Raw genomic sequence first — 56198 nt, 5'->3', positions numbered from 1 at the left:
GACCCCGGTAGAAGCGAAGGTTCAGCTCATGCCCGCCCGGGCCGGCGATGGTGCGCGTTTCGACGGCCACCTCGGCGGTGCCGGCCGCGGCGGCGCGCTCGGCTGCGAGCCGGTTGGCGTGCTCCCGTTCGGCGGGCAGTGTCTCGACGCGGAATTCGACGCCCAAGGAGGTGGCGGCCTCCCGGAGCACCGGGTCGATCCGGTTAAGGCCCTGTGGCCGCGTCAGATTCGTTTGTGTCATACCTTCTCGTCTTCCGGGCTCGGCATGCGGGCTCGTCCGGTCCCGGCGCGGGGCCGTGCCGGAAACCTTCTTCAAGGTAGACCTGCGATTCCGTGTGGTGAAAGACGAGGTGCGTATCGCTTCAGCTCGGGCGGGATTCACCGTTCCCCGGGAAGCGCCTTGACCGTCGCCGGTAGCCCGTAGAGAGCGGTCGCGTTGCCGCGCATGATCCGCTCGCGCTGGTCGGCCGGGAATCGGTTGATCGCATAGGTCGGCGAGTCGTAGCTCCAGTGCGGGTAGTCCGTCGAGAACATCAGGTTGTCGCCCAGGTCCATCATCTCGAGGTACTCGCGGAACTGCACGGTATCGGCATCTTCCAGCGGCTGGGTGGTGAACCGAACATGTTCGCGCACATACTCCGACGGGCGGCGCCGCACGTGGGGCAGGTCGCCGCGGCGGGCTTCCCAGATGCGGTCCATCCGCGACATCACCGGCATCGCCCACGTGAAGCCCCCTTCGACGAACACCACCCGCAGGTCAGGGTGGCGGTCGAAAGCGCCGTCGAAGACCAGGCTCATCAAGTGCGAGACATATAGCAATGGCCAGGACGCAAAGAAGTCGTGCCAATGCGCGGGGTTGCCGACGGGATAAAGCGGGATCAGCTCGAACGGTGTCTGCCCCATCAGGTGTGTGGCGACCGGGAAACCGTTGCGCGCCGCGGCTTCATAGAGCGGGTCGAAATGTGGGTTGCCAAAGGGGATCCCACGAGTCTGCGGTGTCATCAGCACCTGGGCCATGTACGGGTGTCCCGCCCACCGTTCGACCTCGCGCGCCGCCTGCTCGGGCGTCTGCGCGCTGACGCTGATCGATCCGCGCCACCGGCCGTGCTCGTTGTTCGTGTCGAGCCAGACGTCGGCAAGCCAGTCGTTGTAGGCGGACTTCAGAACGTGTTCGGCCTGTGGCAGCTGGGCGTCACACATCGGTTCCAGCGTCGCGATGCTAACGCCGGCGTCGAGCAGCAACTGCTTGGCGGCGAACTCCGGGTCGCTGCCCGCGAACCCGCCACCCGGCGGGGCGGCATCCATGCGCAGCGACATGGTCTTGTACGAATCCGGTGTGTCGTAGAAATGCGGCACCGGGGTGACGGCGTTTCCGGTAGGCCATATCTTGTCCACCCATTCGGGCGGCGCGTACGACTTGAGCACGTCGGTCGAGACGGGCAAGGGGTGTACGTCGGTGTCGACGATGCTCACCGCAATTTCGTCGTCATGACCGGTCGGCGAATCGACCCGTTCGATCGTGGTCATCGGACACGCTCCTTCAGCCCATATAGCTCGCTGGCGTTTCGCCACAGCACCTTGTCGCGTTGGGCGGGATCCAGGCCCTCGGCAATGGTCTGCGGCGGAGTCGTGGACCAGTGGGGATACGCCGACCCATACATCAGCAGGTCGGACTTGCCGGTGAACTCCATCCAGCGCTGCGTATCGCCGGCATCGGTCGGTCCGTCGAACGCCGACGAGCAGAACCTGACGTGGCCAGGCAGGTATTCGCTGGGGTAGCGGTCGACCCACGGCGTCTGGTCGCGCATCGACACCCAGAAGGTGTCCAGCCGCCAGATCAACGGGGTGAGGATGTCGTAGCCGCCGTCGGCGAAGACGAATTTGAGGCCAGGGTGCCTGCCGAACATGCCCTCGACGATGAGGGTGGCCAGATGCACGAAGTAGTTCAGCGGCATGAACGCCGCATATCCCGGATAGGTGTGGGCGTGCCCGGCGAAAGTGGGCGGATAATCGACACCGTTGCCGCCGTTGATGTGTACCGCCACTGGCAACCCGTGGGCGGCGGCGGCCTCCCAGATCGGCTCGAACATCGGTTTGCCGTAGGGCTCGCGTGACTGCATCGGGACACCGACCTGGACCAGCTTCGGGTGATCGCCCAGGCGCTCGATCTCCGCGACGGCCCCCTTGGGGTCTTCCGGATTGACGCGGATGGTGCCCCGGAATCGATCGGCGTTGTCGGGCTCGATCCAGCGGTCGAGCAGCCAGTCGTTGACCGCCGCGCAGATCCTGCTGTTCAGCAGGTAGTCAGCGATGTTGCCGCGGGTCAGCGGGTTGAGGATGGCGTACTCGACGCCCCGCGCGAACAGGTCGCGACCGACCGTCTCCGGGTCGGACCCCGGGTAGTGCTCACCGTAGAGGTCTTGCCGGTAGTCGCCACCGGGTGCGGAGTACCACTGCTGTTCGACGTCGGGGATCGACCGCAGCTGGTGGGCGGCGGGCAGGTAGCGCCGGATCTCCGCGTTGGAGCGGAAGTGCGGCTGCACATTGGCATCTATGACCGGGCTGATCATGCGGTCAGGTACACCTCCCCGTCGGTGACATCGACCTGGTAGGTGCGGATACGCCGCGTCGGATCGGCGAGATTTTGACCGGTGGTGATGTCGAATTCCCAGTTGTGCCAAGGGCATCGGACGATCTGGCCGTCGCGGACCCGACGCAGCCCGCCGGGTTCGTCGGGGGCGAACTCGTTGGTCCCGCCGAGCAGACCGAGGCACAGCGGGGCACCTTCGTGCGAGCAATAGTTCACGATCGCGTAGAACTCGCCACGCACGTTGTACACGCCGACGCCGAACTTCCCGACGTCGACCAGCTTCATCTCGCCGGGCGGCAGATCGTCCAGCGAGCACACGAATCGCCGCTCGGCCACTTGCATCACCGCCTCCGACGCTACGCAGCATCAATACTGTGCCCGTTACGGTAACCACGACAAGCCGTTGGGCTTAGTTGCTATCTATACTATGATAGCGATAATCCCGCGTACCAATCCGCTTACCGGCTGCCCAGGAGGAGCGCTGAATGACGCTCAGCACCGACCCCGCCAACCAGCCCGTCACACTCGACCTCACCGGCGAAACGAGTCCCTACCCGTTCTTCGAATACATGAGGCGCACGGACCCGGTTTGGCACGGCGCGCTGACGGACCACTCACAGATGCCAGAAGAGCTGCGGCCCAACGACGAGTGGGTGCTGTTCGGTTACGACCCGGTGTTCCAGGCGTTCCGCGACGACCGCATCTTCAGCTCCCACAAGTACGACGAGACCATCGGTTTGGTGATGGGCCACACCATTCTGGCCATGGGCGGCAAGGAGCACCACGATCACCGCAACCTGGTGGCCAAGGCCTTCCGCGCCACCGCCCTGGAACGCTGGGAGCCGTCGGTCATCGGACCGGTGTGCGATCAGCTGGTCGACGAAATCAAAAACGACGGCCACGCGGACCTGGTCAAGGCGGTGACGTTCGAATTCCCCACCCGGATCATTTCCACGCTGCTCGGTCTGCCCCCTGAGGACCTCGACTTCTTCCGGCGGTTGTCCCTGGATCTGATCTCCATCCCGACCGACATCATGGCCGGGCTCAACGCGGCCGCGGAGCTGCACGGCTACTTCCTCGAACAGGTCGAACAGCGGCGGCGCAAACACACCGACGACATCATCGGCGACCTGGTGGCCGCCGAGATCGACGGCGAGAAGCTCACCGACGAGGCAATCATCGCGTTCCTGCGCCTGCTGCTGCCCGCCGGGTTGGAAACCACGTACCGGTCATCGGGCAACCTGCTCTACCTGCTGCTGACCCACCCCGAGCAGCTCGAGCTCGTCTACCGGGACCGGTCGCTGATACCGATGGCGATCGAAGAGGGCCTGCGCTTCGAAACCCCGCTGACCATGGTCATGCGGACCACCACCCAAGAGGTCGAAATCGGCGGCAAGACAATCCCGTCCGACGCGCAGATCGACATGTGCATGGGCTCGGCCAATCGCGACGAGACCCGCTGGACCGACCCCAACACCTTCGACATCCGCCGGCCGCGTCAAGCGCACATCGCGTTCGCCGGCGGCATCCACATGTGCCTCGGCATGCATCTGGCCCGGCTCGAGACCCGGGTCATGCTGAACAGCCTCTTCGACCGCGTCAAAGATCTGGCCTTCGTGGCCGATGACGGAACCGGCCAGGAATCGAAGATCGTCGGGCTGACGTTCCGCTCCCCCAACAAGCTTCCGGTCACGTTCGCCCCGGCCACATGAAAAGCCGCGCGGCGCTCCTGCACGACGTCGGCGGACCCTGGTCCGTCGAGGAATTCGAACTCGATCCGCCCCGCGCCGGCGAGGTCCTGGTCGAGATGGCGGCCGCCGGCCTGTGTCACTCCGACGACCACATCCTCAAAGGGGACATGTCGGCACCCAACGAGGTGATGCGATCCCTCGGCCTACCAACCATGTTCCCGACGATCGGAGGTCATGAGGGATCCGGCGTCGTACGCCAAGTTGGTGATGGGGTAACGGACTTCGCCCCCGGCGACCACGTGGTGATGTCGTTCGTCGCGGTGTGTGGACAATGCCGCTGGTGCGCGACGGGTATGGAATATATCTGTGACGTCGGCGCTTTCACCCTCACCCCGGGTATGCCCACCGACGGCACCTTTCGCCATCACACCGCCGACGGCCGGCCGCTGGGCCATCTGGCCAAGGTCGGGGCGTTCGCCGAACACACTGTGGTGTCGACCAATTCACTGGTGAAGATCGAGCCGCACCTGCCGTTGGCGCCAAGCGCGTTGTTGTCGTGCGCCATTCCGACCGGCTTCGGTTCGGCCGCCAATCGCGCAGGTGTGCGCGGCGGTGACACGGTCGTCGTCATCGGCGCGGGCGGAATCGGCACGGGCGCGATCCAGGGCGCACGGATCAGCGGTGCCGCGCAGATCATCGCCGTGGACCCGGTGGACTTCAAGCAGAAATCGGCGCTGCAGTTCGGCGCGACCCACAGTGCTGAAACGATCGCCGAAGCGCAGGAGATGGTGCGGGACTTGACATACGGCGTCATGGCCGACGCCGTGGTGGTCTCCCCTTCGCTGATCACCGCGGGTGACGTCCGCGATGCGCTGCAGCTGACCCGCAAGGGCGGGACGTGTGTGCTCACCGGCATGACATCACAGCTCACCCGGTCGGTGAAGATCGACCTGCAGGACTTCATCCTGATGAACAAGACGCTGGCGGGGACCATCTTTGGCTCGTGCAACCCGAGGGCGGACATCGCCCGGCTGGCACGGCTCTATCAAACCGGGCAGCTCCAGCTTGATGAGATGATCACCCGCCGCTACCGCCTCGATGAGATCAACGATGCCTACGACGACCTCCGTAACGGCAAAATCATCCGCGGCATCATCGATTTCGGGCTCAGCTGAGGCCTTTCCGGCCCATCACCCGTTGCAGTTGACCGTAGGCGTCGATCGGACTGTGCAGCGCAAGGCCACCGTCCGCGTGGACGACTTGGCCCGTCACCCAGGGCAACTCGAGGACACCCATGATCGCGCCGGCCACGTCGACGGCGTCCCCCAGACCGCCCAGCGGCGTCCGTTCGGACAGTGCTTCCACCCAGCCCGGCAGCTGTTCGGGTTTCGCCAGCATCGGCGTGCGCGTGACGCCGGGCCCCACCGCGTTGACCCGGATGCCGTGAGCACCCCACTCCACGGCTGCGACCTTCACCAACATGTCCACTCCCGCCTTGGACACGCAGTAGGCACCCATGTCCCGATCGGCGACGGTGCCGCTGATGCTGGAGACCGCAACGATCGAGCCGCCGACCCCGGCGTCGACCAGTGCCCGCGCCCCGGCGCGAATCGTCAGCCAGGTGCCCGTGAGGTTGACCCCCAACACTCGGTTCCATTCCGCGGGTGACTGCTCGAACAACAGGCCCGACGCGCCGACTCCGGCGCAAGCGACGATTCGCGTGGGCGCGCCGTGGTCGCGCACGGTTTGTTCCATGGCGGCCGACACCGCGTCGGGATCGCTGACGTCGCAGGCGATGTCGCCACCGACCAGATCCCACACCACTACGTCATGGCGCGCATCGCGGAGCCGTCCGGCAACTTCACGCCCAATTCCGGATCCGCCGCCGGTGACCAGCGCCGTCATTGCGCCGGTCCGATCAGCTCGACCAGGACGCCATCGGGCGCGGTGATGATAGCCATCGGCACTGTCTTTCCGCCCAGAGCCGGCATGGTGATTCGATGAACACCGTCGGCGAATCCCAATTCGGCGAGCCTGGCGAGCGTCTCGTCGACGTCACGCTGCAGGGAGAGCAGGAAGAAGCCGTGCCGCGGACGCTGGAAAGGCACGGCCGCCTCGTCGGCGCCCTCGAAGACGACCAGTTCGACGATGCCGGTATCGGGCGCCTGGGGATCGCCCAGGAATATCGACTGCAACCGGTCGGTCTTGGCGCCGAAAAGTTCTGGCCAGTTCCCGGTGAAGGTATGGTCGAACAGTTCGGCGAGTCCGAGGCCGTCGCGCCAGAACTGCTTCGAGCGCTCTACGTCGGCGGTGCAGATCGCGGCATGGTGAACACCCAACATTGGCTTCCTCTCGATTGCAGAGCTTGTCCACCATCATGCAACGTCGACTGTTGACGCGGAACGCCTGCCTACATCTTGATCGCGGGGATCAACCTGCTGAGATTCCAGACCCGGTCTCTTCGCGCGCACAGGCAGGAGATCGCCAGTGCGACAGCCGTTATCCCAACCAGGACGATGATCGCCTGCCATAGTCGGGCGTCGATGCCGCCGAGTATGAGCTGCCGGAGTCCGTTGACGCCATAGGTCATCGGGTCGAATCGGTGCAAGATCTGGAAAGGCCGTGACGTGGTTTCTACTGGATACATGCCGCCCGCGCTGACGAGCTGCAACATCAGCAGGGCCATGATCAGCACCCGGCCCACCGCGGGACCGACAAGCGCATTGATCGCCTGCGTCGCGGCCACGAATGCGCCGGAAATCAGCATCATGAACGCCAGCATCGCCGCCGGGTGCACGGCGTGCACGCCGAGGGCGAACCGGACCACGCAGTAAAGGATGATGGCTTGGAATATCGCGATCGCGGCGGCAGGTAGATAGCTGGCGAGCACCACGCGGATCGCGAGCACCTCCGCGGCGATCGCACGGCTCTGCAAGGGGCGCAGCACCATCCACAGCACCAGGGCACCGAAGAACAAGGCGAGCGTGAGGAAGAACGGAGCCATGCCGGTGCCGAAGTTGGGCGCGGCGTTCTCGTGTGAAGCCTCCAGTTTTACCGGACCACCGATGGTGTCGGCGACCGCATCTTTTTGCTGAGTTGTCCAGTTGGGCACCTGCTTGGCCCCGTCGGCGAGTTTGGTCGCCAGCTCGGCAGACCCCGTCATGAGTTGTCGCGCGCCGTCGTCGAGTTTGGCTATGCCGCTGGCTAATTCGGCATTGCCGGTGGCAACCTGCTGGGCTCCGTCGCGCAGCTGGGTGAGCCTGTTCGTCAGGTCCTGCCCCTTGATGCCCACCTGGTCGAGGGCCGACCCGAGCGGACTGCCTGGGCTACGCAACCCCGATGTCAAGGCGATCGCCGCGTTCTGCGCATCGGTGAGCTGCTGGCGGATCTGGGGCGTGAACTGGTGACCCCGGAGCTGGTCTTGGATGCCGCGTAGGTTGTTTGCCAGCGGATCCTGTCGTGCGGAGAGCTGATCGATTACCGATGAGAGCGAGTTTGCGGCTGCATCCTGCGCCGTGGCGATGGCGCCGATTTGGTCGTTGGCCTGCGCAAGCGCGGTTGCACCCTGTTGCAGTTGCTGTGTGCTGCCGCCGATTTGCGACACCGCCTTGGTCACCGCGAGCAGCGGATCGGTGGCTTGGTTGATTCCGTCTGAGAGTTGCTTGGCTCCGGCGGCGAGCGTTGCCGAGCCGGATCGGGCGGTGTCCAGACCGGTTACCAGCTGACCGGCGCCGTCATCGAGTTGAGCGGCCCCGTCGGCCGCCTGCTTGATACCCGAACCCGACGAAACCACCACCGACAGCACCTGATTGACGGCTTGCCCCGAGATCCGGCTGGACACGGCGTTGAGTACCTGGCCGATGGCGGTGCGACCGATGCTCGTCGAGATGTAGTTGTTGGCGTCGTTGTAGACGGCGATCAGGTTGGCCTTCTTGGGTTGACCGGTCACCGGTGATGCGATCGCCGCGCTGAAGTCCGGCGGCAACTCGACCATGAAGTAGTACTTGCCGTGGTCGACTCCGTTGCGCGCCTCCGCCAAGTCCACGACGTGCCAGTCCAAACCGCCGTCCGCGGTCAAACTCTTGGCGATCTCCGCGCCGGCGTTGAATTGCTGCCCGGACACGACGGCGCCACGGTCGGAGTTGACCAGCGCCACCGGCATTTTGTTGGTGTGGCCGAAGGGATCCCAGAACGCCCACAGGTACAGCGCCCCATACACCAGGGGTAGCAGCATCAGCACGATGATGGCCACGCGCGTCAATCGGCTGCGGCCGAAACGTTTGATCTCCGAGCCGAAGGCGAGTCCAGCCAGCATCTTCAGTCCTCTCCGGTCACGATGCGGTGATCGTGTAGTTCATGGTCGGGTGCGTCCGCGCCAAGCGGGTTGGTCACCCCGACGACTACGGTGCGCTGCTTCGCGATCACGCCGAGCCTGTCGGCCGCGATCGCTCGCCGGGAATTGTCACGAACCTGCTCGAGGTCACCGACCACCAGGATCGGACGATGCGATAGCAACGCCAGCGTGATTCGCAGCAAGAACAGTTCCAGGTCCGACAATTCAACGATGTAGGTGTCGGGGGACGGTGCGGGCATTTCGCCGAAAACCTCGGTCAGCTCGGCCGGCCCCGATTGCAGCGGCACCGATGAATACCACGGCGCCAACCACCGGCGTTGCTCGGCGAGCACGGTGCCCACGGTCACCGATTCCTCCAGGTCGTCAATGTCTTCGAAGGCCGCGATCGAGCAGTGCCGGCGGATGGCGCGCGCGGTTGTTTCGCCGAGGACGGTCAGTGTGCCGCGGGTCGGCTTGAAACGTCCCGCGAGCGTCAGCAGGAGCGTGGTCTGGCCAGGTCCGCCGGGCATCTGAATCGCGTGGAAACCCGGTGTGAGCGCGAGATCGATATCCGAGAAGAGGGGGCCGTGCTCGCCGTCGACGCCTAAACCGTGGGCGGTGATCACCGGCGCTTCAGCATCCGGCACATCATTTGTATCCATGGTGAGGTCCTCCCTGCTCGGCGGAAACCAGGACCGATTCCAGCGCTGCGGTGATCAGCTGCGCGAGCAGATCGGGGTTCATGGCCCCAGGGCGCAGGATCTCTTCCATCGCGATACCGAGGTTGATCGTGACGACGAGCTGGGCGACGTCGACCAGCTCCCGATCCGACGCCTCGGAGGCGGTCGATCTGACGATGTGCAGCGCTTGGTCGGCGGCGGCGGCGCGGCGGCGTTCGATGAGGCGCTCGCGCAATTGGGGGTCACGCTGGGCGCGCAGCCAATACTCGACGAACAACACGTAATAGTCGGAATGGTCGCGAACCGTGTCAAGCACCGATCTACTCAATTCGCGTGCGGCCGCGCCGATGTCGCCGCCGCTGCTGTCCAGCGCTGTCGCAATCTGCTCGCCACGAAGCTCGAACTGGCGGTCGAGGAGGGCCAGGACCAGTTCGTCCTTGGACTCAAAATTCGAATAGACCGCGCCCTTGGTGAAGCCCGCGGCCTGCCCGATCGCGTCGATGGTGGCACCGGCGAACCCTTCGGCGGCGAATACCTTCGACGCCGCGTCCAGGATCCGGTCGCGGACCTCGTCGCGAGTGGGGCGGGTTCGGGGCGGCTTGACAGGCGACATGACCAGTAGCATACTCCTCAGTATCGGTTAGATACCACCTGGTATCGAACGCAGAGGCAGGCTGCCTTTCGGCTGGCTTCGGCGCCGCCATGCTGGCGTGGCGCTCGGCGGTCTGTGCCGCGGCTAGGTGACCTTGGCCAAGGCGCGATCCCACAGCTCCCGCGCGAGCACGGGATCGTCGGCCGCGCGGTTGGCCCTCGCGACTTTGCCCCTCGCGTAGTACTCGCCGGATGCCCAGTCGACGCCGGGCGTACTGGAGGCCAACCACACCAGCTGGTCGGCACCCCGGTCCGGGGTTTTGATGAGGCGGCTGACCGGGGTGCGCTGCATGGTCGTCAGAAAACGTGAGCCCGACGAGTGACCGATGTTGGTGTTGACGAAGCCCGGGTGCACCACGGCGGCCGACAGCCCGTCGGCGTGGTAGCGCCGATGTAATTCTTTGGTGAACAAGATGTTTGCCAGTTTCGCCAGCGCGTAGGCGGTGCTCGGCGTGCGCCGGGCGGTCGTTTCGAAATCGTCGAGGGTGACGTGGCGGAGCAGCCGCTGCGACGAGCTCGACGTGTTGACGATGACGGCGTGCGACGCGACGAGCACGTCGAGCAACATGGTGGTGAGCAGAAAGGGCGCCAGGTAGTTGACCTGAAGAGTGATCTCGTGGCCGTCTGCGGTGTTGCGCAACTTGCTGAACACGCCGCCGGCGTTGTTGCCCAGTACGTCGATGCGCGGGCATTCCGAGCGGATCTTGTCCGCCAGGGCCCGCACTTGGCACAGGTCCGCGAAGTCGGCCGCAAAGTAAGCGGCGTTCAGCTCAGCGGCAATGACGGCAATCTTGCTTTGGGTCCGTCCGACCACTACGACGTTCGCGCCGCTGCGGTGTAGCCGGCGGGCCGCCGCGGCGCCGATTCCGTCACTGGCGCCCGTGATGACAATCGTCCTACGCGTCATTGCCTAGTCCTCCACGGGGAGTCTAACCAGGGCGGGACGGCCTCCTGGGTCACGCCAACGCGTAGCGCACCGGCAAGTGTTTGAGGCCACCGACGAAGGTGGTGGCCATGAGTTCCGGGTCACCAGTCAGTTCAATGGATTTGAGCCTGGGCAGCAGCTCGGTGAAGAAGCTGTTGACCTCCATGCGAGCCAAAGCCGCGCCCATGCAGAAGTGCACCCCGTAGCCGAAGGCCAGGTGCTTGTTGGGGTCGCGCCCGACGTCGAAGCGGAACGGGTCGACGAAGACGTCCTCGTCGCGGTTGGCCGAGACGTAGGACAGCAGCACCGAATCCCCGGCCGCGATGGGCACTCCGCGCACGGTGGTGTCCTCGGTGGCGGTGCGCATGAATTCCTTGACGGGGGTGACCCAGCGGATCATTTCCTCGGTGGCCAGTGGCATCAGATCGAGGTTGTCGCGCAGGCGCTCGAGCTGGTCGGGATTGTCGATGAGCGCCTGCAGGCCGCCGGAGATGGTCGCACTGGTGGTGTCGTGCCCCGCGGTGGCGACGATGAGGTAATACGACACGGTGTCGATGTCCGATAGCGGCTCGCCGTCGACGCGGGCGTTGGCGATGGCGGACGCCAGATCCTCGGTGGGGTGCTCGCGGCGGGACTCGGTCACCCCGTTGAAGTACTGGAACATGTCGAACAAGGCGGGCAGCTGATCCTCGTTGGTGGTGCCCCGCTTGAATTCGGAATCGTCACTGCCGAACAATTCCTGGGTCAGCTTGAGCATCCTCGGGAAGTCTGCCTCCGGCAGGCCCAGCAGCGACATGATCACGTAGAGCGGGTAATTGACCGCTACCTCCTGGACGAAGTCGCACTCAGGGCTGGCGGCCATCATCTTGTCGACGTAGATTTTTGCGAGCTCGTCGACGCGAACCTTCAACGCCCGCATCGCCTTTGGCCTGAACCAGTCGGACCCGATCGCACGCACCACCCGATGCTGCGGGTCGTCGAGGTGGATCAGCGTGCGCACGCCCGCGGCCGCTTGCATCTCGTCGCCCTCTGCTGTCGTCAGGACGGGGCGGGGCCAGTTGGTGAACAGCATGTTCTCGCGTTCGATGTCCATAATGTCGGCGTGCTTGGTGATCGCCCAGAACGGCCGGTAGTCCGGCACCTCGACCCACGACACCGGTGCGTTGGCGCGCAAATGCGTCAGCGCCGCGTGCAAACGCCGCTCGTCGGTGTAGGCCAAAGGGTCCGCCAGCAGGTTGGCGGACTCGTCTACCGTGGTTGTGCTCACTCGCGAAACTCCTTCAGTGCGGCTGTGATACAGGACTGGGAGGCGTTGAAGAAGATGGGCAGAACCCGGTCGACGCCGTGGCAGCGATCCCTGAGGGCGGCGGCGATGGTGTCCACCGGGCCGACGACGGCAAAGGCCGCGAGCGCCTCGTCGTCGATCAGCGAGCCCATGGCGTCCCATTCACCCGCGATGGACAGGCGGTGCAGTTCGGTCTGCAGGTCTCCCCAACCGTGCAGTTCCAACACCCTGCGGTATGCGGGCGTCGACCCGTAGAAGGCGATCTGCTTGCGCACGGCGGCGGTGGCGGCCGTCAGTTCGTCCTCGTTCTCGCCGGTCGCGATCATCACCTCGCTGGACACTTCAAAGTCGCTGCGGCTCCTGCCGGTTCGCTGCATGCCGCGGAGCAGCGCCGGCATCGTGACCTCGTCCAGGTAGCGCTTGGAAACCATCGGGTGCCCCAGGTGGCCATCGGCGACCTCGCCGCACATCTCGGTCATCGCCTCGCCCACCGCCGCGATGAAGACTCTCGGCGCGGAATAGGGTTGCGGCTCCGGGGTGAACATCGGCGTCATGATCTTGTGCGTGTAGAACTCGCCCTCGAACCGCAGCTTCCCGCCGTCTTTCCAAGCCGACCAGATCGCATGCAGGGCGGCGACGAACTCGCGCATCCGGCGCGCGGGATGGCTCCACGGCATGCTGAACCGTTTTTCGATGTGGGGCTGAATCTGGGTGCCCAGCCCGAGGATGAACCGGCCCTTCGAGTACGCCTGCAGGTCCCAACCGATGTTGGCGACGATCATCGGGTTGCGGGCGAACGCCACGGCGATGTTGGTGCCGAGTTCGAGCCGCGACGTGCGCTCGGCGGCCAGCAGCAGCGGCAGGAACGGGTCGTGACTGGTCTCCGCGGTCCAGCCGCCGTCGTACCCGTCGCGTTCCAGGGCGACCGCCGCATCGGTCACCCGGGCGAGTTGATTGGGGATGCCCCCGTCGACCTTGAGGCGGGCGGCGTCGGGCATGCGGGTAACTTTACAGTAAGCAATCCAGTATGTGACCCTGCAGACGTAGCGACCGCAAGCGCGGCGTAGCCGGGCGCGGCGGGTCGCCGGCACCGGGCCTGCTCGCCAGACGAACCATCCATGAGGTAGGACAGAGGCATGCCGAAAGCCCAGGACTGGGGAGAAACGCTCGACGATCTCGGGCGGCGCCGCGAGCGCGCGTGGGGTATGGGTGGTCCCGAGCGGCTCGACAAGCACCGCGGCAAGGGCAAGCTCGATGCGCGGGCGCGCATCGAGCGCCTCCTCGACCCGGGGACCTTCCGCGAAATCGGCACGCTGGTCGGCGGTGACATCGCGGCCGACGGCCTGGTCGTCGGCTCCGGATTGATCAACGGTTCGCCGGTGATGCTGGGCTCGGAGGACTTCACCACCATGGCCGGCAGCATCGGACCCGGAGGCAACTCCAAGCGCTACCGCATCGCCGAACTCGCGCTGCGCGACAAGGTTCCCCTGGTGATGCTGCTCGAAGGCGCCGGCTTTCGCCCTGGCGGTGGACATTACGGCCGCGCCCCAACCGACCTGCTCGCCCAGGCGCAGTGCTCGGGCCGGGTACCGACCGTCGCCGCCGTACTCGGCCCCTCGGCCGGACACGGCGCCCTCGTCGCCCCGGTCTGCGACTTCCGGATCATGAGCGCTCAGGGCGCGATCTTCACCGCCGGACCGCCGGTCGTCAAAGAGTCCACCGGAGAAGAGATCTCGAAGGAGGACCTCGGCGGCCCCGGCACCGCCGTGCCGAGCGGCGTGATCCACAACGTCGCCGACGACGACGAAGCCGTGATCGACGATATTCGGCGCTACCTGTCGTACTTCCCGCCGAGCGCGTGGTCGTACCCGGCGCAGTTGCCGCCGGACGGGGACAGCGAGCCACGTGCGACGCCCGAACTACTCGACATCGTCTCTCGCGACAACCGCCGCGTCTACGACATGCGTGCCGTGCTGGACGTGGTCTTCGACCGGCCCGACTGGTTCGAAGTCCAGCCGCAGTACGGCAAGGCGATCATCTGCGCGTTGGCCCATCTCGGTGGCCACCCGGTCGCGGTTGTCGCGAACCAGCCCAACGTGCTCGCGGGCTCCATCGACGCCGACGCGGCGGACAAGGCGGCACATTTCATCATGGTGGCCGACTCTTTCCATCTGCCCATCGTGTTCCTCGCCGATAACCCCGGCATGCTGCCAGGTAGTCGGTCCGAGCGCAGCGGCGTGCTGCGCGCCGGTGCGCGGATGTTCGCCGCGCAGACGGCGGCGACCACGGTCAAGTTGCACGTCACTTTGCGCAAGGCATACGGATTCGGCTCGATGGTCATGTCGCTGTTGGGTTTCGATCACCAGAGCGCGACCTTCGCTTATCCGGGCGCGACCATGGGCGCCATGAGCGCCGCCGCGCTGGGCCGGGCGACGCATGCCGGTGAGGACATCGCCGCGAAGCTGCGTGACGCCGAGCTGCAGGCGTCCTATCGCTCGGCCGAACATCTGGGATTCGACGAATTGATCGATCCCCGCGAAACCCGTGATGCCTTACTCAGTTCACTGCTTCGTGGACTGTCCAGCCGGCAGGCCGCCGCCGAACCGGTCAGCCGGACCGTCATCATGCCTTAACGGGCTAAGCGCTCCCCCGATAGGCCGCGATCACGGGCTCGAGTTCGTCCGGTGTCGCGCCGTGCATGATCACCGCGTCGGCCCCGTAGTCGAATTCCTTGCGCACGCGATCCGCGCATTGCCGGGCAGACCCGGTAGCCGACGGCGCCAGCCACTCGTCGGGGATCAACGTCGCGATGTGCTCGATCTGCTCGGCCGTGGCCTTGTGGTCGATCCCGCCGGCGATCGACGTCACCACCGGGTCGTCCCGGAAGCGTTGCAGCACAGCCGGATCCCAGTTGTTAGTCCGCACCATCAAGTCGCCGTAGCCCTGCAGATAGGTGGCCAGGCGCGCGACCGTCTTCTTCAGCCGCAGCTCCTCGGGAAGGTGGTCGCCGACGGTCGCAAAGCACGACCACACCCGCACGCTGTCCGGGTCGCGGCCGGCCTTTTCGGCCGCGGCCTTCACCGTCTTCGCGCAGCGCTGCAGCGTCTCGGGGGTGAAATAGGTGTGCAGGATGACGTCGTCGAACACGCGTCCCCCGAGTTCGAGTGTCTTCGGTCCGAAAGCCACCAGCGCCAACCGGATTTGCTCGTTGAAGTCGGGGTCGAGGAACAGGATCGGGTATTTGCCCATCGGCCCATCGTGGTTGAAGATCAGCTCGCCGCGCCACAGGCGCCGCATGACCTGTGCCCAGTCCTCCATCTGCGCGGTGGTGACCGCCGGTATGCCGAACGCCCCGTAGATCGCCGCGATTCCCCGGCCGATCCCCAGCGTGAAGCGCCCGCGGGAGAGCCGGTGCATGGTAGTGGCCCACGACCCGGTGATCAGCGGATGGCGGGTGTTGTGATTGGTTGCGGCGGTGGCGATCTGCATCCGGGTCGTCACGGCGCACGCTGCCCCCGTCAGCGACGACGCCTCCTTGACGTTCCAGCGCTCGGAGATGAACGCGGTGCCGAGACCCAGCTCCTCGCCCCGGCGGGCCTCGTCGACCAGTGTTGCCGGGCCTTCCCCGCCGGCACCAGCCAGCAAGTAGTAACCCAATTCATCAAGCGTGCGATCGCTCAACTCCAAACTCCTTGCTGATAGCCGCAATTCCAGACCTCGGCGATCTTCCCGTCGACGACGCGGAACACCTCGATGCTGGCGACGTTGCTCTCGGCGCCGTCCTTGGTTGTCATCGACGAGTCGTAGACGATCGCGACATGCTCGCCGTCGTCTCCGGCGGCGACGACGTTCAGATCGAATCTCAACTTGTCGAACATCGCCCAGACGTCCTTGACCCGGCTGACGGCCTGGTCGCGGGTCAGCGTATGCGCCTCGCCCACCCCGTGCCGGATCACGGTGTCGGCGAACAACTCCTCGGCCAGCTCCAGGTTGTGCTCGTTCCAGACGACGAGGTTGTAGAGTTCGACGACTTCGCGGGCCGTGCGGGCGGCTCCCATCAGCCGGTGACCTCGCGCAGGAATCGATCGGTCACCCGCTGCACGCGCCGGGAGAAAATGTGCCCGACGTGGCTGCCGTCGTACCAGTACAGTTGGCCGCCCCAGCGCGCCTGCAACTCGACCGCGGGATCGCGCATCGCCATCCGGTCATGCCACGCGCCGACGATGAGCCGGCGATGCGGCGGGGGCGCGGGGTCCACCCGCAGCGGATCGATCACCGAGGTCAGCTTAACTACCTCCGGAGACGCCAGCAGGTCGCGGAAGCCGTCGCGGGAGGCCCCCCAGCGCCCCAAGTGCCGGGCAATCATCGCGTTGAGTCCCAGTATCGGCGTGTACAGCGCAACCGCCTCCACCTGCCTTTCCAGGTGCGAAACCAGCGCGGCGACCGGGGTTCCCATTGAAATCCCCGCTACCACAACGGCACTGGCCTGCGGCCGCGCCCAGCGCACCACCGCGCGGATCTCGGACACCGAACGCATCATGCCGGCGACGTTGCCCAATGGGTCCATGTCCGGGTAGGCGGGCCACTCCCGGCGTCGGCAGCCGTGACCGGGCTGCACCGGCAGTGCGACGTTGAACCCGAGTTGGTGGTGTATGCGGCCGATGCGACTCAGCAGCAGGTCTTCGGTGCCGCCCTGACCGGCGCCGTGCACCCAGATCAGCCACGGCCTCGGGCCATCGGGGTGCCGGCACAGGTGCACCACCGCTCGCGCCGGCCCGCCCAGCCCCTCGGCCGCAAGGGATTCCGGCAACGCCGGGTCATGTTCGAATGCCATCCGTTCATACGCGAGGTTGCCGATGCGGCGCCGCCCCACCGAGGTCGCCCGCAACGGTCTCGGCTCGGCGTGCGCACGGTCGATACCCAGGGCGGCCAATTCTTCGGCAGCGGTGGTGCAGCCATGGAGCGACCGGATGCCCGCGGGAGTCCCGCCCAATAACGAAAACCCGCTCAGGACAAGCTCGTCCAGCATCACCTCGCCGAACTGGCGTAGCCCGCGTGGCGACGCTGGAACCCAGCGCGTCGATTGGTTCAGGCCGGCGACCGTACGGGGCACCAACATGCCGAGTTCGCGGGTCACGTCCCTGGCGAGACCCAGGCCTTGCGTTACCTTCGACATTTCAGTCACCTACGCCAGCTTGAAACCGGCGCGTCCGCCGGCCGCGATTTCGTCGCGGCGCTGGGAACACATCGCGCCAAGACTCGGCATCCTTGGTGCCCGGGCATCGGCAGCAGTGCGCCTTCGAACGGCCGGAAAGCTTCCGGCTCGTCAGCCGCCTCCGTCATTTCGCTCCTTGCCGTGCACAGGCTGGACTGCTGAAATCTATACTGTAACGGACTTAGTATCAGGCAATCGGAGGCTTCGGCGTGAAAGTGCCCTTCACCTGGAAGGTCACCGGGTGGTTCATGGTCGGGTGGTCGCCCGAATTCCCGGTTGGCGAGGTGCGGCCGCTGCACTACTTCGGCGAGGATCTGGTCGCCTACCGCGACGAGTCCGGCGAATTACACGTCCTGGAGGCGCACTGCAAGCACCTCGGTGCCCACATCGGCCACGGTGGAAAGGTGCTCGGCGACTGCGTCGAATGCCCCTTCCATGGCTGGCGCTGGGGCCCGGACGGCACCAACCGGTACATCCCCTATCAACCCGACCGGCCCAACCGCGCGCTTCGGCTGCGGGTGTACCCGGTGCGCGAGCAGTACGACTGCGTGTTCGTCTGGCACCAGCCGGAAGGCAAGGAGCCGCAGTGGGACATGCCGGACATCTTCCGGAAATTTCCGCAATTCGAAACCGACCCGGCGGCGTATTACCGCGCGTACCCGGAGTTCTCTCGGCGCGCCGAACGCGAGCCGGTGCATCCGCAGATCGTGGCGGAGAATGCTCCCGACAGCGCACATTTCGAATACGTACACCACGCCACGGTGACGCCGCGGGTGCTGGACTGGAAGATCGTCGACCACGAGTGGCAGTTCGTCGCGGGATGGCCAGACGCGCGCAGCGACAACCCCGACGATCTCGCGCTGCGGTTCCACAGTCACCTGTTTGGCCTGGGCGGAGCGATCAGCGTCTTCGAGGGGGCACAGAACCATCGGCTGATCTTCACCTGCACGCCGGTCGACGACGAGTGTTCGGACCTGTTCTATTCGATCTGGTGGCCACGGGTCCCCGGCGACACATCCGATGTACCGCAGGGCAAGCTGCGCGACGTGATCGAACAGCAATTCCTGTCCACCGTCTTCGACGATCTGCAAATCTGGCGCTACCAAAAGTACGTGGAGAATCCGGCGCTTTCCAAGGTCGACGCGAAAGGGTATATGGCACTGCGGAAGTGGGCGAAGCAGTTCTATGACGTCCCGGCCGAAGTGTCCGCATCGGCATGACAGCGAAACTTGCCGAAGTCGCGGCGCCCGAGCACACCGCGATCGTCACGCAGGAATGCCAGGGCGCCGTCATCGGGCCCAACGCCGGACTGGCGATGCTGGCCGAGGAAGCACGGCGGGTCGCCCTGCCTAATATCGTGCGGCTGTTGCCGGCGGCACGGGCGGCCGGGGCACGCGTCGTGCACTGCCTGGTGCAACGGCGGCCCGATGGGCTCGGCTCCAACCACAACGCCAAGATCTTCGCCATGGGGCACGGTCAGGTTGACATCACCCTGGGCACCCCCGGTGCGGCCCTGCTCCCCGAATTGGGCCCCGAGCCCGACGATCTGGTGCTGAGCCGCTGGCACGGCGTCGGGCCGATGGGCGGCACGGACCTGGACGCGATACTGCGCAATCTGGGGGTCTCCACCATCGTTGTCGTCGGGGTGTCGCTGAACATCGCCATCCCCAATGTCGTCATGGACGCCGTCAACGCCGCCTACCGCGTCATCGTGCCCCGCGATGCGGTCGCCGGCATACCCACCGAATATGGAGAGGCCATCATCGCCAACACCCTGTCCCTGCTTGCGACCATTACCACCACCGAAGAGCTGCTCGACGTGTGGACGCAGCGATGACCGACACCGCACCCGGAGTTCGCGGCGGGTTCCCCGACGTCAAACCAGTCGAGGACGCTCCCGAGGAACTGGGGCCCTTCGTCGCCGCGCTGCGCCGCCTGCAGGACCTGACCGTGTCCACCAAGCCTGACCCCGCGCTTTGGGCCGCCGCGACCGTGCACCTGGAGAACGCATGCGCGCTGCTGAACGGCCACCAGGTTCCGGAGACCGAGTCGGTAGCCGGCCGAGTGCTGAGCCTGCCCGGGTTGGCCCATCCCTTGATGCCGCCCTGGATGGTCACCGAGTCATGTCCCGATGGCGTGACTATGGCGGGCCATTTCACCACCGCCCACATTGGCGGGAACCGGGCCGTGCACGGCGGCATGATCCCGCTGTTCTACGACTGGCTGTTCGGGATGGTGGTCTCCACAGCGGGCACGCCACCCACCCGGACCGCATACCTGCACGTCGATTACCGCAACATCACCCCGATCGACGAGCCGCTGACCGCCCAGGGACAAATCTCCGCCATCGACGGCAGGAAAGTTTTCATTGACGCTACTATGACAGCCGGCAATGGAACCTTGCTCAGCGAAGCCAACGGCTTGATGGTTCGCCTGCTACCCCACCAGCCGTGAGAGGCCTAATGTCCGACACAGCAACACAATTCACGGTTCCCGCCGTCGCGGCGGCCGTCGCGGCCGCGATTCCCGACCGAGAGCTGCTCATCCAGGGCGAACGGCGACACAGCTATTCACAGGTGATCGAGCGGTCACACCGCCTCGCCGCGTACCTGCACTCCCGTGGGCTGGGGTGCCACACCGAACGCTCCGCGCTCCCCGGCCATGAGGCCGGCCAGGACCTGCTCGGCATCTACGCCTACAACGGGAACGAATTCGTAGAGGCGTTGCTGGGCGCGTTCCAGGCCCGAGTCGCCCCGTTCAACGTCAACTTCCGCTATGTCAAGAGCGAGCTGCAGTATCTCTTGGCGGATTCCGGGGCGACCGCGCTGATCTACCACGCCGTGTTCGCGCCGCGGGTGGCCGAAATCTTGCCCGACCTCCCCCAACTGCGGGTACTGATCCAGATCGCCGACGACTCCGGCAACGAATTGATCTACGGCGCAGTGGATTACGAGAGCATCGTCGCGTCTTCCACACCGGAGCCACCCGCGGTGCAGCCTTCGCCCGACGACCTGTACGTCCTGTATACCGGCGGCACGACGGGGATGCCCAAAGGCGTGCTGTGGCGCCAGCACGACATCTTCATGACGTCCTTCGGCGGCCGCAACCTGATGACCGGCGAGCCCTTCGGGTCCATCGAGGAGATCGCGGCGGGAGTGGGCGCGGGCCCCGGCACCAAGTTGATGATCCTGCCGCCGCTGATGCACGGGGCGGCCCAGTGGAGTGTGATGACGGCGATCACGACCGGGCAGTCCGTCGTATTCCCGTCGGTCGTCGATCGTCTGGACGCCGACGAGGTCGTCCGCACCATCGAGCGCGAGCGGGTGACCGTGGTGACGGTGGTCGGTGACGCGATGGCCCGCCCCTTGGTCGCCGCCATCGAGAAAGGGATCGCGGACGTTTCGTCGCTCGCCGTGGTCGCCAACGGCGGCGCGCTGCTCACCCCGTTCGTCAAGCAACGGTTGATCGAAGTCCTGCCGAACGCCGTCGTCGTCGACGGTGTCGGGTCCTCGGAAACCGGCGCGCAGATGCACCACATGTCGACGTCGGGCGCGGTGTCGACGGGCACCTTCAACGCGGGACCGGACACGTTCGTGGCGGCCGAGGATCTAACCTCCATCCTGGAGCCGGGTCACGACGGAATGGGCTGGCTGGCGCAACGCGGGTACGTTCCCCTGGGCTACAAGGGCGATGCGGCCAAGACCGCCAAGACCTTTCCCGTCATCGACGGCGTGCGCTACGCGATTCCCGGCGACCGGGCCCGCCACCACCCCGACGGCAGGATCGAATTGCTGGGCCGCGATTCCGTGACGATCAACTCGGGCGGTGAAAAGATCTTCGTCGAGGAGGTCGAGACCGCCATCGCGTCGCATCCGGCGGTGGCCGACGTGGTGGTCGCCGGACGTCCCAGCGAGCGGTGGGGCCAGGAGGTCGTGGCCGTCGTCGCGCTGGCCGAGGGCGCCCGCGCCGACGCCGAGGAGTTGGTCGCCCACGCCGGCCAATCGCTGGCCCGCTACAAACTTCCCAAGGCGATCGTGTTCCGCGCGGCAATCGAGCGCAGCCCGTCGGGCAAGGCCGACTATCGGTGGGCGCGCGAGCAGGCGGTGAACGGCTAACTCCCGACCGGCGGGGCCCGCCCATATTGTCTACTGTAAGAATTACAGTACGATCTTACGCATTGGCTTGCCCCGTTCCTGCTGGAGATGCTGGAGTGCTACGTGACGACCGACGTTCGCAGCAGTGACGAGACCGTCAGCCTGCGTGATCCCTACCCGTTCTTCGCGCGAAAGCGCCGCGAATCCGGGGTGTTCCGCGGGACGGTCATGGACTACTCCAAGACGCCCGAGTCGCTCATGCCCAAGCGGGAGTACTCCGCGGTGTCCTTCGACGCGGTGAATACGGTGTTCCGGGACGGCCGAGTGTTCAGCTCCGCACCGTACGACAAGACGATCGGCCTCTTCATGGGGCCGACCATCCTGGCGATGGAGGGAAAGAAGCATCGCGACCATCGCAACCTGGTGTCCGCGGCGTTCAAGTCCAAGGCGCTGGCCCGCTGGGAGAACACCATCGTCCGGCCGATCTGCAACGCGCTGATCGACGAATTCATCGCCCGCGGTGCAGCAGACCTAGTCCGCAACTTCACCTTCGAATTCCCCACCCGCGTCATCGCCCAACTGCTCGGGTTGCCGGCCGACGACTTGCCGATGTTCCGCAAGCGCGCCGTGCAATTGATCAGCTACCACGTCGACTACGAGGGCGCGTTCGAGGCGTCGGCGGCGCTCAAGGACTACTTCGTCGAGCAGATCGAACAGCGCAAATCCCAGCCCACCGAGGACATCATCGGCGATCTGGTCACCGCCGAGATCGACGGCGAAAAGCTAAGCGACGAAGCCATTTACTCCTTCCTGCGGCTGCTGCTGCCGGCCGGCTTGGAAACCACGTACCGGTCGTCGGGCAACCTGCTGTACCTGCTGCTCACCCACCCGGACCAGTTCGACGCGGTGCAGGCCGATCGCGAACTCCTGCCCCAGGCGATCGAGGAAGGGCTGCGCTTCGAGACGCCGCTCACCACCGTGCAGCGATTCACCACCGAGGACACCCAACTCGAAGGAGTCGAGATTCCGGCACGCGCGGTGGTGGGCGTGTGCATAGGGTCGGCGAACCGCGACGAACGGCGCTGGGATCGTTCGGAAGAGTTCGACATCTTCCGCAAGCACCAACCGCACATCTCCTTCGCCGCCGGTGAGCACACGTGCCTGGGGCTGCACCTGGCGCGGCTGGAGACCCGCGTCGCGGTCGAATGCCTGCTGGACCGGGTGACCGACGTCAGGCTGCTCACGGACGACGACCCACACATCCACGGCCAGCCCTTCCGTTCGCCGACGGCGCTTCCCGTGACGTTCAAGGCAAAGTAGGGTCCGAAAATGGTCAAAGTGATGTCGGGCTTCCGGGTCCTGGAACTTGCGCAATTCACCTTCGTCCCGGCGGCCGGCGCCATCCTGGCCGACTGGGGCGCGGACGTCATCAAGGTCGAGCACCCGCTGCGAGGTGACACCCAGCGCGGCTTCATCAACATGGGTGGCATTCAACTCGATCCGGAGCGGCACCCGCTGATGGAGCATCCCAACCGGGGCAAGCGCAGCGTGGGGATCGACGTGTCCACGCCGGGCGGTCAGGAAGTGATCTACGAACTGGCCAGGACCGCCGATGTGTTCCTCACCAACTACATGCCCGCGCAGCGGCAGAAGCACAACTTCGACGTGGAGCACATTCGCGCGGTGAACCCGAACATCGTCTATGCGCGCGGTTCGGCGTACGGCGACAAGGGCGCCGAGCGCGACGTCGGTGGCTATGACGGGACGGCGTTCTGGACGCGCAGCGGCATCGGGTACGCGCTGACGCCCGAGGAGCTGGGCGGCGCACTGGGGCAAGGCATTCCCGCGTTCGGCGACTCCATCGGCGGCATGTTCATCGCCGGCGGCATCTCGGCGGCGCTGCTGCATCGCGAGCGCACCGGAGAAGCCCTCGAGCTCGACGTGTCGTTGCTGAGCACGGCCTGGTGGGCGGCGGGGGCGAGCGTGACGCAGGGCATGGAGACCGGGCAGGTGATGCGCACTCCCATGCCGGGCTCCGCCACCGCGATGTCGGTGAACCCCTTCATGGGCAACTATGAGACCTCCGATGGCGGCACCATCAACCTGTGCATCATCAGCCCGACCGGCTTGATCCGCGACACGTTCGAGCATCTCGGCATCCCCGAGGCGGCCGACGATCCCCGCTTCTCCGACGTGCTCCCGCTGATCCAGAATGCCAACGCGGCCGCCGAACTGATCGCAAAGGCCTTCGCCGGCAAGCCCTTCGAGTACTGGCGGCAGCACCTGAAAACGATGAAGGGTCAGTGGGCGCCGTTCCAGAGCCTGCTCGACCTGGTGGACGACGAGCAGGCCCTTGCCAACGACATGGTCAGCGAGGTCGAACTCGCCAGCGGCGGAAAGCCTTTCCGCGTCGTGCGCGGCCCCGTGCAGTTCAACCACGAGCCGCTGGTCACCACGCGGGCGCCCCAGGCCTCCGAGCACACCGAGATCGTGCTGATGGAACTGGGCATGGATTGGGACCGCATCGAGGAACTGAAGGACTCGGGAGCCATTGCGTGAATGACGTCGCGGTCATCGGTGTCGGCCTGCACCCGTTCGGCCGCTTCGAGGGCAAGTCCGCGATGGAGATGGCCGCTGGCGCCATCCATCTCGCGGTCGCCGACGCGGGCATCGAGTGGAAGGACATCCAAGCCGCCACGGGGGGCAGCTGGACCGTGGCCAATCCCGACGCGATCGTCGCCATGGTCGGACTATCGGGCATCCCGTTCACCAACGTGTTCAACGCGTGCGCGACCGCCGCCAGCGCCGCCAAGGCGTGCGCCGACGGCATCCGGCTGGGCGACTACGACATCGGGATCGCCATCGGTCTGGACAAGCACCCGCGCGGTGCCTTCACCGAGGACCCCGCCCTGGTGGGGATGCCTCGGTGGTACGCCGAGAACGGCCAGTACCTGACGACAAAGTTCTTCGGCATGAAGGCCAACCGCTATTTGCACGATCACGGCATCTCGCAGCAGACACTGGCGAAGGTGGCCGCGAAGAACTTTCGCAATGGGGCGTTGAACCCCAATGCGTTTCGCCGCAAGCCTATCGCCGAAGACGACATCCTCAACTCCGCGATGCTGAACTACCCACTCACGCAGTACATGTTCTGTGCACCCGACGAGGGGGCCGCGGCCGTGGTGATGTGCCGCGCGGACATCGCGCACCGCTATACCGCGACGCCGATTTTCCTGCGGGCGGTCGAGGTGCGCACCCGTCGATATGGCGCCTACGAGGTCAACACCACCTTCGCTCCGGTCGACGAGGACGTCTCCCCGACTGTGTACGCGTCGCGCGCCGCGTTCGAGAAAGCGGGCGTGGCACCGCAGGACGTCGACGTCATCCAACTGCAGGACACCGACGCCGGCGCGGAGATCATTCACATGGCCGAATGCGGGTTCTGCGCCGACGGCGAGCAGGAAAAGCTATTGGCCGACGGCGCAACCGAAATCAGCGGATCGATGCCGGTCAACACCGACGGCGGGCTCATTGCGAACGGCGAGCCGATCGGGGCTTCGGGTCTGCGGCAGATCCACGAACTGGTGCGACAACTTCGCGGCCAGGCCGGCGATCGCCAGGTAACGGGTGAGCCGCGCGTGGGCTTCGCTCAGCTATACGGCGCACCGGGCACCGCCGCGGCAACGATCCTGACGATCTGAGCGCAGTTTGCCGACCTCGGGACGGGGCCCGGGCACTATCTGGCGACGCTCTGGCGGCAGGCACATCGCTGATCGGCGGGCACCCGTTTCATCACGCTCTCGGCGTGCGCCCCACATCCCGCCCAAGTGATCTTGCCGCAGCGCCCGCAGCTCACGGGGTAACACATGGTTGCTTCCCTACCGTTGAGGGCGAACCGATTGCGCCATTACGCCTTCACCGCAGCTTTTCGCTCTGCGATCTTGGCACGGACCTGCGCCATGTCAAGACGCTTGACCTGATCGATCAAATCGTCTAGCACGGCTGGTGACATCGCTCCCGGCTGACTGTAAACGAGGATTCCATCGCGGAACGCCATGATCGTCGGCACTGAGCGGATGCCTACCGTCGCGGCTAGTTCGCGCTCGGCGTCGGTGTCCACCTTGGCGTACACGATATCCGGGTGGGTCTGCGCGGACCGTTCGAAGACGGGCGCGAAAGCCCGGCATGGCCCACACCATGGGGCCCAAAAGTCAACGAGCACAATCGGACTTGCGAGTACCGTCGACTCGAAGTCGGCGGCGGTCAGTGACTTGACGATCATAATTGCTCCTTTCGAGAGTTTCAGGTGAGGATCGGATCCAGACCTGAGCGGGTCCAGCAAGCTGGGCTGATTACGGACCGAACGCGATAGTGCCCGTTTATTGCGTCGGTTCAGCGGTGCCCGCGGTCCCGTCAGCGAATTCGCAAAATGCGCTGTACGCGCGCGCACCGTAGATCGTCGCCGGACCACCGTGCATGAGAATGCTGACGCCGATCGCCTCGGCGGCCTCTTCCTTGGATGCTCCGGCACGGGCCGCCCCCTGAGCGTGGGAGGCGATGCAGCCATCGCATCCGGCGACGACCCCGATCGCCATCGCGATCAGCTCCTTGAACTTCTTGTCCAAGGCTCCTGAGGTCAGTGCGCCGCTGCTCATCTCGGCGAAACCCCGGTACACGTCGGGGATCATCTTGCGCAGGGCGCGGTGCTGAGGGTTGAGGTCGTCCAGCACCTGTTGGTAGTGGTTGTGTTCGGTCATAAGAGCTATAATACCTATACGGGTAGGGGTATTTCTCGATGCGACTGATTTTTCCTTCGGCGCACATATTCCTCCCCCAATAGAGTCCATCGGCCCTAGAAACGCGTCATCGCGGAGCGCAATCTGGCCTCGGAGCGCCTGGCGTTCCCGCACGGCGGCAACCATGTCGTGTGGCGATGCCGGCGCACGACATAGAGGAGCATCAATGGCACGAGTCGTCATCCTCGGCGCTGGTATCGCCGGGCATACCGCCGCGCTACACCTTCGCCGATGGCTGGGCCGCAGTCACGAAGTCGTCGTGATTTCACCCAACGCCGACTGGAACTGGATCCCGTCCAACATCTGGGTCGGAGTGGGCCGCATGGATCCCGCCAAGGTGCTCATTCCGCTCGAACCCATCTACCGCCGCAAGGGCATCGTGTTTCACCAAGCGCTTGCCACCGCGATCCATCCGGAGGGCACCAAAGATCAGCCGGCGCCATCGGTGGACTTCACCTACACCGACGAGGAGCGCGACGGTCAGAGCGGCACCATTACGTATGACTACCTCATCAACGCGACCGGACCGCGCCTGAATTTCGCGGCTACCCCCGGGCTCGGCCCCGCAGGCCACTCTTACTCGGTGTGCACCGCGGCCCACGCCGTCGAGGCGGCCGAGGCGCTCGACCGGGTCATCGCCAGGTTGAAGGCCGGCGAGAAACAGCGGCTGGTCATCGGCGTCGGACACGGCACCTGCACCTGCGAGGGCGCGGCGTTCGAGTACGCCTTCAACGTCGAGCACACGTTGCGGGCGGAGGGCGTGCGAGACCTGGCGGACGTCGTCTACCTCACCAACGAGTACGAACTGGGCGACTTCGGCGTCGGCGGCATGAGCTTCGTCGAGAAGGGCTTCGTACAGTCCAGCCGGCTGTGGACGGAATCGCTGTTCCGCGAGCGCGGCGTCAAAGCGATCACGCAAGCTGCCGTGCACGAGGTGATGGACGGCAAGCTGCGCTACGAGCAACTCGACGGCAGAGAGCACGAGTTGGATTTCGACTTCGCCATGCTCCTGCCTCCGTTCAGGGGAGCCGCACTGATGGCATACGACAAGGACGGCAACGACATCAGCTCCGTTCTGTTCGCGCCGTCGGGCTTCATGAAGGTCGACGCAGACTACTCGGGCAAACCGTATGACGAATGGTCCGCCGAGGATTGGCCGTACACCTACGAGTCGCCGGCCTATCCCAACATCTTCGCCCCGGGCATCGCGTTCGCGCCCCCGCATCCCATCTCCCGGCCGCGCACGAGTCCCAACGGGACCGTCATCACGCCCAGTCCACCGCGCACCGGCATGCCGTCGGGCATCATGGCCAAGACGGTTGCCGAGACCATCCGCGATCGAATCACCAAGGGAACGACCGTAGTTGCGCACCGCGCCTCGATGTCGAGCATGGGTGCCGCATGCGTCGCCTCGGCAGGCACCGGTTTGCGCGAGGGTTCGGCCGCCGCCATGACGATGTTCCCGGTCGTCCCCGATCCGGTGAAGTACCCGCAAACGGGTCGCGACATCGCCGGCACCTCCGGTGAGCTCGGATTGGCCGGCCACTGGATCAAGCTGCTGCTGCACTATCTCTTCATCTACAAGGCTAAAGCCCGCCCATTCTGGTGGCTGATCCCCGAATGAAAGGCACTTCGATGGACGACGAAACCTCCTACTCGGACGTGAACGCGCTGACGGCCGAGCGCATCGCCGATGCACCGCTGCCCACCCCGGCAACCCTGCGGACGCGTCAGAACCTCTTTGTGCAATTCGGACGTTTCATCCGTATCAATCTCAAGATGCTGCGGATCATTTACGGGCACGGCTGAGGGGCGCCCGGGTCCGAGAGACATCAACCCGGCCGCGCTGGTCAGGACACTTTCTTGACCGGCGGCGCGTAAGCCGGCTTGCCCAGGCCGAGCATGTACTGGGCGATCATGTTGCGGAACACCTCCAGCGTGCCGCCATAGATTCCCACCAGCGGGGCGAATCGGTAGGCGTATTCGGCGCTGCCGTCGTCGGCGGCCGCTTCGGCTCCGTATGGCAGCGTGGAGGCGGCGCCGAGGATGTCCATCAGTTCCGGGGAGATGTCACGCATTGTTTGCGCGATGGCGACCCTGCCGAAGATGCTCGGCGTGGCCAGCGCTATCTCCAGTCGGGCGACGCAGCGGCCCAGCCGGTATGCCACCGACTTGTCGTCGATGAGCCGGCGCCCGTCGCCGTCGAGCCGTGTCACGCTCGCCGCGGCCTTGTCCACCGCCTGAGACAGAAAGCCGGCCTGGTGCATCATGATTGAGGTGTCCTGCAGTCCGTCGGGGGCGGCGGCGACGGCACCGTGCTCGACGTTGAGCGGCTCGCGCAGCACGGTCCAGCCACCGTTCACCTCACCCAGCCGGTACTTGTCGTCTACCCGCACATCGCTGTAGTAGACGATGTTGGTCCGATCGCCGTCCACCGTGCGGATTCCCTGGATTTCGATGCCCGGCGATTCCAGTGGCACCAGGAACATGGTCAGGCTCTTGTGCTTTGGCTCGTCCGGGGCGGTGTTGGTGATCAGGAAGACGTACTGACAGTTATGGGCGCCGGTCGTGAACATCTTGGAGCCGTTGATGACCCAGCTCGATCCATCCGCCTCGCGCACGGCGCGGGTCTTACAGGTGGCGATATCGGAGCCGCCTTCGGGCTCGGTGTAGCCGAGGCATAACCGGACCTCGCCGCTGAAAACTTTGGGTAATACCTCGTCGCGTAGTTGCGGCGAGCCGAACTTGTTCACCGAACGGGCCACCATGGCGGTCGTCCCCCAGGTCACCCAGGGCACGTGTGCACGCCGCTTCTCCAGCTCCCAGATGCGCCGCCGCACCCGGGTGAAACCCCCTTCGGATTCCGGTTTCCACTCGGCTTCCAAATAGCCTGCCGCGCCGAACTTCAGGTGCAGACCTTCGTCGAAATTGTCGCCCGTCTCGCGGTCCCGGCGCCTGATCTCCTCGGTCATATGGGTACCCAGGAAGTTGCGCGCTTCGTCGCGGAACGCCTTGTCCTCGTCCGACAGTTCGACGCGGGAGAAATCCATGGTGTCGCCCCTTCCTAGGCCGGCTGCGCCGCGCCCTCGCGGGCAGTCACGATTTCGGCGACCCGTTGCGCCGTGGCGCCCGGATCGCCGCCGGCCAGTGGCCATCCCCGGGCGCGCACCAGATACGCCGTCGCCGCGGCTTCGGACGAAACCCCGAGTCCGCCCTGGATGTGAACCGCCATGGTCGCGGCCTTGGCAGCCTCCTCAGCCATGAAAACGAATGCGGAGGGCGCCAATTCGGGCCGCTCGTCGGGTTCGTTGTCCAAGAACCAGGCGGCACGTCGAGCCAGGTTCCGTCCACCCTGGACGGTGATGGCCATGTTCGCGAGGGGGTGCGAGATCGCTTGCAGGGTGGAGATTGGCACGCCCAGCGTGTAGCGGGTCTTGGCGAACTCGGCCGCGATCGTCATGGTCTCCTCCACCAGCCCGACGAGCGCCGCCGCGATCAGCAGCCGCCATTCGTCGAGCGCCAGCCGGTACGTCGCCAGCGCTTCGGGTCCTTCGGCGACGACCGTACGGGTGTCGGCCGCGGTCGGGTCTACCCACGCCATCGGCAGCCGACCGATGTTGTCGACCTTCGCGGGCCGGGTGGCGAAGGTCAGCCGCACGACTTCGTCGCCTTCGCGAACGATGATGTGGTCGGCGATTGACCCAGAGGGAATCAACCGCGGACCGCGTCCGGCGTCGAGACGCGGGTCGAGCGCGGCCAGCTGTTCCCCCTCGGCCACTCCGGCGACCCCCTCACCCAGGGCGCCGAGGCGCCCCAGCAGGCGGGCGGTGCACACATGGTCGATCCACGGGACGGGTGCCAGGGACCGGCCGAGCTCTTCGGCCACCAAGGTGAGATCGACCAAGGTGGCGGCGTCGCCGCCGCACGACTCCGGCAGTGCCATCGTGGTCGCGCCCATCCCGCACAACCTCTCCCAGAGGTTCTTGTCGAAGCCGGATGGCTCTGCGGCCCGCACGGTTTCGATCGAGCAGTGGGTCTTGAAGAACTGCTTGTAGGCGTCCTGCAGGGCCACATGGTCGTCGGACAGGCTGTAGTCCAGCCGGCGGAGTTCGAAGCGGTCCATCGTTACTCGTCCTTCCCGAAGAAGAAGTCTCGCGCGTTGTTGTAAAGGTAGTTGTCCAGCACCTCGGCGGGCAGGTCAAGAGCACGGGCCTCGGGTATGACCCGGCGCATGGGCAGCACCGGCCAGTCCGACGCGTAGATCACCTTGTTGGGGCCCCGCGTGCGCATGTAGTGCAGCAGGCTCTCGGGCAGCCGCTTGGGCGACCACGCCGACGTCATGAGGCGCAGGTTGGCGTACTTCAACAGCAACCGGATCGCGACGTCCCACCACGGGTCGGCGCCGTGGATCATGCACAGCCGTAGCTCAGGGAATCGCACGCACACGCGGTCCAGGTGCATCGGGTGCTGAACCTCCCCGGGTATCGGCGGTCCCGGGATGCCGGTGTTGATGCAGAGCGGAAGGTCCAGTTCCGCGCACTTGGCGTAGAGCGGGTAGTACACGGCGTCGCTGGGCGGGTACTGGCCGTCGCCCCAAAAGCTCGGCCCGACTACGGCATACGCGACGGGCAACTCGGCCGAGATGGCGGTCAGTTCGCGCAGCGACCGTACCGGCCGCAGCAAGTTGGCCCCGCCCATGGCCAGCGCGAACCGGTCCGGCCTGGCTTCGACGAATTTGCGCGCGGTCGTGGACGGGTTGGCAAGCGAGTCCATCAGGATCGCCTTCTGCACGCCCTGTTCGTCCATCTCGGCGAGCAATTCGGAGAGTTCGACCGGGGCGAACATCGACTTGGGGCCCTTGAAGTAATCGTCCCTGACCTTCAGCATCCACGTCGGCTGAGATTCGGCTTCCCCGAAGTGGACGTTCACCAGGCAGTCAATCGCTTTGGTGTTCATGACTTCCTTCGGGGTCGGACGGGACCAGCGCGATCGCCGGAACGTGTTGAGTGGCTTGCTCTCTGGCCCAGCGGTAATTGGGCTTGCCGTTGCCGAGGCGTTCGATCTGCTCGACGAAAATGAAGGCCTTGGGCGCCTTGAAATGCGCCAGCTGCGTCGTGCACGCGCCGTAGAGCGCGTCCTGGGTGAGGTGGGCGTCGGCGTGCGTCGCGACGAGCGCGACGACCTCTTGTCCCCACCGCTCACTCGGCCGCCCTACGACCAGGGCATCGACGACGCCCGGTTGTGCTCGCAGCACTTCCTCGACTTCTTCGACGAATACCTTTTCGCCACCGGTGTTCACGACCAGCGAATCGCGGCCGAGTAGGCGAATGGTGCCATCGGGTTCGAAAGATGCCCGGTCGCCGGGGATCACCACCCGCTGTCCCTCGATCTCCGGAAAGGTTCGTTGCGTGGCCTCGGCGTCGCCGAAATAGCCGAGCGGAATCCGGCCCGTCCGGGCGGCCCAGCCGACCTCCTGCTCACCGGGCCGCAGGAACCGGCTCCGGTCGGCCGACACCACGGTCGCCCCCTCCCTGGGCTGGAAGGTCTCGCTGGCGTTCCCTTCGCGGCTGTGCCCGAACGCCATGTTGCCGCTCTCGGACGATCCGTAGCCCTCGATGATGGTGATGTGCGGCAGGCATTCCATCAGTGCGCGCTTGTGTTTCGCGTTCGTCGCGGCGCCTCCGGTGCCGATCGCGTTCAGCGAGGACAGGTCATAGGAGCGCGCACGCAGCTCGGCGATCAGCGGCCCGGCGTAGGCGTCGCCCACCATGGTCATCATGCCCACCTTCTCGCGCTCGGCGGTTTCCCACACCGACCGTACGTCCAGCTTGTTGCGGTCGTCGTAGAGGATCACTGGCAGGCCGGCGCAGAGCGCGGCGAAGGCGGTCCACATGCCGGCGGCGTGCATGAGCGGAGATACGGCGAACCACGGCTGCCCACCCCCAGCGACCTTGTCATGGATCTCGGTGACGCTGGCATGGTCGGCGCCCACCATCGACGACACATACATGTCGCTCTGTCGCCACAGCACACCCTTCGGGCGTCCCGTCGTCCCGCCGGTACACATCATGATGAGGTCATCCGGGGAGCCAGCGTCCTCGCGGTCGGGGCCGGCGGCCGCCAGCACATCGTCGAACGAGATCGACTTCGGCAGTTGGGGAACGGTACTGCCGTCATCGATTGATATCAGCAACTCCGTGCCGGTCGGGGGCAACACGTCGGCGAACCGGGCGCCGAGCGAGCGGTGGTAGATGATGCCTCGGGGGCGCACATAGTCGAGCAGGTCGCGGATTTCCCGCGGCGAGTAGTGGTGATTGACGTTGACCGGGACGGTGCGCGCCTTGAGGCATCCGATCACCATGTCGGGGTAGAGGTCGTTGTACATGATGAGCGCGATCCGATCCTGGCCGCACTCCCAGGGTTGCAACTCATCGCGCGCGGCGTAGACGCCAAAACCCCTGCCCTCGAGGTAGTTCGCCAACCGGTTGGTGCGACGTGCCGATTCGGCGAACGTACTTTTACGGTCTCCACACACCGTCATCAGGCGGTCGGGCACCACGTCCGCAATGGCGTCGAGAACGGCGCCCACGGTCCATTCGCTCATAGCGCGAGCGACTAGACGGCCGACACGGCGGGAACGCCGAGCAAGTCGAGGGCGTTGTGGCGCATCACTTTACGGATATCTTCTTCGCTGAAGCCGTTGAGCTCTCCGGCGAACGCCACCGGCGTCTCGAGGCCCTCGCCGTGCGGCCAGTCGGAACCGAACAAGATCTTGTCGATGCCGATGACATTGGCAAGCTCCACCAGGTCGTCCTCGTAGTACGGAGCGATCCAGACATTGTTGCGCAATTGCTCCACCGGATCCTCGGGGAAGTCACGGGGCTGGGTATTGGCCGCCTTCTTCAACCGCTTGATCAGCCGATGGACGAAGTACGAGCCGTTCTCGATGCTGACCGCCTTGAGCTTCGGATGACGGGTGAACACGCCGTGCACGATCATCGAGGCCATCGTGTCGTGAATGGCACGGTCGTCGAGGAGCACGTTGTCCAGCGGATCCTTCGCGCCGAACCCCTCGAATGTCGCCTTGCCACCCCACGCCGCCGCGATGTGCAGATAACCGCTGTCGCTGAGGTGGAATCCGACCGGAACTCCCGCTTCGGCCAGCCGGGCCCACACCGGGTCATGGCTGGGATCACCCAACGAGCGCGGCTTGACCAAGCCGGGCACCGGCGCCGGGCGCACCAGCACCAGCTTGGCGCCGCGTCCCAACACGAACTCCACCTCGTCGAGCGCCACGGCCGGATCGGCCAGCGAGATGATCGGCGCGGCAATGATCCGGCGATCGGGCCGGTCGAAGCCCCAATCCTCGTCGAGCCACAGGTTGAATGCGTGCAGCGACGCCATGGTCGCTTCGATGTCGTGCTTGAGTGCCTCCTCGACCCCGCATGCGAAAGTCGGCAGCATGAACGCCGTTTCGATTTCTTGGGTGTCCATCACCGCGACACGGGCATCGCGGTTCTGGTACTCGGGGTGGTCGGCGAGCCGCTCGACCTTCATCAGCGACGCCGGATCGACGCCTTCGGGGATCTCCCCACGGAACAACAGATCCAGACAACCCGGCACGATGATCGGGTCGAAGGTGGGGTTGGGAACGAAATGGTTGACCCGGCCCCCGATCACGGCAAGGGTGCGCTTGCCCTGACTGACCATCTGGACGCCGCGGCTCTTGAAAGCCCTGTCGAGGTGGCGGGTGAACGCGTCCAGGGGCTCGTAGTAGTGGTTGTCGACGTCAATCGCCTTGTAACCCAAGTTGGCCATGATCTTCCTTTCCGGGCGGTACCGGCGAGCGCTAAGCGTCGGTCGAGTTGAGCGAGGGGAACTGCGGGGGCCGCTTCTCGAGGAAGCTGGTGATGCCTTCGATGACGTCCGGCCGCGGCATCGCTTCGTGCAGCAGGGTTTCGGCGCGCGAGGTGGCGTCCACGACATCGCGAGTGGCGTCACCGTAGACCTGCCTCTTGATCACTTCCATGGACGCCGGCGAACAATTGCGGGCGATGTCCTCGGCGTAGTCCAACGCGCGCTTCATCAGATCTTCGGGCGCGACCACTTCCTTGACCAGGCCGAGCTCGGCGGCCTCCTCGGCGAGGAAGGTGCGTCCACTCAGCAACAGATCCAGGGCGACGCCCCACGTGGTGAGGCGCGGGAGTATCCACGAGATGCCGAACTCGGCGATCAGTCCGCGGCGGGCGAAGACCGCGGCGAACTTGGCACCGGCGGAAGCGAACCGGACGTCGCACATGAGCGCCTGGGTCAGGCCGATGCCAACACAGGCGCCATTGATGGCCGCGATCACGGGCTTGCGCAGTGTGGTCACGAAATGCGGTGGCCGCTCGCCCACCAAGTCGGCGAGTTTGGTCTGGCCCGCCTTCTTCATCGTGTCGCCGTAGCTCGGCGCGGAACTCGGCGTGCCGAGATACGCGCCCGCGCAAAAGCCCTTGCCCCGCCCGGTCAACACGATCACCCGGATGGCCGGGTCCTGTTCGGCGCGGTCGATCGCGGAGTAAAAGCCGTCGGCGATGTCAGGGCCCCAGGCGTTGAGACGGTCCGGACGGTTGAAGGTCAGAATCGCGACGCCGCTGCCGGTGGCCTCGTAGAGCACTGCGTCCTCGGAAGCGCCGTCGCTGCCGGACATCTCCCCCGGTACCTCCTCGTCGTTCGCCTACCGGATTTCGCGATGTTTTGTACGCATACTGTATACCTATCGGTACCGTTTTCCACAACCGTCGCCACGCCCCCGCGCACCCCGGCCGAACAGCGGATTTCCGCCCAGTTGACCGGACTGTCCGCCGCGATCGCCCGCACCGCGGATCGCCAGGCGGACGAGCCTCGTCCGCGCTGTGGCGAGCGCCACGTCCGGATCACGTTTTCCCCGACCGCCGAACAGGGAAAGCAAACTCAAACACCCATTACCAGGGAGGGGAAACGCAATGGCTGACATCAAGAGCGGCCCGATCGAGGCGGTCCAGGGCATCGTCGAAGCGGTCTTCGGCAAAGCCAAGGAGATCATCGGCACGATCATCGGCCGCAACGATCTGGTCAACGAGGGCCAAGCCCAGCAGGACAAGGCCGACGCTCAGCGCAGCGCGGCGAAGAAGGAAGCCGCGGCCGAGAAGGCCCGGGCCAAGGCCAAGACGGCGGAGGCGCGCCAGAAGGCCGAACAGTAGTCGGTTTGGTGAACGGCCCGGTCACCGTGGCGGTGGCCGGGCCGTCGCTTGTGAGTTATCTTGCGGTGCCGGCTTTTTGTGGACGCTACGTTCCGATCAGCCCGAGCCGGCGGTAGGCCTCTTCGATCTGCGACTTGGCCTCCGGCGGCAACTCCGCTTGCGGTGGGCGCGAATGCGGATACTCGCCTATCGGCAATCCGAGCAGCGAGGCGGCGTACTTGAACGCGCCAGCCCAATGAGTGAAGTAATCCGGCCGCCCCGGGTAACAGGTCCACCAGGATCCGACGTCCAGGTCGAACTGGTCCAGTCCCGACTCACGACCGAAATCCATCGCCTCGATCAACTTGTCGCTTTGCACCAAATCCCAATAATGGGAGAACAATCGCCGCTGTGGGGTCTCGAACAGGTAGCCCGCGGTGCCCAGCTGTGCCGGACAGACGATCCCGTCGCGCAGCCATCCCGCGCGATAGACCGTTTTGTCGCATTCCCAGAGCACCAGGCCGGGCGCCAACTGGTGCAGCATCCGGCTGCTCGCCGGCCGGAAGGCGCCCTCCTTCGTGGCACACACCGCGGGCACCTCGTCGTAGATCCGTGCGCTCTCGGTTGCGGTCAGCACGTAACCGGACGACGGTGAGTTGAACATGCCCAGGGCGATGTCGGTGCGGGCAGCGATGTACTTGAAGAATCGCAGCACGCCCTCGCCGCCGTGCGCCTCCATCATCGGCGTCTGGATGTAGGCAATGTCGGCGCCGGCCTCTTGGGCGTGCAGCGTCAACTCGAGACAGTCCTTCGCCGCCATGGCCGCCGTACAGGCTTGCACTACGACACCGGGGTTTACGGCGCGGGCTTCCTCGATCGCCACCTCCAGCAAGCGTTTTCGCTCGTCGAGAGTCAGCGACCAGAATTCGGCGAGGCCGCTGGTGCACCACAACATCGGGTGTCCGAGGTCGCCGACGCAATACCGCACCAGCGTCCGGTATGCCTCCCAGTCGATGTCATCACCATCCGGGCCGCAGAACGGGGTATACAGAGAGTCGCCGATTCCCCGCAGCGCCCCGCGCGCCCAGGCGCGCGCCTCACTTGCCGTCGCCACCGTCGACTCCTTCTCGTCAGCCGAACTTTCTTCCATCCGGGGGGTTAGGTGAAGTCCGAACCACCGTCGACGTTGATGTTTGCCCCGGTCATGTACGAGTTGCGCCGCGACGCAAGGAAGGCGACCACCGGCCCGATCTCCTCCGGCAGTCCCGCCCGGGGCATGTGCGCGGGATGGCCAAAGTGCTTGGCAATGGCGTCCATTAGCGCGTAGGGGTCGTCGCCGTCGACGCCCACCGACCGCGCCCAGCCGGCCAGCGACTCGGATGCGATGGTGCCTGGCGACACCACGTTGACCAAGATCTCGTCCTTGGCCAACAGCAACGACAGATTCTTGGAGACGCTTGTCAGCATCGCCTTGGCCGCCGTGTAGGCGGGCAGCATGACGCTCTGCCGCTGGGTCGAGTGCGCCGAGAAGTTGACTATCCGTACCCATTGCGCCTTGCGCAGCAGCGGAAGTGCCGCACGGACGCAGCGCACCATGCCCATCACACCGTCTTCGACGGCTTGGCGCCACTGCTCGTCGGTCAAATCGTCGAAACTGCCCGCCGCGCCCGGCCCGACCGTGTTGACAAGCACATTGAGTTCGTCGCCCCACCGCCGTGCGAGGTCGGCGAATGCTTCGTCGACCTGCCCCGCGTCACCGATGTCCGCGACGAGACCAACGGCATCCGCGCTTCCACGTCCGGTCAGATCCGCGACCGCGGAGTCAAGTGCGTCACGGCTGCGGCCGACCACTGCCACCCGGGCGCCCTCGTCGGCGAGGCATCGAGCCGCCGCCAGCCCCATCCCGCGGCTACCGCCGACCACCACCGTTGCCGCATGCGCCAGACCTAAATCCATGGCAATTCCCGTGGCTCATCGGGGGACTCGATCAATGGCCTGTGCCCGGTCATCTTCGCCCGTCCAGCCTTCGTTACCAAAAAGCCTACGATAGGTATTACAGTAGCAGATGGAAAAGCGCAGAAAGGCCGGGCTGACGGTAATCGTCGAGCGGCAGAAACGCCAGCGTATGCGCAGGTGAGCTCGCACAGCTCTCCGACCGTATACAAAGGATACATCGTGATGGAGGTGCCCGTAGTGGCAAAGCAGGCTACCGCCGATAAGCGTCAACGACGCGAACGCGGTTCCATCAATCCCGATGACATTATCAGTGGCGCATTCGAACTCGCGGAGCAAGTATCGATCGACAACTTGAGCATGCCGCTGCTCGGCAAACATCTCGGCGTCGGAGTAACCAGCATCTACTGGTACTTCCGCAAGAAGGACGACCTGCTCAACGCGATGACCGATCGCGCGTTGAGCAAGTATGTGTTCGCCACCCCCTACGTCGAGGCCAGCGACTGGCGCGAGACGCTGCGCAACCATGCACGCCTGATGCGTAAGACGTTCATGGGCAACCCAATTCTGTGCGACCTGATTTTGATTCGTGCCGCACTTAGCCCGAAGGCGGCGCGGTTGGGCGCCGAGGAGATGGAGAAGGCGATCGCCAATCTGGTTGAGGCCGGGCTGTCGCCGGAGGATGCCTTCGACACGTACTCGGCCGTTTCGGTGCACGTCCGCGGATCGGTGGTGCTGCAGCGGCTGTACGAAAAGAATCAATCCTCCGACGAGGGTGCACGCGCTATCGAGGACGCCGTCGCCATCGATCCCGAGAAGACCCCCCTCCTCGCGCAAGTAAGCCGGATCGGTCATCGGATCGGCGCACCCGACGAAACCAATTTCGAATACGGCCTCGGTTGCATCCTCGATCACGCCAGTCGGTTGATCGAGGAGGGCAAGGGATCGAGAGCCGGCAAGCAGGCGCCGTCACGGCCACGCAAGGCGGCCAAGTCGCCTGGTTCACGGGCGCGTACCAAGGCCCCGGCCGCGCGCTAGCCGAGAACGAATCGGCCTATTAGGCTTCGGGTTCCGGCACGTCGAAGTATTCATCGCGGAGCCGGAACGCTTCCTTCGTGCCGTGCTGTGCGCGGGTTTTGACGAAGTTGAACTCGTCCGGCCCGAATTGCAGGTTGGTGCCGAAGGCGTGGAAGAGATAGCTGGCAACTTCCTCACCCTGGTACGCCTGGCTCTGCTCGACGAGGCGGAACGCTTCCTTGGCGATCACCACTCCGTCGGCGGGCATCTTCGCCGCCTTCTCGGCCCAGTACCGCGCACGCGCCCCGACAGCGGCTGAATCGCATGTGTCGGTGAAAATTCCGAGGTGCTCGAGCTCGCCGGCCTCGATGACGTCGCCGGTGAGCAGCAGGCGGCGGGCCAGCACGGGCCCCAGCCGGTGGAAGAACATGTGCAGGCTGCCGAGCGCCGGGCCGAGGAAGCGGGTCGCCGGCATGCCGATCTTCGTGTCACGCGCTATCACGGAGATGTCGGTCATCAGTGCCATCTCGAACCCGCCGCCGAGCGCATACCCGGCGATCTCACCCACCGTGATCTTGGGAAAGCCCATGAAATTGTGGTAGAAGCCAAAAGACTTGCGGTCCACGGCGAGTCGCCGGCGCTGGCTGGGGCGGCGCTTGGCCGACGCGTCCTCGCCCACGTCGCCCTGCTTGCCGTACCAGCCGTACGCGTTGTTCATGTCGGCGCCGGTGGAGAAGACGCCACCAGCTCCGCGCAACAGCACCACCGTGAGGTCGTCGTCTTCGGCCACCCGATCCAGACAGCGGGCGACGGCCTCGCGCATGGCGGCGTCGTAGGAGTTGTGTTGCGAGGGATTGTTCAGCGTGATCGTCGCGATGCGGCGGTCGCGGTCGGCCTCGAACAGCACACGATCGTCCTCGGCGCTTGGGGCAGTCATGTGTCGGACTCCTTTCGCCGCCTGCCGAATTGAAACCCGGCCAGCTTTTCCGGTGGTGACGCCAACGTGCTCACCTCGCCGGTACAGAGCACTTCGTCATCGAGCAGCAGCCGCGCTGTCGAGGCGACACCGCGCTCGCTTTGCGCACGAGCGATGTCGAACCGCAGTTCGGTCAACGCGGGGGTCGGACGGCGGAACGTCACCACCAACGACCGGGTCTTGCCCGAAAGGCCTGCGACGCAATTGTGGTGCTGGATGACGCAGTCGAAGAAGACGCCCAGAAAGCCGCCGTGCACCAACCCCGGCGGGCCCTCGTAGACGAGCGGGAAGTTGACCCGCCCGGTGGCCTGGTCGGCATCGAGGTGGTCGAACAGATACTCCGGAAAGCACGGGTTGTAGGCGCCAATGTCTGTCGCGTGGTTGAGATAGACGCGCCGAGGGTCATCGGGGACGTCGCCGATGCGTGGTGCGTTGTCCACGGGAGCCGCGACCGCGAGCTCGCGCTCCCACTGCGCGAACTTCTCCACCATGGTGTCGACCGTCGGATGCGGATGTTCGAGGGACAGCAGCAGCGAACTCAGGCGCCGCATGGCCCCGGCGGCGGCCACGGTCTGGGCCAGGGGCCGCTCGCCGAATTTGGCGTCGCTGGTGCCCGGCGCCTCTGAAGCGGCCCGCCCCTCGGGTCGCCCCTCCTGCAAGGCCATGCTTGTCTCTTTTCGCTCGGGTTCCGGCCCGGCTATGTCCGGCGGCAGCGTACCCTGCTAACTTATACAGCGTATCAATCGTATTGCCTACTGTATGGGTAACCGTATCGGCAGAAAGGCCGGATTCGACGGTGAGTCAGGAGGCCGACGCGGCCGGTGCCGATGGTGCGGTGACAGTGCGGCGGGACGGCGCCGTGCTGCGGCTGACGCTGGATCGTCCATCCCGGCGTAACTCGTTGAGCCAGGCAATGATTGGGTCCATGGTTGAGACACTGACCGATGCCGCCGCCGACGATTCGTTGCGCGCGGTTCACATCCGGGGCGGCGACGACTTCTGCGCCGGAGTGGACTGGGTCGCCGCCAACGACCAACAACGTCCCCGCACCGGCGATCTCGTGCGGCGCATCCCCCATGCCGCTCATCGCGTGATCGAACTGGTGGCGAGCATCCAGCTGCCGGTGCTCTGTAGCGTGCGAGGATGGGCCGCGGGGTTCGGGTGCAATCTCGCGCTGGCAGCCGACTTCACTGTTGCCGCCAGCGATGCGGTGTTCTGGGAGCCCTTCGTGGACCGGGGCTTCAGCCCCGACTCGGGCGCGACTTGGCTGCTGCCCCGGCTGGTCGGCCTGGCACGGGCCAGGCGGATGCTGCTGCTCGGCGAGAAGGTCAGCGCGGACGATGCGGCCGACTGGGGATTGATCTACCAAGCGGTAGACCCCGCCGAACTCGAGGGCACCGCCGAGGAACTGCTCGAGCGGCTGGTTTGCGGTCCGACCGCGGCGATCGGGCTGACCAAGCAGGCCCTGAGCTTCGGCCAGCAGGCCACGCTGAGCCAAGCCATGACCCAGGAGCTGTTCAATCTCGAACTATCCTGCCGGACAGCAGATTTCAAAGAAGGCCTGGAAGCCTTCCGGCAGCGACGGGCACCGAAGTTTCAGGGCCGATGAGGGAGCAGGATGCCTACTGACTCGTTCGACACCATCAACTACGACGTCGACGGGCATACCGCCACCATCACGCTGAACCGTCCGGACGCCCTCAACGCCCTCAGCCCCCACATGATCACCGAGCTGCGGGCCGCCTACGACGAGGCCGAGAACGACGACGAGGTCTGGCTGACCATCGTGACCGGCACCGGTCGCGCGTTCTGCACGGGCGCCGACGTCAGGGCCATTCCCGAAGACGGCAAGGTGATCTACGAGCGCCCGTATCTGTCGACCTACGACCAATGGGAGGCACCGCAGGAGGGCACTCCCCCATTTCGCACGGCCGCCAAGCCGGTGCTCGCCGCGGTCAACGGGTTGTGCTGCGGCGCCGGCATGGACTGGGTCACCACATCGGACATCGTGATCGCCTCGGAGCAGGCAACATTCTTCGATCCGCACGTGAGCATCGGATTAGTGGCCGGACGCGAGATGGTGCGGCTGTCGCGCGTGCTGCCCCGCTCCATTGCCCTGCGGATGGCATTGATGGGCAAGCACGAGCGGATGAGCGCGCAACGCGCCTACGAACTCGGTCTGATCAGCGAAATCGTCGAGCACGACCGGCTTCTCGAGCGGGCGCACGAGATCGCCGGCATCGTCAACTCCAATGCGCCGCTGGCGGTTCGGGGAACTCGCCTGGCCATCCTCAAGGGTCTCAACGTGCCGCTGCACGAAGCCGAGATCATGGCAGAAACGTTCCGCGAGCGCGTGCTGCGGACCGAGGACGCGGCCGAAGGGCCCAAAGCCTTCGTCGAGAAACGCAAGCCCGATTGGCAATGCCGATGACGTTCGAGACCATCCTGCTCGAGGTCGACGAGACCGATCGGGTCGCGACCATCACACTGAACCGGCCCGCGCAGCTGAACGCGTTCAACCGCACCATGTGTGAGGAGATGACCCGCGCCTGGCGCATGGTCAAGCTCGACGAGTCGGTCAACGCGGTGGTGCTGCGGGCCGCCGGTGATCGGGCGTTCAGCGCAGGGCTGGACATCAAAACGCCCTACGGGCAGCCCGAAAACATCTGGAACCACGAGGATCCCGGCGAGGCGCTCAGCCCCAAGTGGCAGAAGATGTGGAAGCCGGTCGTCTGCGCCGTTCAGGGCGTGTGCACCGCGGGCGCGTTCTACTTCATCAACGAATCCGACGTCGTCATCTGTTCGCAGGACGCCACCTTTTTCGACTCGCACGTATCCGCCGGCCTGGTCTGCGCGTTGGAGCCGATCGGCCTGATGAGGCGCATCGGTCTTGGCGAGACGTTGCGCATCGCCTTGATGGGTAACGACGAGCGGGTCAGCGCCGACACCGCGCTCCGGATTGGACTGGTGTCGGAGGTGGTCCCCGCCGAGCAGCTCTGGGGCCGCGCGCACGAGATTGCCGCGACGATCGCCGCGAAGCCACCGACCGCGACTCAGGGCACGGTGAAGGCGATTTGGGAGTCGCTCGACAAGCCGTATCGCGCGGCCATGGAGCAGGGGCTGATCTATACCCGCCTGGGCAACCCGCTCGGCACTGCCCAACTCGCCGCCCAGAAGGCCGACGGCGAAGGTGCGGCGCGTACTCCGAAGACCCGCTGATGCCTGCGCACCCGCTCAGTCAACGCATCGCCGACGTCCTCAACCTGGAGCCGGGCGCCCACGCGATCGAGTATGACGGCCAATGGATTTCGTGGGACAGGGTCCGCGCCATGGCAGAACGCATCGCCGTGCTCACCGCTGGTGACGAAGTCGGGATGCTGCTGCGCAACCGGCCCGGTCAGGTGGCCGCGTTTCTCGGGGTGCTGCTGGGCGGTGGCACCGTCGTCGTCATCAACCCGTCTCGCGGGGACGAGCGCACCAAGGCCGACATCGCCGGACTGCGGCTGCCCCTGATCATCGGGGAAAGCACCGATCTGACGACACTGCTGCCCCCGACGACCGACGCCACCACGGTGGCGATTTCGGGTCGGTTGGACGATGCCCCGGCCGGGGCCTCGACGACTCGTCCGGAGGTCCACCCGCGGACCGGGGTCGCGGTACGAATGTTGACCAGCGGTACGACGGGTCCGCCCAAAAGGGTCGACCTCGGCTACGACATGTTGGCGCGCAGCGTGATGGGCGCCGAACCCCGCCGCGTCCCGGCGCCCACCGAGCTACGTAGCGGCGTCGCGATCGTCAACTCCCCGCTGGTGCACATCGGCGGGGTATTCCGCGTGCTGCAATGCATCGCCGACGCACGACCATTCGCGCTTCTCGAACGTTTCGAGCTCAACTCCTGGGCCGACGCGGTGCGCAGGCACCGGCCGCGGACCGTATCGCTGGTACCCGCGGCCCTGCGCACGGTGTTGCACTCAAACCTGCCGCCGGCCGATCTGGACAGCATCCGCGCCGTCACCTGCGGCACGGCCCCGGTGACGGCCGACGACGCCGACGCCTTCACCGCCAAATACGGCATCCCCGTCCTGACGTCTTACGCGGCAACCGAATTCGGTGGCGGTGTCGCCGGCTGGACCCTGCCGGATCACCAACGCTATTGGGCCGCCAAACGGGGCAGCGTCGGCCGCGCCAACCCGGGTGCGCAGTTGCGGGTGGTCGCGGACGACGGCACGCCACTGGGGACTGACAAGGTCGGTCTGCTCGAGGTCAAGCCGGGCCAACTGGGGCCGTCGGCCCAGTGGATGCGGACCACGGACATGGCGCGCATCGACGCGGACGGCTTCGTGTGGATCGTCGGGCGGGCCGACCAGGCGATCATCCGTGGTGGGTTCAAGGTGATGCCCGACGACGTTCGCACCGCCCTGGAGAGCCACCCCGCGGTGGCAGGTGCAGCGGTGGTCGGCCGGCCCGACGAGCGTCTCGGGGCGACGCCGGTCGCCCTGGTGGAGCTGCGCGGGTCCGCGTCCGTCGACTGCGACGCGCTGGTGCAATACCTGGGAACGCGGCTGGCGCGCTACGAGATTCCCACCGAGATCGCGATCGTCGACACCATCCCGCGGACACCGTCGGGCAAAGCCGATCTGGGCGCGGTTCAGCGCTTCTTCAGCGCAGCCAACAGTGACCATGCCCGGTGACAGCCCGACCGTCGCCGACGTCCTGACACGCCGGGCCCGTGCGGGCGCAGAACGTCCGCTACTCATCTGCGACGCTGACCGCATCAGTTATGGCCAAGCCGAGGCCCGCTCGGCCGAGCTCGCCCGCGGGCTGATCGCGGTCGGCGCGGGCAAGGGCACCCACGTCGGCCTGCTCTATCCCCACGGGTCGGAATTCGTCGTCGCTATGCTGGCGGCGGCGCGAATCGGCGCCGTGGTGGTTCCCTTCTCCACCTTCGTCACCGCCCGCGAGATGCACGAACAACTGCTCGACAGCGATGTCGAAATACTCTTGAGCGCAGCATCTTTCCGCACACACGACTACGTGCAACGCCTCGAGCAGGTGCTGTCGGACTCGGATTTCGGGTCCGACTACCGGCTCTTGGCCCCGGCCGCACCGCAACTCCGGCAGGTCGGCATCAGCTACCGCCCCGGTGCGCGGCGGCGCGTCCGCGACATCGACCGGTTCTACCGGCTGGCCGATACCGTGACCCCCGCGCTGTTGGCGGCGACGCAAGATGACGTCCGGGGTTGCGATCCCGTGGCCATCGTGTACACGTCGGGCTCCAGCAGCGCCCCCAAGGGCGTCGTACACACACACGGCGCGCTGCTCGAACACCAGCGCAATCTCAACGCCATTCGCGGTTTGACGGCCGACGACAAGCTGTTCTGCAATTCGCCGTTCTTCTGGATCGGCGGCTTCGCGTTCGGACTGCTCGCCACCCTGGTCGCCGGCTCGACGCTGGTGTGCTCCAACGCCGAGGATCCCGGTACGACGCTCGATTTGCTGGAAGCCGAAAAACCCACCTTGACCAACGGTTTCAGCGCAGGGGTCGCGCACCTCGCCGACCATCCGAGCTTCGCGCGCCGTGACCTGTCATCGATGCGTCGCGGCAACCTGTACCCGATCATGGCGGCTGCGGTTCGACCGGCCGATCCCGAGCTGCGGCACAACATGCTGGGCATGACCGAGGCCGGCAGCGTCGTGCTGATCAGCGACGACGAGACCGATCAACCCGAGAGCAGGCGCGGATCGTTCGGCAGACCGGCGCCCGGCTTCGACACCAGGATCGTCGACACCCAAACCGGACTAGCGGTCGGCGTCGGCAGGGTCGGGGAACTGTGTATCCGGGGACCGTTCGTGATGCAGCGCTACTACCGACGCAGTCGCGAGGAGTGCTTCGACGCCGACGGTTGGTTCCACACCGGGGATTTGGTGCGCGCCGACGCCGACGGGTTCTTCTATTACGTCGGCCGGCTCAGCACGATGATCAAGACGGCCGGCGCCAATGTCTCGGCCGACGAAGTGGAACGGGCAATCGCCAAGGTCGCCGGCGGGCTGACGGCCCATGTCGTCGGTGTCCCGGATGCGCAGCGCGGACAGCTGGTCGCGGCGGTCGTGGTCGTGCCCGAGGGCGCCGCCTTCGACGAGGCGGCGCTGCGCGACGGGCTGAAGGCGGAATTGTCGGCATACAAGATTCCCCGGCGGTTCCTGACATTGTCGCGCGACCAACTGCCGCTGCTCTCCAGCGGCAAAGTCGACACACGGGGACTGAGAGAGCTCTTCGATGCCTGACACCATCGACGGACTGGTGCGGTTCCGCTCCGATCGCGACGGCGACATACCGATGGTCATCGACCCTGCGTCGCGGATCAGTTATCGCGAACTCGACCTCACCACAAGAGAATTGGCCGCGGTATTCATTGAAGCCGGTGTGGGCAAGGGCACCCGGGTGGGATTGATCATGCCCAATAGCGCTCGCTGGGTACAGGTCGCTGTCGCGCTGACCCGCATCGGTGCCGTGCTGGTACCGCTGAGCACGCTGCTGCAGGCCGGTGAGCTCGCCGCGCAGCTGCGTGTCGCGGCGGTCCAGTTCCTGGTCAGTGTCGACGAATTTCGCGGTCATCGCTATCTCGATGAGCTTCAGGAGCTGCGGCCCGAACTTCCTGCCCTGCGTCAGGTCTGGACGACCGACCGGCTCACCCACGCCACCGCCGGCGAGCCGGTGCGCCGAATCGTCGATGCCATGACGGAGACGGTCACGGCCGCCGACCCGTTGGTCATCATGTTCACCTCCGGCAGCAGTGGGGCCCCCAAGGGGGTCCTGCACTCTCACGGCAGTGCACTGGAGGCCGTGCGGTCGGGCCTGGCCGCGCGCTGCATCACCGCCGACACCCGGCTGTACCTACCCATGCCGTTCTTCTGGGTGGGCGGCTTCGGCAGCGGAATCCTGTCCACGCTGCTGGCCGGTGCCACCCTGGTGACGGAGGAGATTCCGCGGCCGGAGACCACGCTGCGCCTGCTGGAAGCCGAGCGGGTGACGCTGTTTCGCGGCTGGCCGGACCAAGCGGAGACGTTGGCCAGGCACGCCGCCACTGTCGGCGCCGATCTGTCGGCCCTGCGGCCGGGGAGCCTGCAGGCACTGCTCCCGCCCGAACAGCGGGCCCAGCCGGGCGCTCGGGCCACGTTGTTCGGCATGACCGAGGCATTCGGTCCATACTGCGGCTATCCCGCCGACACCGACATGCCCGAGACTGCGTGGGGCAGCTGCGGAAAGCCGTTCAGCGGCATGGAGGTTCGCATCGTGGCTCCCGACAGCGGCGAGCCCGTGCCGGCCGGCGCCGTGGGCATGATCCAGATTCGGGGGCCACACACGCTGCGCGGCATCTGCGGTCGCAGCCGAGAAGAGCTGTTCACCGCCGACGGCTTCTACCCCACCGGCGACCTGGGCCGCCTCGACGACGAGGGGTTCCTGTTCTACCACGGGCGCTCCGACGACATGTTCAAGGTCAGCGGCGCCACCGTCTATCCCAGCGAGGTCGAACGAGCGCTGCGCACCATCGACGGTGTCCGCAGCGCCTTTGTCACCAGCGTGCCGGGAACCACGGGCCAACGGGTGGGCGCGGTTGTGGTGTGCGACGGGGCCGTGTCCGCCGATCATCTGAGTCGTTATGCGCGAAAGCTGCTGAGCGCGTTCAAGGTTCCGACCGTGTGGCTGTTGTTGGAATCCGATGACGGCGTGCCGCGCGGGGGCACCGGCAAGGTCGACACCGGTCGGCTGCGGGAGATGCTGATCGAGGCCCTCGCGGGCTGATCGGCGTCGTACTGGCGGTCAGCGGCGGATGCCGGAGACCGCCGACCGCGGTAACCGGCCCGCGCGGGAATGCCCGGCCATCCGATCCCCGTCGACCACGACGTCGAAGTCCAGGTTGAGCCGCATCGGTTTGGTCACCGATTGCCGCCAGGTCAGCCGCGTGCCCTCGGTGGCCGCGCCACTTATCAAGTCCTGCAAGGGAACTGTTTCGCCCTTGTACGTCGCCGTGCCGGTCAGTCCGCCCGGCAACTCGGCGAACGCATACCGCACGGCCAGAGTCCCGATCGGGGTCTTGATCGTTACGTCCCAGTCACCGCCGATGCCCATCTATGCCTCCACCGGATCTCGTCCCGTCGGACGCCACACGGTGCCCCGACGCTCGTACTCGAAAAGCTCCTCGACGGCGTGCGCGACTCGCGGTCCGTACCACCGGTCCAGCAGGTACAGGGCCAGATCCAGCCCCGACGTGACACCGCCCGCGGTGATCAGGTCGCCGTCGTCGACCACGCGCGCCGCCACCGCATGCACACCCGCGGCTTCGAGCAGCTCCAGGCCCAGGTGATGAGTCACCGCATGGCGCCCCTCGATCAGGCCGGACATCGCCATCACCACGGATCCGCCACAGACACCGCCCACCGTCACCTCCGGGTTGTCAAACGCCTTCCGCAACAACGGTGTCAGCTCGGTCTGCGCGGCTCGGGCCAGCAGCACCGGGATGGTCTCGACACCGTCGTCCGGATCACCGGTGATGGGGCCGCTGGCGCCGGGCACGATCACGCAGCTGCTTTCCGATGGATCGAGTGCGGCGGCGGCCGTCAGCGCCAAACCGCGAGTGCCGCCGATGACGCTGCGCGGCCCCTCCGCCGACACCAGCGTCACCGTCAGGTCACCTCCCACACGGTCGCTGCCAGCCGACAAGACTTCGAAGGGCCCGACGACGTCAAGCGGGTCGAACCCGTCGTACAAGACGATCTGTGCGTGCACCACGTCATCGTCATCGGCCGCGTCCGACAAAACCAGTGGCTGGATTGACACTATGGACCGGTATATTGCCAACCCATGCACTCCGTGGCGATCCTGGCCGAGCCGGACGTCATCGCGTTCGATCTGGCGATCGCGATCGAGGTATTCGGTCGTGCCTACCTCCCGACCGGCGCTCCGGGGTACCGCGTTCGGGTTTGCGGCGCGGACCCCGTCGTTCCGGCCGGACCGGTGCGGATCGCCACCGATTGCGGCCTGGCGGAACTCGCGAACGCCGATACCATCGTGGTGCCCGGGCGCAACGACGTCACGGTGCCGGTCCGGGAGGACGTCATCGCGGCGCTGAAGTCCGCGTACGGCAAGGGGATTCGCATCGCCTCCATCTGCAGCGGCACCTTCACCGTCGCCGCCGCCGGGATACTGGCCGGCAAACGCGCCACCACGCATTGGTCGGCCGCCGACCTGTTTTCCGCCGTGCATCCCGACGTCCGACTCGATGCCGCCGCGCTCTACGTCGACGAAGGCCAGGTTCTCACCTCCGCCGGGGCCTCCGCGGGGCTCGACTTGTGCCTGTACATGGTTGCGCGCGACTACGGCTCGGCGGCGGCCGCCGACGCCGCCCGGTTAGCGGTCACGCCCCTTCACCGCACCGGCGACCAGGCTCAGTTCGTCATTCGCCGCCGCGGAAGGTCCGACACCGAACTCGACGGCCTGCTGGTCTGGCTGGAGGGCAACGCCCACCTGCCGCTGACGCTCCGCGACATCGCGAGGCAGGCCGCCACCAGCGAGCGAACCCTCAACCGGCGGTTCAAGACGGAAACGGGCCAGACGCCGATGCAGTGGGTGAACAGCGTCCGGATCAAGCACGCCGAGGAGCTGCTCGAGTGCAGCTCCGACAGCGTCGAATCCATCTCGCGCCGAGTCGGTTTCGCGTCAGTTACGAATTTCCGCGAACAGTTCCGCCGCCTGGTGGGAGTGGCGCCGCAAAGTTATCGCAATGCCTTTCGCGACAAGAATCACGACACCCGGGCGTGGGCCGGCGAGGCGCCCTAGGAAACCCGTGTCCAGGGTTGACAGTTCTGCGACTCGAAGGCCTTGACCGCCGTGTTGATGTTCGCGTACATCGGACCGATCGAGGTGTTCGTCTGAAGCACGTGCTCCTTGTTCGCATCGGGCGTGCTGTAGGTGAACCACGAGCACATCGAGTCCTGGGTTGGCACGTTGTTGATCCAGACGCCGAAGGCCGAACCCGAGCCGCCCGTGTGGTAAAGGCCCGGTGCGATGTCGGGGCCCACGACAAAGACGCCATTGCCGGGGATCGGGTCCAGTGGGTCGGCGACGGCCGGCGGTGCGAGAGCTATCACGATCACAGCTACACCGAAGATGGCCGACGCGCGGATCGTTCGGGGCACTTTTCCTCGCTTTTGTCATTGCCCCCTCCCAGGCAGAATATGCCGAGGCGCGCGCGGGAACAACAGTTAGCCCGAGGCCGGACGGCTCGCGTCCATGACCACCCCGCGGGCGGTGAGGTGATCGATCAGCGGAACCGCGCCGGCGGCGAGGTGTTGTGACATCGCCGCGCGGGCCAGCTGGTCGTCACGCTTTTTCAGCGCGGACAGGATCCGGCGATGATCCCTCATCGACTGTTCGGGCCAACCTTCGATGGCCGGAAACACCGATTCCGGTGCGTAGCGGGTGATCTGCGACATCAACTGGGCGAGCTTCGGCGAGTCCGCGGCAACATTGATGGCGCGGTGGAATTGGTGGTTGAGGCGCACCGTCCGCTCGTCGTCATCGCCGGCGTAGGCGTCTTCGAGTTCCGCCTGGATCTGTTTGAGTTCGCGCAGTTGGTCGTCGGTGATGTTGATCGCGGCCCGCGCCGCGAGTTCACCACCGACATGGGCCTGAAGGTTCGCGACGTCGGTGACGTCGCGACCCGTCACCGGCAGCACCATGAAACCGCGGCGGGGCTGTTGGTCGATCAGGCCTTCCGCGCGCAGGGCGAAGAGTGCCTCCCGCACCGGTGTGACGCTGATTCCCAACTCGGCGGCCAGTTGATCCAGGCGGACGTAGGACCCCGCGGCGTAGGTGCCATCGAAGATCCGCCGGCGGATGAAGCGTGCGACATCGTCCGAAAGTTGCGGTCGCGCGGCGAAATCCGGGATCGTCATCGCTAGACCTGGTATTCGGCGAGCAGTCGCTTGCTGATGATGTTCTTCTGGATTTCGCTGGTTCCCTCGCCGATCAGAAGGAACGGAGCGTCACGCATCAGCCGCTCGATCTCGTATTCCTTGGAATAGCCGTAGCCGCCGTGGATCCGGAAACTCTGCTGGGTCACCTCGGTGCAATATTCGCTGCACAGGTATTTGGCCATCCCGGCGGCGACGTCGTTGCGCTCCCCCGAGTCTTTCAGTCGGGCCGCATTGACCATCATCAGGTGCGCCGCTTCGATCTTGGTGGCCATCTCGGCCAGCTGGAATGCGATGGCCTGGTGCTCGGCGATGGGCTTGCCGAAGGTGTGGCGCTGCTGGGCGTAACGGACCGCGAGCTCGAAGGCGCGGATGCCCACGCCGCAGGCTCGGGCAGACACATTGACCCTGCCGACCTCGATGCCGTCCATCATCTGGAAGAAGCCCTGTCCGGGGCTACCGCCCAGAACGTCGTCGGCGCTTGCCTGGTAGCCGTCGAAGATGAGTTCGGTGGTGTCGATCCCCTTGTACCCCAGCTTGTCGATCTTGCCCGGTATGACCAGGCCGGGCACGACTTCACCGAAACCCGTTGGCTTCTCGACCAAGAAGGTGGTCAGGTTCCGGTGCGGCTTGTCGGCCCCTTCGTCGGTGCGAACAAGCACCGCGATCAGCGTCGAGCTCCCGCCGTTGGTCAGCCACATCTTTTGGCCGTTGATGGCGTAGTCGCCGTCCCGATCGCGCACCGCCCGAGTCCGGATGGCGGCGACATCGGAGCCCAGCTCCGGCTCCGACATAGAGAAGGACCCCCGCGTCTCGCCGGTGGCCATCCGCGGCAGGAACCGTTGCTTCTGCGCATCAGTGCCGTGCTGACGCAGCATGTAGGCCACGATGAAGTGCGTGTTGAGCACCCCGGAAACGCTCATCCAACCGCGCGCCAGCTCTTCGACGCACAGCGCGTACGTCAGCAGCGACTCCCCCAAACCCCCGTACTCCTCCGGAATCATCAGTCCGAACAGGCCCATGTCGCGCATCCGGTCGACGATGTCCTGAGGGTAGGTGTCCCCGCGGTCGAGTTCCGCGGCGTTGGGGATGACTTCCTTGTCGACGAATTGCCTTACGGTGGCGATGATTTCGGTCTGGAATTCCGTCAACCCCAGGGTCTGGGCGAGTTTGGTCATGCGCTGTCTTTCCGTATTGGCTTGCTCAGCAAGCGATTGTCTTGGCGTCCGTCAGGCGTTCGATGTCGGCCCTCGTCAACCCCAAACGCCGCTCGAGGACCTCGACGGTGTCTTGCCCCAAGGCCGGGGCGGCCGTGCCGGCGGGGTGGGTGCCGTCGAGCGTTACCGGCAGGCCGGGGGCGAAGTAGTCACCCAGGCCCTCCTGGTGCAGGAGGGAAAACAGCGGGTTGGCAGTCACCTTCGGGCCGGCGGCGACCTCCGCGAAGGTGCGGTACCGCTCGTAGAGCACCGTCGTGCCCGACAGCGCGCCGGTGATCTCCTCGGCGGTGTGGTCGGCGAACCAGGTGCCGAAGAGGCCGGACAGCACGTCGCGGTATCGGTAGCGGTCACCCTCGGAGCCGAAGTCGACGCCCAGCGCCTCAGCGAGCGCGGTTACCGCGGTGCCGGTGCCCGTCACGTCGACAAGATCGCGAAAGTGCCGGCGGGTCAGGGTGACAACCATGAACCGGGCGCCGTCGCGGCTGGCGAAGTCCTGTCCGTACTGCCCGTAGATGGCGTTGCCCAGGCGCTGCCGTTGCGTGCCGGTGACTTGGGGCTCGGTCAGCAGTCCCAGGTTTCCGGCGGTGGCCAGTGCGACGTCCTCGAGCGCCACGCTGATCCGCGCACCCGCACCGCTTTCGTCGCGGCGGCGGAGGGCGGTGACGACGGCCAGCGCTGCGTACAGGCCGCAGGAGACGTCCCATGCCGGCAGCACGTGGTTGATCGGGCCGGCGTGATCCGCGGGGCCGGTGACGAGCGGGAATCCGATGCCGGCGTTGACGGTGTAATCCACGCCGGTGGAACCGTCGCCGCGCCCGAGCAGCTGCACGTGAATGACGTCGGGCCGCTTGGATGTCAACACGTCGTGACTGAGCCAGGACAGGCCGGCGGCGTTGGTCACCACCACGCCGTCCCCCTCGACGATGAGCCGCTGGACCAGCTCCTGCCCGTCGGGGGACCGCAAATCGATGGTGGCCGAGCGCTTTCCCTTGTTCAGCCCGGTCCAGTAGATCGATGTGCCGTCTGCCGCCAGCGGCCACCGGTGCACGTCGGACGCGCCACCGATCGGGTCGATGCGGATCACCTCCGCGCCAAGCTGATTGAGCGTCATGCCACACAGCGGGGCGGCGACGAAGCTGGAGACCTCCACGACAGTGAGGCCGTTCAGGGGCCCGGTCACGTCGGGGCGACCCGCTCGAACACCGCGGCCAGTCCCTGCCCGCCGCCGATGCACATGGTCTCCAGCCCGTAGCCCGCCTCGCGGCGGTTGAGCTCGCGCGCCAGGCTGGCCAGCATCCGCCCACCCGTCGCACCGACCGGGTGGCCCAGGGAGATCCCGGAGCCGTGCACGTTGGTGCGCTCGTGGTCGGCGGCACCGAAATTCCATTCCCGCATGACAGCGAGCGCTTGCGCGGCAAAGGCTTCGTTGAGTTCGATGAGGTCGATGTCGGACAGCCGCAGACCGGCCTTTTCCAGCGCCGCCTCGGTCGCCGGCACCGGCCCGATCCCCATGAGGTTGGGCGCGACCCCCGCCACCGCCCACGACACCAGACGCACCAGGGGCTTCAGACCGTACTCGGCGGCCTTCTCGGGTGTGGTCACCACGCACATCGACGCCGCGTCGTTCTGCCCGCTGGCGTTTCCGGCGGTGACCGTCGCCTCCGAATCCTCGCCCAGCAGAACGGGTTTCAGTTTGCTCAACGACTCGACCGATGTGTCGGCGCGCGGATGTTCGTCGGTGTCGATCAGTTCCTCGCCGTGGCGGCCGGGCACCGCCACGGGAATGATCTCCTCGGAGAGGATGCCGTCCTTCTGCGCGGCCACCGCGCGCTGGTGCGACCGCACCGCCAGCTCGTCCTGCTCCTGGCGGGAAATGTCGTACTGGCGGCGCAGATTCTCGGCAGTTTCCAGCATGCCTCCCGGCACCGGGTAGTGCCGGCCACCGGCGGTGGTGCGCCCACGGGCCAGCCCGTCATGCACCCGGACGCCACCGCGGGCGCCGCCCCAGCGCATGTCGGTGGAGTAGAAGGCGACGTTGCTCATGCTTTCGCAGCCGCCGGCGATGACGAGATCGTTATTGCCGCTACCCACTTGCAGGCACGCCTGGATGACCGCTTGCAGGCCCGAGCCGCAACGCCGGTCGACCTGCATGCCGGGAACCGTCACCGGCAGGCCCGAGTCCAGCGCCACGACGCGCCCGATCGCCGGCGCCTCGCTACTGGGATAACAATGGCCCAGGACCACGTCTTGCACGGCCTCGGGCGCCAGCCCGGTCCGCTCCAATAACCCCTTCAGCGCGGCGACGCCGAGGTCGACGGCGGTCAGCGCCTTGAACATTCCGCCGTAGCGCCCGATCGGCGTCCTGACGGGTTCACAGACAACGGCTTCGCGGACGGCACTCATAGGTGTCGGCCGCCGGTGATTTCCATGACGGTGCCGGTCATGTACGACGACAGGTCGGACGCCAAAAACAGCGCCACGCTGGCGACTTCGCTGGGCTCACCGGCCCGGCCCATCGGCACCTCGGCAACCTTTGAATCCCAAATGCGCTGCGGCATAGCCTCTGTCATCGCGGAGCGGATCAAACCGGGGGCGATCGCGTTCACCCGGACGCCCAGGTAAGCCAACTCTTTGGCCGCGGCTTTGGTCATGCCGACGATGCCCGCCTTGGCCGCCGAGTAGTTGGTCTGCCCGACCATGCCGACCTTGCCCGACACCGAGGACATGTTGATGATCGCGCCACGCTTGTTTTCGCGCATGACCGCCGCCGCGAGCCGAGTGCCGTTCCAGGTCCCCTTCAAATGCACGGCGATGACCTGATCGAACTGCTCCTCGGTCATCTTGCGCATGGTCGCATCACGGGTGATGCCGGCGTTGTTGACCATGATGTCCAGGGTGCCGAAGCGCTCAACCGCGGTTTGGATCAGCGTTTCGACATCGGACGCCTGAGTGACATCGCAGCGGACCGCGACCGCTACGTCATCACCGCCCAATTGCTTGGCCACGACCTGGGTTTCCTCGAGATTGATGTCGCCGAGCACAACCCGGGCGCCCTCGGCGACAAAACGCTCGGCGATGGCAAGCCCCAACCCTTGCGCTCCGCCCGTGATTACCGCGGTCTGACCTGCCAACAACGACACCTGGTCACATCCTTCACTGTTGTCTCCACCACCGGACGCCCCTCAAGGCAAATATCATATTTGATATAGGATCCTGCTCTGAGCCGGGGTGCCCCGGGCCAGGAGAGGAGCGTGGAGTCGATGGCCACCGCCGAAGTCGCCGAAGTCTCGGACGACGATTTCCGAGAGATCCTCGCTCAGACAAGGCAATTCGTCCGCAGCGCCGTCGTGCCCCGCGAGCAGGAGATCCTCGAACAGGACCGCGTTCCGGACGACCTCCGCGACGAAGCCAAGAAGATGGGCCTGTTCGGCTACGCGATTCCGCAGGAGTGGGGCGGCCTGGGCCTCAACCTCGTGCAAGACGTCGAGCTTGCGATGGAGTTGGGCTACACGTCCCTGGCACTGCGTTCGATGTTCGGCACCAACAACGGCATCGCCGGACAAGTTCTGGTGGGCTTCGGCACCGATGAGCAGAAATCCCGCTGGCTGGAATCGATTGCGGCCGGCGACGTCGTCGCCTCCTTCGCGCTGACCGAACCGGGCGCCGGATCCAACCCGGCCGGTCTGCGCACCAAAGCCGTTCGCGACGAAGGCGATTGGGTGATCTCCGGGCAGAAGCGTTTCATCACGAACGCGCCCGTCGCCAATCTGTTCGTCGTCTTCGCACGCACCCGGCCGGCCGACGACCAGGGCCCGGGAATCGCCGTCTTCCTGGTGCCCGCGGACGCCGCGGGTGTCGAGGTGGGAGCCAAGGACGCCAAGATGGGGCAGGAGGGTGCTTGGACGGCCGACGTCAGCTTCGACGACGTCCGCGTCGGATCCGACGCGCTGATCGGCGGCAGCGAAGACATCGGATATCGAGCGGCGATGACCTCGCTGGCCCGGGGACGGGTGCACATCGCCGCCCTCGCGGTGGGCGCCGCGCAACGCGCGCTCGACGAATCGGTCTCCTACGCCGCCACCGCAACCCAGGGCGGAACGCCGATCGGGAACTTCCAGTTGGTGCAGGCGATGCTCGCCGATCAGCAAACCGCGGTGATGGCCGGCCGGGCGCTGGTGCGCGATGCCGCTCGGCAGTGGGTCGCGGGCGAGGATCGCAGAATCGCCCCGTCGGCGGCCAAACTCTTCTGCACCGAAATGGCCGGCAACGTCGCGGATCTCGCGGTTCAAATCCACGGTGGCAGCGGTTATATGCGTGGCGTTGCCGTCGAACGCATCTACCGCGATGTACGCCTGCTGCGGCTGTACGAGGGCACCAGCGAGATTCAGCGTTTGATCATCGGATCGAACCTCGTCAAGGCGGCTCAGCGATAGAGCGGCCGGACCAACAGGGGAGCAAACTATGAGCGGAAAGCTTGCAGGCAGAGTGGCATTCATCACCGGAGCCGCGGGCGGGGCGGGGCGGCCGCCCCCCGGGGGGGGGGGGGGGGGGGGGGGCGGCCACGAGACCGGGGGGCGGGCGCGGGAAGAGGCGGGCGG

The 56198-nt window shown here is 66.0% G+C and carries 57 protein-coding genes (1 of these 57 running past the window's edge); 22 read left to right on the top strand and 35 right to left on the bottom strand.

The window, feature by feature from the left end:
* The 4 genes from A5773_RS09760 to A5773_RS09745 all read right to left on the bottom strand — a co-directional run.
* On the bottom strand, positions 1 to 241 hold the 5' end (the start) of the coding sequence (locus tag A5773_RS09760; protein WP_067260964.1) for an alpha/beta hydrolase. The gene continues 728 nt to the left of window position 1, outside the view; 241 of the gene's 969 nt are visible here — the first part of the coding sequence; the start codon lies at positions 239 to 241; the stop codon falls past the left edge of the window.
* A 137-nt stretch (positions 242 to 378) separates the two neighbouring features.
* Positions 379 to 1527 carry an amidohydrolase family protein gene (locus tag A5773_RS09755; RefSeq protein ID WP_067260962.1) on the bottom strand — a complete coding sequence of 383 codons (1149 nt, stop codon included), beginning with the start codon at positions 1525 to 1527 and terminating at the stop codon, positions 379 to 381.
* On the bottom strand, positions 1524 to 2570 hold the full coding sequence (locus A5773_RS09750) for an amidohydrolase family protein (RefSeq protein ID WP_067260960.1): 1047 nt from the start codon (positions 2568 to 2570) through the stop codon (positions 1524 to 1526). Before A5773_RS09750 ends, A5773_RS09755 begins: the two co-directional genes overlap by 4 nt.
* Positions 2567 to 2932 (bottom strand): Rieske (2Fe-2S) protein, encoded by a 366-nt coding sequence (locus A5773_RS09745; protein ID WP_067260958.1) that lies wholly within the window; start codon positions 2930 to 2932, stop codon positions 2567 to 2569. Before A5773_RS09745 ends, A5773_RS09750 begins: the two co-directional genes overlap by 4 nt.
* Positions 2933 to 3075: 143 nt before the next feature.
* Between A5773_RS09745 and A5773_RS09740 the strand changes: the two genes are divergently transcribed.
* The gene (locus tag A5773_RS09740) at positions 3076 to 4302 is read left to right on the top strand and encodes a cytochrome P450 (protein WP_067260956.1); all 1227 of its coding nucleotides are present in this window, start codon (positions 3076 to 3078) and stop codon (positions 4300 to 4302) included.
* Complete coding sequence (locus tag A5773_RS09735; RefSeq protein ID WP_067260954.1) at positions 4299 to 5456, top strand: Zn-dependent alcohol dehydrogenase; 1158 nt, start codon at positions 4299 to 4301, stop codon at positions 5454 to 5456. The genes A5773_RS09740 and A5773_RS09735 overlap by 4 nt, the downstream gene beginning before the upstream one ends.
* On the opposite strand, the gene A5773_RS09730 is transcribed toward A5773_RS09735, so the two are convergent.
* The 8 genes from A5773_RS09730 to A5773_RS09695 all read right to left on the bottom strand — a co-directional run bounded on the left by A5773_RS09730 (position 5449) and on the right by A5773_RS09695 (position 13153).
* Positions 5449 to 6186, bottom strand: a complete 738-nt coding sequence (locus A5773_RS09730) for an SDR family NAD(P)-dependent oxidoreductase (RefSeq protein ID WP_066957195.1) — start codon at positions 6184 to 6186, stop codon at positions 5449 to 5451. The genes A5773_RS09735 and A5773_RS09730 overlap by 8 nt on opposite strands.
* On the bottom strand, positions 6183 to 6623 hold the full coding sequence (locus tag A5773_RS09725) for a VOC family protein (RefSeq protein ID WP_066957196.1): 441 nt from the start codon (positions 6621 to 6623) through the stop codon (positions 6183 to 6185). Before A5773_RS09725 ends, A5773_RS09730 begins: the two co-directional genes overlap by 4 nt.
* 68 nt (positions 6624 to 6691) lie before the next feature.
* Positions 6692 to 8596, bottom strand: a complete 1905-nt coding sequence (locus A5773_RS09720; protein ID WP_067260952.1) for a YhgE/Pip domain-containing protein — start codon at positions 8594 to 8596, stop codon at positions 6692 to 6694.
* Between the two features lie 2 nt (positions 8597 to 8598).
* Positions 8599 to 9276, bottom strand: a complete 678-nt coding sequence (locus tag A5773_RS09715) for a hypothetical protein (protein ID WP_067260949.1) — start codon at positions 9274 to 9276, stop codon at positions 8599 to 8601.
* On the bottom strand, positions 9263 to 9919 hold the full coding sequence (locus A5773_RS09710; RefSeq protein ID WP_066957202.1) for a TetR/AcrR family transcriptional regulator: 657 nt from the start codon (positions 9917 to 9919) through the stop codon (positions 9263 to 9265). The genes A5773_RS09715 and A5773_RS09710 overlap by 14 nt, the downstream gene beginning before the upstream one ends.
* A gap of 111 nt (positions 9920 to 10030) precedes the next feature.
* Positions 10031 to 10852, bottom strand: coding sequence for an SDR family NAD(P)-dependent oxidoreductase (locus A5773_RS09705; RefSeq protein ID WP_066957204.1), 822 nt, complete (start codon positions 10850 to 10852; stop codon positions 10031 to 10033).
* A 49-nt stretch (positions 10853 to 10901) separates the two neighbouring features.
* Positions 10902 to 12137 carry a cytochrome P450 gene (locus A5773_RS09700; RefSeq protein WP_066957206.1) on the bottom strand — a complete coding sequence of 412 codons (1236 nt, stop codon included), beginning with the start codon at positions 12135 to 12137 and terminating at the stop codon, positions 10902 to 10904.
* Positions 12134 to 13153, bottom strand: coding sequence for an LLM class F420-dependent oxidoreductase (locus tag A5773_RS09695; protein WP_066957208.1), 1020 nt, complete (start codon positions 13151 to 13153; stop codon positions 12134 to 12136). Before A5773_RS09695 ends, A5773_RS09700 begins: the two co-directional genes overlap by 4 nt.
* A 138-nt stretch (positions 13154 to 13291) precedes the next feature.
* On the opposite strand from A5773_RS09695, the gene A5773_RS09690 reads away from it, so the two are divergent.
* Positions 13292 to 14788 (top strand): acyl-CoA carboxylase subunit beta, encoded by a 1497-nt coding sequence (locus A5773_RS09690; RefSeq protein ID WP_066957210.1) that lies wholly within the window; start codon positions 13292 to 13294, stop codon positions 14786 to 14788.
* A gap of 4 nt (positions 14789 to 14792) precedes the next feature.
* On the opposite strand, the gene A5773_RS09685 is transcribed toward A5773_RS09690, so the two are convergent.
* From A5773_RS09685 to A5773_RS09675, 3 genes are read right to left on the bottom strand one after another with little or no spacing between them, the layout of a single operon-like run.
* Entirely contained in the window at positions 14793 to 15836 is a 1044-nt protein-coding gene (locus A5773_RS09685; protein ID WP_066957294.1) for a TIGR03857 family LLM class F420-dependent oxidoreductase, read from the bottom strand.
* The gene (locus A5773_RS09680; protein WP_066957212.1) at positions 15833 to 16213 is read right to left on the bottom strand and encodes a nuclear transport factor 2 family protein; all 381 of its coding nucleotides are present in this window, start codon (positions 16211 to 16213) and stop codon (positions 15833 to 15835) included. The genes A5773_RS09685 and A5773_RS09680 overlap by 4 nt, the downstream gene beginning before the upstream one ends.
* Entirely contained in the window at positions 16213 to 17331 is a 1119-nt protein-coding gene (locus A5773_RS09675) for a PHB depolymerase family esterase (RefSeq protein WP_066957214.1), read from the bottom strand. Before A5773_RS09675 ends, A5773_RS09680 begins: the two co-directional genes overlap by 1 nt.
* A 248-nt stretch (positions 17332 to 17579) precedes the next feature.
* On the opposite strand from A5773_RS09675, the gene A5773_RS09670 reads away from it, so the two are divergent.
* The 7 genes from A5773_RS09670 to A5773_RS09640 all read left to right on the top strand — a co-directional run bounded on the left by A5773_RS09670 (position 17580) and on the right by A5773_RS09640 (position 25165).
* On the top strand, positions 17580 to 18590 hold the full coding sequence (locus tag A5773_RS09670) for a Rieske 2Fe-2S domain-containing protein (RefSeq protein ID WP_066957216.1): 1011 nt from the start codon (positions 17580 to 17582) through the stop codon (positions 18588 to 18590).
* Positions 18587 to 19207, top strand: coding sequence for a cysteine hydrolase (locus A5773_RS09665; RefSeq protein ID WP_066957218.1), 621 nt, complete (start codon positions 18587 to 18589; stop codon positions 19205 to 19207). The genes A5773_RS09670 and A5773_RS09665 overlap by 4 nt, the downstream gene beginning before the upstream one ends.
* Positions 19204 to 19824 carry a PaaI family thioesterase gene (locus A5773_RS09660; protein ID WP_066957220.1) on the top strand — a complete coding sequence of 207 codons (621 nt, stop codon included), beginning with the start codon at positions 19204 to 19206 and terminating at the stop codon, positions 19822 to 19824. Before A5773_RS09665 ends, A5773_RS09660 begins: the two co-directional genes overlap by 4 nt.
* Before the next feature lie 8 nt (positions 19825 to 19832).
* On the top strand, positions 19833 to 21485 hold the full coding sequence (locus tag A5773_RS09655) for an acyl-CoA synthetase (RefSeq protein WP_067790708.1): 1653 nt from the start codon (positions 19833 to 19835) through the stop codon (positions 21483 to 21485).
* Positions 21486 to 21587: 102 nt separating this feature from the next.
* Positions 21588 to 22784, top strand: coding sequence for a cytochrome P450 (locus A5773_RS09650; protein WP_232001824.1), 1197 nt, complete (start codon positions 21588 to 21590; stop codon positions 22782 to 22784).
* A gap of 21 nt (positions 22785 to 22805) precedes the next feature.
* A complete protein-coding gene (locus tag A5773_RS09645; RefSeq protein WP_066957296.1) occupies positions 22806 to 24023 on the top strand; it encodes a CaiB/BaiF CoA-transferase family protein in 1218 nt (405 codons plus the stop codon).
* Positions 24020 to 25165, top strand: coding sequence for a thiolase family protein (locus tag A5773_RS09640; protein WP_067790704.1), 1146 nt, complete (start codon positions 24020 to 24022; stop codon positions 25163 to 25165). Before A5773_RS09645 ends, A5773_RS09640 begins: the two co-directional genes overlap by 4 nt.
* 206 nt (positions 25166 to 25371) lie before the next feature.
* Here the strand turns inward: A5773_RS09640 and trxA are convergent, their stop codons facing one another.
* Positions 25372 to 25746, bottom strand: a complete 375-nt coding sequence (trxA, locus tag A5773_RS09635; RefSeq protein ID WP_067790702.1) for a thioredoxin — start codon at positions 25744 to 25746, stop codon at positions 25372 to 25374.
* Positions 25747 to 25843: 97 nt separating this feature from the next.
* Complete coding sequence (locus A5773_RS09630) at positions 25844 to 26221, bottom strand: carboxymuconolactone decarboxylase family protein (RefSeq protein WP_066957230.1); 378 nt, start codon at positions 26219 to 26221, stop codon at positions 25844 to 25846.
* Positions 26222 to 26426: 205 nt separating this feature from the next.
* On the opposite strand from A5773_RS09630, the gene A5773_RS09625 reads away from it, so the two are divergent.
* Positions 26427 to 27884 carry an NAD(P)/FAD-dependent oxidoreductase gene (locus A5773_RS09625; protein ID WP_067790700.1) on the top strand — a complete coding sequence of 486 codons (1458 nt, stop codon included), beginning with the start codon at positions 26427 to 26429 and terminating at the stop codon, positions 27882 to 27884.
* An 11-nt stretch (positions 27885 to 27895) separates the two neighbouring features.
* Positions 27896 to 28069: a hypothetical protein gene (locus A5773_RS25975; RefSeq protein WP_156659752.1), complete on the top strand. Its 174-nt coding sequence runs from the start codon at positions 27896 to 27898 to the stop codon at positions 28067 to 28069.
* Between the two features lie 41 nt (positions 28070 to 28110).
* On the opposite strand, the gene A5773_RS09620 is transcribed toward A5773_RS25975, so the two are convergent.
* From A5773_RS09620 to A5773_RS09595, 6 genes are read right to left on the bottom strand one after another with little or no spacing between them, the layout of a single operon-like run.
* Entirely contained in the window at positions 28111 to 29310 is a 1200-nt protein-coding gene (locus tag A5773_RS09620; RefSeq protein WP_067790698.1) for an acyl-CoA dehydrogenase family protein, read from the bottom strand.
* A gap of 14 nt (positions 29311 to 29324) precedes the next feature.
* The gene (locus tag A5773_RS09615) at positions 29325 to 30383 is read right to left on the bottom strand and encodes an acyl-CoA dehydrogenase family protein (protein WP_067790696.1); all 1059 of its coding nucleotides are present in this window, start codon (positions 30381 to 30383) and stop codon (positions 29325 to 29327) included.
* 2 nt (positions 30384 to 30385) lie between these two features.
* Positions 30386 to 31216, bottom strand: coding sequence for an amidohydrolase family protein (locus A5773_RS09610; protein ID WP_067790694.1), 831 nt, complete (start codon positions 31214 to 31216; stop codon positions 30386 to 30388).
* Positions 31197 to 32864, bottom strand: a complete 1668-nt coding sequence (locus A5773_RS09605) for an acyl-CoA synthetase (protein WP_067790692.1) — start codon at positions 32862 to 32864, stop codon at positions 31197 to 31199. The genes A5773_RS09610 and A5773_RS09605 overlap by 20 nt, the downstream gene beginning before the upstream one ends.
* 11 nt (positions 32865 to 32875) lie before the next feature.
* Positions 32876 to 34078, bottom strand: coding sequence for an amidohydrolase family protein (locus tag A5773_RS09600; protein ID WP_067790690.1), 1203 nt, complete (start codon positions 34076 to 34078; stop codon positions 32876 to 32878).
* A gap of 31 nt (positions 34079 to 34109) precedes the next feature.
* Entirely contained in the window at positions 34110 to 34952 is an 843-nt protein-coding gene (locus A5773_RS09595) for an enoyl-CoA hydratase (protein WP_067260939.1), read from the bottom strand.
* 295 nt (positions 34953 to 35247) lie between these two features.
* Here A5773_RS09595 and A5773_RS09590 point away from each other — a divergent pair, with 295 nt between their 5' ends.
* Entirely contained in the window at positions 35248 to 35484 is a 237-nt protein-coding gene (locus tag A5773_RS09590; RefSeq protein ID WP_067260937.1) for a general stress protein CsbD, read from the top strand.
* An 85-nt stretch (positions 35485 to 35569) separates the two neighbouring features.
* Here the strand turns inward: A5773_RS09590 and A5773_RS09585 are convergent, their stop codons facing one another.
* Both A5773_RS09585 and A5773_RS09580 read right to left on the bottom strand, forming a co-directional pair.
* Positions 35570 to 36577: a dihydrodipicolinate synthase family protein gene (locus A5773_RS09585; protein ID WP_067790829.1), complete on the bottom strand. Its 1008-nt coding sequence runs from the start codon at positions 36575 to 36577 to the stop codon at positions 35570 to 35572.
* Between the two features lie 44 nt (positions 36578 to 36621).
* Positions 36622 to 37419, bottom strand: coding sequence for an SDR family NAD(P)-dependent oxidoreductase (locus A5773_RS09580; RefSeq protein ID WP_067790687.1), 798 nt, complete (start codon positions 37417 to 37419; stop codon positions 36622 to 36624).
* Positions 37420 to 37641: 222 nt separating this feature from the next.
* Between A5773_RS09580 and A5773_RS09575 the strand changes: the two genes are divergently transcribed.
* Positions 37642 to 38454 (top strand): TetR/AcrR family transcriptional regulator, encoded by an 813-nt coding sequence (locus tag A5773_RS09575; protein ID WP_067261138.1) that lies wholly within the window; start codon positions 37642 to 37644, stop codon positions 38452 to 38454.
* Positions 38455 to 38473: 19 nt separating this feature from the next.
* Here A5773_RS09575 and A5773_RS09570 read toward each other — a convergent pair whose 3' ends face one another.
* Positions 38474 to 39370 (bottom strand): enoyl-CoA hydratase/isomerase family protein, encoded by an 897-nt coding sequence (locus tag A5773_RS09570; RefSeq protein ID WP_067790684.1) that lies wholly within the window; start codon positions 39368 to 39370, stop codon positions 38474 to 38476.
* The gene (locus A5773_RS09565; RefSeq protein ID WP_066957255.1) at positions 39367 to 40074 is read right to left on the bottom strand and encodes a hypothetical protein; all 708 of its coding nucleotides are present in this window, start codon (positions 40072 to 40074) and stop codon (positions 39367 to 39369) included. Before A5773_RS09565 ends, A5773_RS09570 begins: the two co-directional genes overlap by 4 nt.
* Positions 40075 to 40205: 131 nt before the next feature.
* Here A5773_RS09565 and A5773_RS09560 point away from each other — a divergent pair, with 131 nt between their 5' ends.
* The 6 genes from A5773_RS09560 to A5773_RS09535 are packed head-to-tail and all read left to right on the top strand — an operon-like array spanning position 40206 to position 47213.
* Entirely contained in the window at positions 40206 to 41018 is an 813-nt protein-coding gene (locus A5773_RS09560) for an enoyl-CoA hydratase/isomerase family protein (protein ID WP_067790681.1), read from the top strand.
* A gap of 9 nt (positions 41019 to 41027) precedes the next feature.
* A complete protein-coding gene (locus A5773_RS09555) occupies positions 41028 to 41840 on the top strand; it encodes an enoyl-CoA hydratase/isomerase family protein (protein WP_066957259.1) in 813 nt (270 codons plus the stop codon).
* A complete protein-coding gene (locus A5773_RS09550) occupies positions 41831 to 42628 on the top strand; it encodes an enoyl-CoA hydratase/isomerase family protein (protein ID WP_067790677.1) in 798 nt (265 codons plus the stop codon). The genes A5773_RS09555 and A5773_RS09550 overlap by 10 nt, the downstream gene beginning before the upstream one ends.
* Positions 42628 to 44100: a class I adenylate-forming enzyme family protein gene (locus A5773_RS09545; protein ID WP_067790674.1), complete on the top strand. Its 1473-nt coding sequence runs from the start codon at positions 42628 to 42630 to the stop codon at positions 44098 to 44100. Before A5773_RS09550 ends, A5773_RS09545 begins: the two co-directional genes overlap by 1 nt.
* Positions 44090 to 45694 (top strand): class I adenylate-forming enzyme family protein, encoded by a 1605-nt coding sequence (locus A5773_RS09540; RefSeq protein ID WP_067790827.1) that lies wholly within the window; start codon positions 44090 to 44092, stop codon positions 45692 to 45694. Before A5773_RS09545 ends, A5773_RS09540 begins: the two co-directional genes overlap by 11 nt.
* Positions 45687 to 47213 (top strand): class I adenylate-forming enzyme family protein, encoded by a 1527-nt coding sequence (locus A5773_RS09535; RefSeq protein WP_067790671.1) that lies wholly within the window; start codon positions 45687 to 45689, stop codon positions 47211 to 47213. Before A5773_RS09540 ends, A5773_RS09535 begins: the two co-directional genes overlap by 8 nt.
* 18 nt (positions 47214 to 47231) lie before the next feature.
* Here the strand turns inward: A5773_RS09535 and A5773_RS09530 are convergent, their stop codons facing one another.
* Positions 47232 to 47540: a hypothetical protein gene (locus A5773_RS09530; protein ID WP_067260922.1), complete on the bottom strand. Its 309-nt coding sequence runs from the start codon at positions 47538 to 47540 to the stop codon at positions 47232 to 47234.
* Positions 47541 to 48197, bottom strand: coding sequence for a DJ-1/PfpI family protein (locus tag A5773_RS09525; RefSeq protein ID WP_067790825.1), 657 nt, complete (start codon positions 48195 to 48197; stop codon positions 47541 to 47543).
* Positions 48198 to 48272: 75 nt separating this feature from the next.
* On the opposite strand from A5773_RS09525, the gene A5773_RS09520 reads away from it, so the two are divergent.
* A complete protein-coding gene (locus A5773_RS09520) occupies positions 48273 to 49247 on the top strand; it encodes a GlxA family transcriptional regulator (RefSeq protein WP_067790668.1) in 975 nt (324 codons plus the stop codon).
* On the opposite strand, the gene A5773_RS09515 is transcribed toward A5773_RS09520, so the two are convergent.
* From A5773_RS09515 to fabG, 6 genes are all read right to left on the bottom strand, one after another.
* A complete protein-coding gene (locus tag A5773_RS09515; RefSeq protein ID WP_067790665.1) occupies positions 49244 to 49606 on the bottom strand; it encodes a hypothetical protein in 363 nt (120 codons plus the stop codon). The genes A5773_RS09520 and A5773_RS09515 overlap by 4 nt on opposite strands.
* 66 nt (positions 49607 to 49672) lie before the next feature.
* Positions 49673 to 50365, bottom strand: coding sequence for a GntR family transcriptional regulator (locus tag A5773_RS09510; RefSeq protein WP_066957272.1), 693 nt, complete (start codon positions 50363 to 50365; stop codon positions 49673 to 49675).
* A gap of 2 nt (positions 50366 to 50367) precedes the next feature.
* On the bottom strand, positions 50368 to 51561 hold the full coding sequence (locus tag A5773_RS09505) for an acyl-CoA dehydrogenase family protein (RefSeq protein WP_066957273.1): 1194 nt from the start codon (positions 51559 to 51561) through the stop codon (positions 50368 to 50370).
* A gap of 25 nt (positions 51562 to 51586) precedes the next feature.
* Complete coding sequence (locus tag A5773_RS09500) at positions 51587 to 52780, bottom strand: CoA transferase (protein ID WP_066957275.1); 1194 nt, start codon at positions 52778 to 52780, stop codon at positions 51587 to 51589.
* Positions 52777 to 54003 (bottom strand): acetyl-CoA C-acetyltransferase, encoded by a 1227-nt coding sequence (locus A5773_RS09495; RefSeq protein WP_066957277.1) that lies wholly within the window; start codon positions 54001 to 54003, stop codon positions 52777 to 52779. Before A5773_RS09495 ends, A5773_RS09500 begins: the two co-directional genes overlap by 4 nt.
* Entirely contained in the window at positions 54000 to 54740 is a 741-nt protein-coding gene (gene fabG / locus A5773_RS09490; protein ID WP_067260907.1) for a 3-oxoacyl-ACP reductase FabG, read from the bottom strand. Before fabG ends, A5773_RS09495 begins: the two co-directional genes overlap by 4 nt.
* A 120-nt stretch (positions 54741 to 54860) precedes the next feature.
* Here fabG and A5773_RS09485 point away from each other — a divergent pair, with 120 nt between their 5' ends.
* On the top strand, positions 54861 to 56033 hold the full coding sequence (locus A5773_RS09485; protein ID WP_066957306.1) for an acyl-CoA dehydrogenase family protein: 1173 nt from the start codon (positions 54861 to 54863) through the stop codon (positions 56031 to 56033).
* The last annotated feature ends 165 nt before the right edge of the window (positions 56034 to 56198 follow it).

This window comes from Mycobacterium sp. 852014-52450_SCH5900713, assembly GCF_001667075.1.
In the GTDB taxonomy this organism is placed as follows: Bacteria; Actinomycetota; Actinomycetes; order Mycobacteriales; family Mycobacteriaceae; genus Mycobacterium.
This window is presented reverse-complemented; position numbering and strand designations above follow the sequence as displayed.

Excerpts from the sequence above, each read along its gene's own strand:
- A5773_RS09755 (WP_067260962.1), bottom strand. The coding sequence starts at position 1,527 with ATGACCACGATCGAACGGGTCGATTCGCCGACCGGTCATGACGACGAA.
- trxA (WP_067790702.1), bottom strand. The coding sequence starts at position 25,746 with ATGATCGTCAAGTCACTGACCGCCGCCGACTTCGAGTCGACGGTACTC.
- A5773_RS09750 (WP_067260960.1), bottom strand. The coding sequence starts at position 2,570 with ATGATCAGCCCGGTCATAGATGCCAATGTGCAGCCGCACTTCCGCTCC.
- A5773_RS09720 (WP_067260952.1), bottom strand. The coding sequence starts at position 8,596 with ATGCTGGCTGGACTCGCCTTCGGCTCGGAGATCAAACGTTTCGGCCGC.
- A5773_RS09730 (WP_066957195.1), bottom strand. The coding sequence starts at position 6,186 with ATGACGGCGCTGGTCACCGGCGGCGGATCCGGAATTGGGCGTGAAGTT.
- A5773_RS09485 (WP_066957306.1), top strand. The coding sequence starts at position 54,861 with ATGGCCACCGCCGAAGTCGCCGAAGTCTCGGACGACGATTTCCGAGAG.
- A5773_RS09725 (WP_066957196.1), bottom strand. The coding sequence starts at position 6,623 with ATGTTGGGTGTTCACCATGCCGCGATCTGCACCGCCGACGTAGAGCGC.
- A5773_RS09540 (WP_067790827.1), top strand. The coding sequence starts at position 44,090 with ATGCCCGGTGACAGCCCGACCGTCGCCGACGTCCTGACACGCCGGGCC.
- A5773_RS09715 (WP_067260949.1), bottom strand. The coding sequence starts at position 9,276 with ATGGATACAAATGATGTGCCGGATGCTGAAGCGCCGGTGATCACCGCC.
- A5773_RS09550 (WP_067790677.1), top strand. The coding sequence starts at position 41,831 with ATGCCGATGACGTTCGAGACCATCCTGCTCGAGGTCGACGAGACCGAT.
- A5773_RS25975 (WP_156659752.1), top strand. The coding sequence starts at position 27,896 with ATGGACGACGAAACCTCCTACTCGGACGTGAACGCGCTGACGGCCGAG.
- A5773_RS09555 (WP_066957259.1), top strand. The coding sequence starts at position 41,028 with ATGCCTACTGACTCGTTCGACACCATCAACTACGACGTCGACGGGCAT.
- A5773_RS09600 (WP_067790690.1), bottom strand. The coding sequence starts at position 34,078 with ATGGCCAACTTGGGTTACAAGGCGATTGACGTCGACAACCACTACTAC.
- A5773_RS09530 (WP_067260922.1), bottom strand. The coding sequence starts at position 47,540 with ATGGGCATCGGCGGTGACTGGGACGTAACGATCAAGACCCCGATCGGG.
- A5773_RS09690 (WP_066957210.1), top strand. The coding sequence starts at position 13,292 with ATGCCGAAAGCCCAGGACTGGGGAGAAACGCTCGACGATCTCGGGCGG.
- A5773_RS09595 (WP_067260939.1), bottom strand. The coding sequence starts at position 34,952 with ATGTCCGGCAGCGACGGCGCTTCCGAGGACGCAGTGCTCTACGAGGCC.
- A5773_RS09535 (WP_067790671.1), top strand. The coding sequence starts at position 45,687 with ATGCCTGACACCATCGACGGACTGGTGCGGTTCCGCTCCGATCGCGAC.
- A5773_RS09680 (WP_066957212.1), bottom strand. The coding sequence starts at position 16,213 with ATGGGAGCCGCCCGCACGGCCCGCGAAGTCGTCGAACTCTACAACCTC.
- A5773_RS09605 (WP_067790692.1), bottom strand. The coding sequence starts at position 32,864 with ATGAGCGAATGGACCGTGGGCGCCGTTCTCGACGCCATTGCGGACGTG.
- A5773_RS09705 (WP_066957204.1), bottom strand. The coding sequence starts at position 10,852 with ATGACGCGTAGGACGATTGTCATCACGGGCGCCAGTGACGGAATCGGC.
- A5773_RS09510 (WP_066957272.1), bottom strand. The coding sequence starts at position 50,365 with ATGACGATCCCGGATTTCGCCGCGCGACCGCAACTTTCGGACGATGTC.
- A5773_RS09620 (WP_067790698.1), bottom strand. The coding sequence starts at position 29,310 with ATGGATTTCTCCCGCGTCGAACTGTCGGACGAGGACAAGGCGTTCCGC.
- A5773_RS09710 (WP_066957202.1), bottom strand. The coding sequence starts at position 9,919 with ATGCTACTGGTCATGTCGCCTGTCAAGCCGCCCCGAACCCGCCCCACT.
- A5773_RS09675 (WP_066957214.1), bottom strand. The coding sequence starts at position 17,331 with ATGTCGAAGGTAACGCAAGGCCTGGGTCTCGCCAGGGACGTGACCCGC.
- A5773_RS09575 (WP_067261138.1), top strand. The coding sequence starts at position 37,642 with ATGGAGGTGCCCGTAGTGGCAAAGCAGGCTACCGCCGATAAGCGTCAA.
- A5773_RS09655 (WP_067790708.1), top strand. The coding sequence starts at position 19,833 with ATGTCCGACACAGCAACACAATTCACGGTTCCCGCCGTCGCGGCGGCC.
- A5773_RS09645 (WP_066957296.1), top strand. The coding sequence starts at position 22,806 with ATGTCGGGCTTCCGGGTCCTGGAACTTGCGCAATTCACCTTCGTCCCG.
- A5773_RS09520 (WP_067790668.1), top strand. The coding sequence starts at position 48,273 with ATGCACTCCGTGGCGATCCTGGCCGAGCCGGACGTCATCGCGTTCGAT.
- A5773_RS09625 (WP_067790700.1), top strand. The coding sequence starts at position 26,427 with ATGGCACGAGTCGTCATCCTCGGCGCTGGTATCGCCGGGCATACCGCC.
- A5773_RS09745 (WP_067260958.1), bottom strand. The coding sequence starts at position 2,932 with ATGCAAGTGGCCGAGCGGCGATTCGTGTGCTCGCTGGACGATCTGCCG.
- A5773_RS09610 (WP_067790694.1), bottom strand. The coding sequence starts at position 31,216 with ATGAACACCAAAGCGATTGACTGCCTGGTGAACGTCCACTTCGGGGAA.
- A5773_RS09665 (WP_066957218.1), top strand. The coding sequence starts at position 18,587 with ATGACAGCGAAACTTGCCGAAGTCGCGGCGCCCGAGCACACCGCGATC.
- A5773_RS09735 (WP_067260954.1), top strand. The coding sequence starts at position 4,299 with ATGAAAAGCCGCGCGGCGCTCCTGCACGACGTCGGCGGACCCTGGTCC.
- A5773_RS09570 (WP_067790684.1), bottom strand. The coding sequence starts at position 39,370 with ATGACTGCCCCAAGCGCCGAGGACGATCGTGTGCTGTTCGAGGCCGAC.
- A5773_RS09740 (WP_067260956.1), top strand. The coding sequence starts at position 3,076 with ATGACGCTCAGCACCGACCCCGCCAACCAGCCCGTCACACTCGACCTC.
- A5773_RS09545 (WP_067790674.1), top strand. The coding sequence starts at position 42,628 with ATGCCTGCGCACCCGCTCAGTCAACGCATCGCCGACGTCCTCAACCTG.
- A5773_RS09495 (WP_066957277.1), bottom strand. The coding sequence starts at position 54,003 with ATGAGTGCCGTCCGCGAAGCCGTTGTCTGTGAACCCGTCAGGACGCCG.
- A5773_RS09580 (WP_067790687.1), bottom strand. The coding sequence starts at position 37,419 with ATGGATTTAGGTCTGGCGCATGCGGCAACGGTGGTGGTCGGCGGTAGC.
- A5773_RS09695 (WP_066957208.1), bottom strand. The coding sequence starts at position 13,153 with ATGCCCGACGCCGCCCGCCTCAAGGTCGACGGGGGCATCCCCAATCAA.
- A5773_RS09615 (WP_067790696.1), bottom strand. The coding sequence starts at position 30,383 with ATGGACCGCTTCGAACTCCGCCGGCTGGACTACAGCCTGTCCGACGAC.
- A5773_RS09505 (WP_066957273.1), bottom strand. The coding sequence starts at position 51,561 with ATGACCAAACTCGCCCAGACCCTGGGGTTGACGGAATTCCAGACCGAA.
- A5773_RS09630 (WP_066957230.1), bottom strand. The coding sequence starts at position 26,221 with ATGACCGAACACAACCACTACCAACAGGTGCTGGACGACCTCAACCCT.
- A5773_RS09565 (WP_066957255.1), bottom strand. The coding sequence starts at position 40,074 with ATGGCCTTGCAGGAGGGGCGACCCGAGGGGCGGGCCGCTTCAGAGGCG.
- A5773_RS09660 (WP_066957220.1), top strand. The coding sequence starts at position 19,204 with ATGACCGACACCGCACCCGGAGTTCGCGGCGGGTTCCCCGACGTCAAA.
- A5773_RS09590 (WP_067260937.1), top strand. The coding sequence starts at position 35,248 with ATGGCTGACATCAAGAGCGGCCCGATCGAGGCGGTCCAGGGCATCGTC.